Source organism: Streptomyces cirratus (assembly GCF_014650775.1).
GTDB classification, from domain to species: Bacteria; Actinomycetota; Actinomycetes; order Streptomycetales; family Streptomycetaceae; genus Streptomyces; species Streptomyces cirratus.
The window spans coordinates 513607-567757 of record NZ_BMVP01000004.1 but is presented as its reverse complement, the minus strand read 5'-3'; the positions used below and the strand labels follow the sequence as shown (position 1 = coordinate 567757).

58 protein-coding genes and 1 pseudogene (2 of these 59 running past the window's edge) are annotated in these 54151 nt (G+C 72.9%); 40 read left to right on the top strand and 19 right to left on the bottom strand.

Going from position 1 to position 54151, the window contains the following annotated elements; all coding sequences use genetic code 11:
- Positions 1-503, bottom strand: partial view of a DUF1360 domain-containing protein gene (locus IE207_RS15150; RefSeq protein ID WP_190184665.1) — the 5' portion only. 19 nt of this gene lie to the left of the window's left edge; the window shows 503 of its 522 coding nt (coding positions 1-503); its start codon is at positions 501-503; the stop codon falls past the left edge of the window.
- Between the two features lie 386 nt (positions 504-889).
- On the opposite strand from IE207_RS15150, the gene IE207_RS15145 reads away from it, so the two are divergent.
- On the top strand, positions 890-2383 hold the full coding sequence (locus tag IE207_RS15145) for an MFS transporter (RefSeq protein ID WP_190184664.1): 1494 nt from the start codon (positions 890-892) through the stop codon (positions 2381-2383).
- 472 nt (positions 2384-2855) lie between these two features.
- Here IE207_RS15145 and IE207_RS15140 read toward each other — a convergent pair whose 3' ends face one another.
- Both IE207_RS15140 and IE207_RS15135 read right to left on the bottom strand, forming a co-directional pair.
- Positions 2856-3395, bottom strand: a complete 540-nt coding sequence (locus IE207_RS15140; protein ID WP_190184663.1) for a DUF6328 family protein — start codon at positions 3393-3395, stop codon at positions 2856-2858.
- A gap of 81 nt (positions 3396-3476) precedes the next feature.
- The gene (locus IE207_RS15135) at positions 3477-3650 is read right to left on the bottom strand and encodes a CsbD family protein (protein WP_136212348.1); all 174 of its coding nucleotides are present in this window, start codon (positions 3648-3650) and stop codon (positions 3477-3479) included.
- A gap of 114 nt (positions 3651-3764) precedes the next feature.
- On the opposite strand from IE207_RS15135, the gene IE207_RS15130 reads away from it, so the two are divergent.
- Entirely contained in the window at positions 3765-4859 is a 1095-nt protein-coding gene (locus tag IE207_RS15130) for a carboxylate-amine ligase (RefSeq protein WP_190184662.1), read from the top strand.
- Positions 4860-5040: 181 nt separating this feature from the next.
- On the opposite strand, the gene IE207_RS15125 is transcribed toward IE207_RS15130, so the two are convergent.
- Positions 5041-5433, bottom strand: coding sequence for a DUF5997 family protein (locus IE207_RS15125; RefSeq protein WP_190184661.1), 393 nt, complete (start codon positions 5431-5433; stop codon positions 5041-5043).
- Between the two features lie 57 nt (positions 5434-5490).
- Here IE207_RS15125 and IE207_RS15120 point away from each other — a divergent pair, with 57 nt between their 5' ends.
- The 7 genes from IE207_RS15120 to IE207_RS15090 all read left to right on the top strand — a co-directional run bounded on the left by IE207_RS15120 (position 5491) and on the right by IE207_RS15090 (position 11171).
- Positions 5491-6267, top strand: a complete 777-nt coding sequence (locus IE207_RS15120) for a LysR substrate-binding domain-containing protein (protein ID WP_190184660.1) — start codon at positions 5491-5493, stop codon at positions 6265-6267.
- Positions 6268-6304: 37 nt separating this feature from the next.
- Complete coding sequence (locus tag IE207_RS15115) at positions 6305-6931, top strand: alpha-ketoglutarate-dependent dioxygenase AlkB (RefSeq protein WP_190184659.1); 627 nt, start codon at positions 6305-6307, stop codon at positions 6929-6931.
- A gap of 65 nt (positions 6932-6996) precedes the next feature.
- Positions 6997-7962: a tellurite resistance/C4-dicarboxylate transporter family protein gene (locus IE207_RS15110; RefSeq protein WP_190184658.1), complete on the top strand. Its 966-nt coding sequence runs from the start codon at positions 6997-6999 to the stop codon at positions 7960-7962.
- Positions 7963-7994: 32 nt separating this feature from the next.
- Positions 7995-8429, top strand: a complete 435-nt coding sequence (locus IE207_RS15105; RefSeq protein ID WP_190184657.1) for a VOC family protein — start codon at positions 7995-7997, stop codon at positions 8427-8429.
- A gap of 125 nt (positions 8430-8554) precedes the next feature.
- Complete coding sequence (locus IE207_RS15100) at positions 8555-9763, top strand: RNA ligase (protein WP_190184656.1); 1209 nt, start codon at positions 8555-8557, stop codon at positions 9761-9763.
- A 5-nt stretch (positions 9764-9768) separates the two neighbouring features.
- Complete coding sequence (locus IE207_RS15095; RefSeq protein ID WP_229873735.1) at positions 9769-10764, top strand: phosphatase domain-containing protein; 996 nt, start codon at positions 9769-9771, stop codon at positions 10762-10764.
- 23 nt (positions 10765-10787) lie between these two features.
- On the top strand, positions 10788-11171 hold the full coding sequence (locus IE207_RS15090) for a PIN domain-containing protein (protein WP_190184655.1): 384 nt from the start codon (positions 10788-10790) through the stop codon (positions 11169-11171).
- Between the two features lie 77 nt (positions 11172-11248).
- Here the strand turns inward: IE207_RS15090 and IE207_RS15085 are convergent, their stop codons facing one another.
- A complete protein-coding gene (locus IE207_RS15085) occupies positions 11249-11869 on the bottom strand; it encodes a hypothetical protein (RefSeq protein ID WP_190184654.1) in 621 nt (206 codons plus the stop codon).
- 326 nt (positions 11870-12195) lie between these two features.
- Between IE207_RS15085 and IE207_RS15080 the strand changes: the two genes are divergently transcribed.
- Together IE207_RS15080 and IE207_RS15075 are read left to right on the top strand one after the other, a co-directional pair.
- A complete protein-coding gene (locus IE207_RS15080; RefSeq protein ID WP_190184653.1) occupies positions 12196-12429 on the top strand; it encodes a DUF397 domain-containing protein in 234 nt (77 codons plus the stop codon).
- Positions 12430-12519: 90 nt separating this feature from the next.
- Entirely contained in the window at positions 12520-13452 is a 933-nt protein-coding gene (locus IE207_RS15075) for a helix-turn-helix domain-containing protein (protein WP_190184652.1), read from the top strand.
- Between the two features lie 11 nt (positions 13453-13463).
- Here the strand turns inward: IE207_RS15075 and IE207_RS15070 are convergent, their stop codons facing one another.
- Both IE207_RS15070 and IE207_RS15065 read right to left on the bottom strand, forming a co-directional pair.
- Positions 13464-14345, bottom strand: a complete 882-nt coding sequence (locus tag IE207_RS15070) for an NmrA family NAD(P)-binding protein (protein ID WP_190184651.1) — start codon at positions 14343-14345, stop codon at positions 13464-13466.
- 36 nt (positions 14346-14381) lie between these two features.
- A complete protein-coding gene (locus tag IE207_RS15065; protein WP_190184650.1) occupies positions 14382-15209 on the bottom strand; it encodes an SAM-dependent methyltransferase in 828 nt (275 codons plus the stop codon).
- Positions 15210-15363: 154 nt separating this feature from the next.
- Between IE207_RS15065 and IE207_RS15060 the strand changes: the two genes are divergently transcribed.
- The 3 genes from IE207_RS15060 (at position 15364) to IE207_RS15050 (ending at position 20122) form a co-directional block, all read left to right on the top strand.
- Positions 15364-15738: a YbjQ family protein gene (locus IE207_RS15060; protein WP_190184649.1), complete on the top strand. Its 375-nt coding sequence runs from the start codon at positions 15364-15366 to the stop codon at positions 15736-15738.
- Positions 15739-16005: 267 nt separating this feature from the next.
- The gene (locus IE207_RS15055; protein WP_190184648.1) at positions 16006-19461 is read left to right on the top strand and encodes an endo-alpha-N-acetylgalactosaminidase family protein; all 3456 of its coding nucleotides are present in this window, start codon (positions 16006-16008) and stop codon (positions 19459-19461) included.
- A 25-nt stretch (positions 19462-19486) separates the two neighbouring features.
- Entirely contained in the window at positions 19487-20122 is a 636-nt protein-coding gene (locus IE207_RS15050) for a class I SAM-dependent methyltransferase (protein WP_190184647.1), read from the top strand.
- A 26-nt stretch (positions 20123-20148) separates the two neighbouring features.
- Here the strand turns inward: IE207_RS15050 and IE207_RS15045 are convergent, their stop codons facing one another.
- Positions 20149-20970: a helix-turn-helix domain-containing protein gene (locus tag IE207_RS15045; RefSeq protein ID WP_190184751.1), complete on the bottom strand. Its 822-nt coding sequence runs from the start codon at positions 20968-20970 to the stop codon at positions 20149-20151.
- A 137-nt stretch (positions 20971-21107) separates the two neighbouring features.
- A complete protein-coding gene (locus IE207_RS15040) occupies positions 21108-22076 on the bottom strand; it encodes a DMT family transporter (RefSeq protein WP_190184646.1) in 969 nt (322 codons plus the stop codon).
- A 28-nt stretch (positions 22077-22104) separates the two neighbouring features.
- Here IE207_RS15040 and pdxR point away from each other — a divergent pair, with 28 nt between their 5' ends.
- The 5 genes from pdxR (at position 22105) to IE207_RS15015 (ending at position 25999) form a co-directional block, all read left to right on the top strand.
- Positions 22105-23586, top strand: a complete 1482-nt coding sequence (gene pdxR / locus IE207_RS15035; RefSeq protein ID WP_190184645.1) for a MocR-like pyridoxine biosynthesis transcription factor PdxR — start codon at positions 22105-22107, stop codon at positions 23584-23586.
- A 61-nt stretch (positions 23587-23647) separates the two neighbouring features.
- Entirely contained in the window at positions 23648-24265 is a 618-nt protein-coding gene (locus tag IE207_RS15030; protein WP_190184644.1) for a glycosyltransferase family 2 protein, read from the top strand.
- A 110-nt stretch (positions 24266-24375) separates the two neighbouring features.
- Positions 24376-24843 (top strand): LAETG motif-containing sortase-dependent surface protein, encoded by a 468-nt coding sequence (locus IE207_RS15025; RefSeq protein WP_190184643.1) that lies wholly within the window; start codon positions 24376-24378, stop codon positions 24841-24843.
- A 29-nt stretch (positions 24844-24872) separates the two neighbouring features.
- Positions 24873-25496 carry an RNA polymerase sigma factor gene (locus IE207_RS15020; RefSeq protein WP_190184750.1) on the top strand — a complete coding sequence of 208 codons (624 nt, stop codon included), beginning with the start codon at positions 24873-24875 and terminating at the stop codon, positions 25494-25496.
- On the top strand, positions 25493-25999 hold the full coding sequence (locus IE207_RS15015) for a chromosomal replication initiator protein DnaA (RefSeq protein WP_190184642.1): 507 nt from the start codon (positions 25493-25495) through the stop codon (positions 25997-25999). Before IE207_RS15020 ends, IE207_RS15015 begins: the two co-directional genes overlap by 4 nt.
- 9 nt (positions 26000-26008) lie before the next feature.
- Here IE207_RS15015 and IE207_RS15010 read toward each other — a convergent pair whose 3' ends face one another.
- Positions 26009-26473 (bottom strand): MarR family winged helix-turn-helix transcriptional regulator, encoded by a 465-nt coding sequence (locus IE207_RS15010; RefSeq protein ID WP_190184641.1) that lies wholly within the window; start codon positions 26471-26473, stop codon positions 26009-26011.
- Between the two features lie 193 nt (positions 26474-26666).
- On the opposite strand from IE207_RS15010, the gene IE207_RS15005 reads away from it, so the two are divergent.
- From IE207_RS15005 to IE207_RS14995, 3 genes are all read left to right on the top strand, one after another.
- Positions 26667-27884: an MFS transporter gene (locus IE207_RS15005; RefSeq protein WP_190184640.1), complete on the top strand. Its 1218-nt coding sequence runs from the start codon at positions 26667-26669 to the stop codon at positions 27882-27884.
- Positions 27885-27922: 38 nt separating this feature from the next.
- A complete protein-coding gene (locus tag IE207_RS15000) occupies positions 27923-28345 on the top strand; it encodes a GlcG/HbpS family heme-binding protein (protein WP_190184639.1) in 423 nt (140 codons plus the stop codon).
- A gap of 66 nt (positions 28346-28411) precedes the next feature.
- Complete coding sequence (locus IE207_RS14995) at positions 28412-30046, top strand: beta-N-acetylhexosaminidase (protein ID WP_190184749.1); 1635 nt, start codon at positions 28412-28414, stop codon at positions 30044-30046.
- Between the two features lie 8 nt (positions 30047-30054).
- Here IE207_RS14995 and IE207_RS14990 read toward each other — a convergent pair whose 3' ends face one another.
- From IE207_RS14990 to IE207_RS14980, 3 genes are all read right to left on the bottom strand, one after another.
- The gene (locus IE207_RS14990; RefSeq protein WP_190184638.1) at positions 30055-30369 is read right to left on the bottom strand and encodes a DUF3040 domain-containing protein; all 315 of its coding nucleotides are present in this window, start codon (positions 30367-30369) and stop codon (positions 30055-30057) included.
- A 115-nt stretch (positions 30370-30484) separates the two neighbouring features.
- Positions 30485-31297, bottom strand: coding sequence for an endonuclease I family protein (locus tag IE207_RS14985; RefSeq protein ID WP_190184637.1), 813 nt, complete (start codon positions 31295-31297; stop codon positions 30485-30487).
- A 156-nt stretch (positions 31298-31453) separates the two neighbouring features.
- The gene (locus IE207_RS14980) at positions 31454-32266 is read right to left on the bottom strand and encodes a glutamate ABC transporter substrate-binding protein (RefSeq protein ID WP_190184636.1); all 813 of its coding nucleotides are present in this window, start codon (positions 32264-32266) and stop codon (positions 31454-31456) included.
- Between the two features lie 422 nt (positions 32267-32688).
- On the opposite strand from IE207_RS14980, the gene IE207_RS14975 reads away from it, so the two are divergent.
- A complete protein-coding gene (locus tag IE207_RS14975; RefSeq protein WP_190184635.1) occupies positions 32689-33231 on the top strand; it encodes a TerD family protein in 543 nt (180 codons plus the stop codon).
- Between the two features lie 145 nt (positions 33232-33376).
- Here IE207_RS14975 and IE207_RS14970 read toward each other — a convergent pair whose 3' ends face one another.
- Positions 33377-33988, bottom strand: a complete 612-nt coding sequence (locus IE207_RS14970) for a TetR/AcrR family transcriptional regulator (RefSeq protein ID WP_190184634.1) — start codon at positions 33986-33988, stop codon at positions 33377-33379.
- 178 nt (positions 33989-34166) lie between these two features.
- On the opposite strand from IE207_RS14970, the gene IE207_RS14965 reads away from it, so the two are divergent.
- From IE207_RS14965 to IE207_RS14945, 5 genes and pseudogenes are all read left to right on the top strand, one after another.
- Positions 34167-35111, top strand: a complete 945-nt coding sequence (locus tag IE207_RS14965; protein WP_190184633.1) for a phosphatase PAP2 family protein — start codon at positions 34167-34169, stop codon at positions 35109-35111.
- Positions 35108-36046: a hypothetical protein gene (locus IE207_RS14960; RefSeq protein ID WP_190184632.1), complete on the top strand. Its 939-nt coding sequence runs from the start codon at positions 35108-35110 to the stop codon at positions 36044-36046. Before IE207_RS14965 ends, IE207_RS14960 begins: the two co-directional genes overlap by 4 nt.
- A gap of 140 nt (positions 36047-36186) precedes the next feature.
- Positions 36187-36453 (top strand): GlsB/YeaQ/YmgE family stress response membrane protein, encoded by a 267-nt coding sequence (locus IE207_RS14955; protein ID WP_190184631.1) that lies wholly within the window; start codon positions 36187-36189, stop codon positions 36451-36453.
- Between the two features lie 64 nt (positions 36454-36517).
- A pseudogene (gene rraA / locus IE207_RS34380) lies at positions 36518-37011 on the top strand (ribonuclease E activity regulator RraA).
- A gap of 103 nt (positions 37012-37114) precedes the next feature.
- Positions 37115-38770 (top strand): peptide-N4-asparagine amidase, encoded by a 1656-nt coding sequence (locus IE207_RS14945; RefSeq protein WP_308433601.1) that lies wholly within the window; start codon positions 37115-37117, stop codon positions 38768-38770.
- A 54-nt stretch (positions 38771-38824) separates the two neighbouring features.
- Here IE207_RS14945 and IE207_RS14940 read toward each other — a convergent pair whose 3' ends face one another.
- A complete protein-coding gene (locus IE207_RS14940; RefSeq protein WP_190184630.1) occupies positions 38825-39547 on the bottom strand; it encodes a transglycosylase SLT domain-containing protein in 723 nt (240 codons plus the stop codon).
- 803 nt (positions 39548-40350) lie between these two features.
- Here IE207_RS14940 and IE207_RS14935 point away from each other — a divergent pair.
- The 4 genes from IE207_RS14935 (at position 40351) to IE207_RS14920 (ending at position 43082) form a co-directional block, all read left to right on the top strand.
- Positions 40351-40857 (top strand): type 2 periplasmic-binding domain-containing protein, encoded by a 507-nt coding sequence (locus IE207_RS14935; protein WP_190184629.1) that lies wholly within the window; start codon positions 40351-40353, stop codon positions 40855-40857.
- A 73-nt stretch (positions 40858-40930) separates the two neighbouring features.
- Complete coding sequence (locus IE207_RS14930) at positions 40931-41893, top strand: S-(hydroxymethyl)mycothiol dehydrogenase (protein ID WP_229873732.1); 963 nt, start codon at positions 40931-40933, stop codon at positions 41891-41893.
- 79 nt (positions 41894-41972) lie between these two features.
- Entirely contained in the window at positions 41973-42188 is a 216-nt protein-coding gene (locus IE207_RS33150; RefSeq protein WP_229873731.1) for a hypothetical protein, read from the top strand.
- A gap of 45 nt (positions 42189-42233) precedes the next feature.
- Positions 42234-43082 carry an enoyl-CoA hydratase/isomerase family protein gene (locus tag IE207_RS14920; protein WP_229873730.1) on the top strand — a complete coding sequence of 283 codons (849 nt, stop codon included), beginning with the start codon at positions 42234-42236 and terminating at the stop codon, positions 43080-43082.
- A 27-nt stretch (positions 43083-43109) separates the two neighbouring features.
- Here IE207_RS14920 and IE207_RS14915 read toward each other — a convergent pair whose 3' ends face one another.
- Entirely contained in the window at positions 43110-44066 is a 957-nt protein-coding gene (locus IE207_RS14915; protein WP_190184628.1) for an SDR family oxidoreductase, read from the bottom strand.
- 252 nt (positions 44067-44318) lie between these two features.
- On the opposite strand from IE207_RS14915, the gene IE207_RS14910 reads away from it, so the two are divergent.
- From IE207_RS14910 to IE207_RS14890, 5 genes are all read left to right on the top strand, one after another.
- Entirely contained in the window at positions 44319-45293 is a 975-nt protein-coding gene (locus IE207_RS14910) for an NADPH:quinone oxidoreductase family protein (protein ID WP_190184627.1), read from the top strand.
- Entirely contained in the window at positions 45290-46477 is a 1188-nt protein-coding gene (locus IE207_RS14905) for an acyl-CoA dehydrogenase family protein (RefSeq protein WP_190184626.1), read from the top strand. The genes IE207_RS14910 and IE207_RS14905 overlap by 4 nt, the downstream gene beginning before the upstream one ends.
- A complete protein-coding gene (locus tag IE207_RS14900) occupies positions 46474-47586 on the top strand; it encodes an acyl-CoA dehydrogenase family protein (RefSeq protein ID WP_190184625.1) in 1113 nt (370 codons plus the stop codon). Before IE207_RS14905 ends, IE207_RS14900 begins: the two co-directional genes overlap by 4 nt.
- 100 nt (positions 47587-47686) lie before the next feature.
- Positions 47687-48055, top strand: a complete 369-nt coding sequence (locus tag IE207_RS14895) for a tyrosinase family oxidase copper chaperone (protein WP_190184624.1) — start codon at positions 47687-47689, stop codon at positions 48053-48055.
- A gap of 16 nt (positions 48056-48071) precedes the next feature.
- Positions 48072-48935 carry a tyrosinase family protein gene (locus IE207_RS14890; protein ID WP_190184623.1) on the top strand — a complete coding sequence of 288 codons (864 nt, stop codon included), beginning with the start codon at positions 48072-48074 and terminating at the stop codon, positions 48933-48935.
- 109 nt (positions 48936-49044) lie between these two features.
- Here IE207_RS14890 and IE207_RS14885 read toward each other — a convergent pair whose 3' ends face one another.
- Entirely contained in the window at positions 49045-49323 is a 279-nt protein-coding gene (locus IE207_RS14885; RefSeq protein ID WP_136212270.1) for a chaplin, read from the bottom strand.
- A 93-nt stretch (positions 49324-49416) separates the two neighbouring features.
- Complete coding sequence (locus IE207_RS14880) at positions 49417-49755, bottom strand: hypothetical protein (RefSeq protein WP_190184622.1); 339 nt, start codon at positions 49753-49755, stop codon at positions 49417-49419.
- Between the two features lie 136 nt (positions 49756-49891).
- On the opposite strand from IE207_RS14880, the gene IE207_RS14875 reads away from it, so the two are divergent.
- Positions 49892-51337 (top strand): carboxylesterase/lipase family protein, encoded by a 1446-nt coding sequence (locus tag IE207_RS14875; RefSeq protein WP_190184621.1) that lies wholly within the window; start codon positions 49892-49894, stop codon positions 51335-51337.
- A 21-nt stretch (positions 51338-51358) separates the two neighbouring features.
- On the opposite strand, the gene IE207_RS14870 is transcribed toward IE207_RS14875, so the two are convergent.
- Positions 51359-52813, bottom strand: coding sequence for an alpha/beta hydrolase (locus IE207_RS14870; RefSeq protein ID WP_190184620.1), 1455 nt, complete (start codon positions 52811-52813; stop codon positions 51359-51361).
- Between the two features lie 265 nt (positions 52814-53078).
- Here IE207_RS14870 and IE207_RS14865 point away from each other — a divergent pair, with 265 nt between their 5' ends.
- Positions 53079-53963: an alkaline phosphatase family protein gene (locus IE207_RS14865; RefSeq protein WP_190184619.1), complete on the top strand. Its 885-nt coding sequence runs from the start codon at positions 53079-53081 to the stop codon at positions 53961-53963.
- 2 nt (positions 53964-53965) lie between these two features.
- A protein-coding gene (locus IE207_RS14860) for an MFS transporter (protein ID WP_190184618.1) crosses the window boundary here: on the top strand, positions 53966-54151 show its beginning. Its footprint extends 1104 nt past the window's final position; 186 of the gene's 1290 nt are visible here — the first part of the coding sequence; it begins with the start codon at positions 53966-53968; its stop codon lies off the right edge, out of view.

Below are 54151 nucleotides of genomic sequence, written 5' to 3'. Positions count from 1 at the left end.
CGGGCGCGGCACAGCTGGAGCAGGTCGGCCCCCGTCAGCGCCGCCAGCGAACCGGCCACGAAGCGGGTGAAGGCCGGCGCGAACACGTATCCGGCGCCGAACCCCGTGGTCACCCACAGGCTCAGGCAGAACGGGCAGGTCAGCAGCTCGCCGACGGCGTGCCGCGCCCCCGAACCCCGTACGTCCTCCACCAGTTCCGCCGGCCCCGAAGTACCCCGGTAGCGGGTGAAGGGAGCCCGCAGCGGGCTGGTCACGGGGTCCTTCGCGACGGTGTGCGCCACCCAGTGGGTGGCGCCGCCGAGCAGCAGCACGTCGTACGGGGACAGCCGCGGCACCGGCCTGCGCGCGGCCCGGGCGGCCGCCACCAGCCCCGCGACGCCCGCGCCGTACGCCCCCATGAGCGCGAGGTACCCCTTGAGCGGCCGCTCCTCGTCACCCGCGTAGGCCCGCTCCTCGCGGTCCGCGCGGCGTCGGGCAGCGCTCAGGGCTTGGGTGAGATCCATGGACGACTCCTCTGTGGCCTGTGGCCTGCGGCCGGACGTGGTATCGGTCGGCGCCTACCCCGGGCGGCCCCCGCCACGCCCCCGCCCGGCCCGGCGGGAGCGACCGGGTGAAGCAGCCGAAGGCAGCCGGCCCGTCCGCCGCGCGGTGCCGTCCGAGGGCCCGTCGTCCGGGGGCCGGTCGTCCGAGGGGCGCCGCGTCCGGTGCGGGTTCCTCCGACGTACATGTCCTCCAGGAAGCCCCGTGGCCCGCTGCCGTACGTCTGCCCTACAGTCCGACGGGCCGTCAGAACCGTTGGCACGCCCGAGAAGACGCGCCGTGCGGCCCGTGCAGGCCGACGACCTTTACGGCGGGTTTACGGCCGGACGCGCAGGGCAGACGCCCGGGCATGGCTGATCTTGTGGAACAGGGGACCGTCACCACCAAGGTCCCCGCACGGCTGGACCGGCTCCCCTGGTCCCGGTGGCACTGGATGATCGTGATCGGGCTGGGAACCGTATGGATCCTGGACGGTCTCGAAGTCACCATCGTCGGCAACATCGCGAGCCGGCTCTCAGAGCAGGGCAGCGGTCTCGATATCACGGACGCCCAGGTCACCGGTACGGCGGCGGCCCTGTACGTGGCCGGGGCCTGTTCCGGCGCCCTGATCTTCGGGCGGCTGACCGACCTCTTCGGGCGCAAGAGGCTCTTCCTCGTCACGCTCGGCGTCTACCTCGCCGCGACCGCCCTGACCGCGTTCTCGTTCTCCTCCTGGTGGTTCTTCGTCTTCCGGTTCCTCACCGGCTTCGGCATCGGCGGCGAGTACGCGGCGATCAACTCCGCGATCGACGAGCTGATCCCGAGCAAGTACCGGGGCCGCGTCGACCTCATCATCAACGGCAGTTTCTGGCTCGGCGCGGTCGCCGGTTCACTGCTGTCCGTCCTCGCCCTGGACACCGGTCTCTTCCCCGTCTGGCTGGGCTGGCGGCTGACCTTCGCCCTCGGCGTCGTCCTCGGACTGGTGATCCTCGTGGTGCGCCGACACGTACCCGAGAGCCCTCGGTGGATGTTCATCCACGGCAAGGCCGCCGAGGCCGAGGAACTCGTCACCGACGTGGAACGGCAGGTGGAGGAGGAGAAGGGCGAGCCGCTGCCGGAGCCGGGCGAAGCCATCACCGTCACCCAGCGGCGCAGCACCGGCTTCGGCGAGATCGCCAAGACGGTCTTCCGCTCCTACCCGCGCCGCGCCGTCCTCGGACTGTCGCTCTTCATCGGCCAGGCCTTCCTGTACAACGCGATCACCTTCGGCTTCGGCAGCATCCTGGTCCGGTTCTTCGACGTCCCGTCCGGCCACACCGGGTACTACTTCGCCGTCATCGCCTTCGGCAACTTCCTCGGCCCCCTGCTGCTGGGCCGGCTCTTCGACACCGTCGGACGCCGTCCGATGATCGCGGGCACGTACATCCTCTCGGGGCTGCTGCTCTTCGGGACCGCGTGGCTCTTCGACGCGGGACGGCTGGACGCGGTGACCATGACCGCCTGCTGGTGCGTGGTGCTCTTCTTCGCCTCCGCCGGTGCCAGCTCGGCCTACCTGACCGTCAGCGAGATCTTCCCGATGGAGACCCGGGCGATGGCGATCGCCTTCTTCTACGCCGTCGGCACGGCGGCCGGGGGCATCTCCGGCCCGCTGCTCTTCGCCCAGCTGACCTCCAGCGGGGTGGTGGGCGACGCGGTGATCGCCTTCTGCGTGGGCGCCGGCCTGATGGTGGCGGCCGGAGTGGTCGCGGTCTTCTTCGCCGTCGCCGCCGAGGGCCGCTCGCTGGAGCAGATCGCCACCCCGCTCTCGGCGCAGGCCGCCCGGCCCGCCCAGCCCGCCCCGGCCACCGGAGCGGCGGGCGGCTGAGCAGTCCCGCACCCGCCCGGCCCCCGGAACGCCGCTGTGCGTCCGGGGGCCGCTTCGGTGCCGAAACCATGCGGAAACCGCCCCGACCGGGTCTACTCGGAACGTCGGAACCACAGCGGCAGCGCGGTTGCGGACCGTGTCCCCGGGCAAGCGCGGGGAACACGTCAACCACAATGCGTCACGACACCGCGCGCACGAGACGGAAAGCCGAGGTGAACCGCATGGAGCGGGCCAAGGAGCCACTAGGGACCGGCCGGGAGCCACAGGACCGGAAGCCGGGAACGTACAGGGCGGCCGCCACGCCGGGCCACGACCCCAAGACCCCCGAGCCCCAGGGTCCCGGCCCCACGCCGGGCCCCGGCGCGGTACCCCGCGACCCGCGCCCCGCGGGCCCCGGGGACAAACCACCGCCGGCGCCCGGACCGCAAGCGCCGTCGCCCGCCGAGGAACCGCCCGCCCAAGAGCCGCCGGACTAGTCGCGTCGGGTGGTGTGCCGGTGGCGCACCCACATCGGGAGCGCGAACCAGCACAGCAGGTACCAGGCCAGGACACCCGCCACCAGCCACGGGACCTGCGCGTCGTGCGTCGCCACGCGGAGGATGAGGAGCAGGGCCGTGCACAGGGTCATCAGCAGCAGCACGATGCCCGTCATCGTCAGCCGTGACGCCCAGGTGACCGCCTCCGGCTTGATGCGGCGACGGAAGACGATCCGGTGGAAGGCAACGGGACCGATGAGGGCCCCCGTGGCCAGCGAGCCGAGGATGACCGTGATCAGGTAGATCGTCCGGTCCGTCTCTTCGAGAGTGCGGAAGACGGGGGTGAAGGCCACGGTGAGGAGGAAGCCGAACAGGATCTGCACGCCGGTCTGGGCCACGCGGATCTCCTGCACCAGTTCGCCCCACTGGCGGTCCGCCCGCTCTTCGGGACTCTCGTTGCGACCGTCATCGCGGCCGGTCCCGGCGCGCTCCCGCCCGCCACGGTCGGCCTTGCTCTCGGCGTTCTCATCGGGCATGGAACCTCCTTGCGTAACGGAATGTGCCTCCCGGCACCGCGAGGGTGCTCGGGAGGCACGGGTAAAGCCGGAGGAAAGGAGTCAGTCCTTGAGGGTGTCCTTGATCTTCTCCTTGGCCTGCCGGGCATCGCCCTTGGCCTGCTCGGCACGGCCCTCCGCCGTGAGCCGCTCGTTGCCGACGGCCCGCCCTGCGGCTTCCTTGACCTTGCCCTTGGCCTGCTCGCCCTTGGACTTCGCCTTCTCGTCACCGGACATGGCATTCACTCCATCGGAAAGGGAAATGCGGACCTTGAAGCGTCTGACCACGAATGCGCTCCACAAACCCGCCGGGCCCGAATTCATCCCGGCATTCACGGGTAGCCGCCGGACATGATCACCGTCGGGGTCGAGGAAGAGTACGTCCTGCTGGACCCTTCCACCCATCTGCCGATGCCCCTCGCGGAAGAGGTGCGCGCCGCAGCCGGCCTCGGGTCGTTCGTGGACGAGGGGGAGGTGCAGGACGAGCTCCTGCAGGCACAGATCGAGGTCGCCACGCCCATCTGCACGGACCTCGGCGAGGTGGGTGGGCACCTGCTGCGGCTGCGCCACGCGGTGGCGTCCGCGGCGGAGGACAAGGGGTGTCGGGTCGCGATGTCCGCCACCGCGCCCCTCAAGGAAGGCACGCCCCCCGCGGTCACCCAGAAGCCGCGCTACCTGCGCATGCGGGAAGAGGCCCGGCGGTTGGTCGACGAGCAGCTGATCAACGGCATGCACGTGCACGTGGCCGTCCCGGGCCGGGAGATGGGCGTGGCCGTACTCAACCGGATCCGGGTCTGGCTCCCCACGCTGCTGGCCATGTCGGGGAACTCTCCGCTGTGGGACGGGCGCGACACCGGCTTCGCCAGCTGGCGCACCATCGTCTTCGGGCGCTGGCCCGTCAGCGGACCGCCGCCCTCCTTCACCGGCCTCGCGGACTACGAGAAGCGGATCGGGGCGCTCCTGGAGTCGGGGGTCATCGGCGACCGCGGTCAGCTGTACTGGCAGGCGCGGCTCTCGGACCGCTACCCGACGATCGAGGTGCGCTGCCTGGACGTCCAACTGGAGGCGGACGACGCCGTGCTGTTCACCGGCATCATCCGGGCGCTCGTCGCCACTGCGCTCGCCGAGGAGAACGCGGGTGCTCCGCCCCCCGGATGCGCGCACGAACTGTTGCAGGCCGCGAACTGGCACGCGGCCCGGCACGGCCTGAACAGCACCCTCGTGGATCCGCGGGGCCAGCCGCACAGCGCCGGGGACGTGCTGTGCCAGCTGGCCGCCTACATCGCCCCCGCCCTGGAGGAGTCGGGGGACCACCGGGAGGTCAGCGCGCTCATGCACCGGCTGCTGCGCGAGGGCACTCCGGCCGACCGCCAGCGCCGCGCGCTCGCCGAAGGCGGCATGGCCGCCCTGGCCGCCCTGATCACGGCCTCGGGCCCGGCCCGCTGAGGAGCGCCGGGCCTCTCCGGCATCGCGGCCCGCGCACGGGAAACCGCCCGTACGCGGGGAACCGCCCGTACGCGGGGAACCGCCCGCGCGAGGGGAAACCGCCCGTACGCCGGGCACCGCCCGTACGCGCGGAAGGGGCCCCGGGCGACGCCCGGGGCCCCTTCACGCAGACAGGGGGCGGTCAGCTCTCGCGGGCCGCTCGCTCAGCCTGCTTCTCCTTGATCCGCACCGCTTCCTTGCGGACCTCCGCCTGCGTGGCGCGCTCCTTCTGGAGCCACTCCGGGGCCTCGTTCTTGAGCGCCTCGATCTGCTCGGTGGTCAGCGCCTCGGTGACCCCGCCACGGGCGAGACCGGCGATCGAGATGCCCAGCTTCGCCGCGACCACGGGCCGGGGGTGCGGGCCGTTGCGTCGCAGCTCCTGGAGCCAGGCCGGCGGATCGGCCTGGAGCGCGTTCAGCTCGGTGCGCGAGACGACACCCTCCTGGAACTCGGCGGGTGTGGCCTCTAGGTACACACCCAGCTTCTTCGCCGCGGTCGCGGGCTTCATGGTCTGGGTGGTCTTGTGCGACGTCATGTCCCCAGGGTATCGAGCATGTGCGCTACCTCTGACCACGGCCGGTAATCTGGCCGGGTGACAGGCTCGGAAGTACCTCCCCAGTTCCGGCTCGCCTACGTTCCAGGGGTGACCCCCACCAAATGGGTGCGGATCTGGAACGAGCGGCTGCCCGACGTCCCGCTGACCCTCGTCCCCGTGTCCCCGGCCGAGGCCCCCGGCGTCCTGCGGGCCGGCGGCGCCGACGCGGGATTCGTCCGGCTGCCGATCGACCGTACGGAACTCAGCGCGATCCCCCTGTACACCGAGACCACGGTGGTCGTGATCCCGAAGGACCACGTCGTGGCGGCGGTCGAGGAGGTCTCCACCGGGGACCTCGCCGACGAGATCGTGCTCCACCCCCTGGACGACACCCTGGAGTGGGAGAGCCTGCCGGGCCGCCCCGCGATCGAACGCCCCGAGACGACCGCCGACGCCATCGAGCTCGTCGCGGCCGGAGTGGGCGTGCTCGTCGTCCCGCAGTCGCTCGCCCGCCTCCACCACCGGAGGGACCTCACCTACCGGCCGGTGACGGGCGCGCCCGAATCGCGCGTCGCCTTGTCGTGGCCCGAGGAGGAGACCACCGACCTGGTGGAGGAGTTCATCGGGATCGTGCGCGGCCGTACGGTCAACAGCACGCGCGGCCGCAAGCAGGGCCAGGCCCAGACTCCCGCGCAGCCGAAGGGCAAGCGTCCCGACAAGACGGCCGGATCGGCGCGCAAGCCCGCCCAGGGCAAGAACCCGCGCGGCGGCTCCGGCGGCGCGCGGGGTGCCAAGAACACGGGTCGCGGCAAGCCCGGCCGGGGCCGTAAGTAAATCGAGCAGCTGTTCGGGTCCGGAGTAGGCTGGAGCCATGCACGCGCTCCAGGGGTCCCTCTTCGACCAGACCGACGAGATCCGGCTCGGCCCGCTCCGCGGGATGCGCCGGACCGACCTGGGGGCCGGCGCCTGGGTCGACCACCTGCCCGGCTGGCTGACCGGCGCCGACGCCCTCTTCGAGAGCCTGGCCGCCGACGTCCCCTGGCACGCCGAGCGGCGCCAGATGTACGACCGCGAAGTGGCCGTCCCCCGGCTGCTGTCCTACTACCGGGCCGGCGAGATGCTTCCGCACCCCGTCCTCACCGAAGCGCGCACGGCGCTCAGCCGGCACTACGCCGACGAGCTGGGCGAGCCCTTCGTCACCGCCGGGCTGTGCCTCTACCGTGACGGCCGCGACAGCGTCGCCTGGCACGGGGACCGCACCGGCCGCTCCGCCACCGAGGACACGATGGTCGCCATCCTCTCCGTGGGCGACCCGCGCGACCTGGCGATCCGCCCCCGCGACGGCGGTCCCACGCTGCTGCGCCTGCCCCTCGGCCACGGCGACCTGGTGGTCATGGGCGGCTCCTGCCAACGCACCATGGAGCACGCCGTACCGAAGTCGACGCGGGCCGTCGGCCCCCGCATCAGCATCCAGTTCCGCACCCGGGGCGTCGCCTGATCCCCCGCTCCCCAGCCGGGCCGGCCCGGCTGGCGGCGCGTCCGCGGCTGGTGTCCGCTGGAGGCGTGAGCGCCCTGCCCGTGCGCCGGTGGTGGACCGGCCTGCCGCCCGACGCCGGCGCCGCCGTGATGGCCACCGGGATCATCTCCGTCGGCCTGCGCCTGATCGGCCACGACCTGCTCTCCCTCGCCGCGCTCGCCGTCACCGCGGTCCTGTGGCTGGTCCTCGCCGCCGGCTTCGTGGCCCGGCTGACCGGTGACCGGGACCGCTTCCGGGCCGAAGCGGACACTCCGTCCGCCCTCACCGCCGTGGCCGCCACCACCGTGCTCGGCGCCCGCCTCTGCCAGCTCGGCTGGCAGGGCGCCGCCGCCGTCCTGCTGGCCCTGGCGGCGGTGCTCTGGCCCGGGCTGCTGTACGCGGTCCTGCGGCACCGGCCCGGGCACCGGCTGCCGGGCGCCGCCTTCCTCGCCTGCGTGGCCACCGAGGGCCTGGCCGTCCTCGCCGCGGAACTGTCCGACGCCCGCCACCAGGAGTGGCTCGGCCTCGCGGCCCTGGCCTGCTTCGGTCTCGGGCTGCTGCTGTACGGGGCGGTCCTCACCCGCTTCGACCTCCGCGAGGTGACCCGGGGCACGGGCGACCACTGGGTGGCCGGCGGGGCGCTGTCCATCAGCGCCCTCGCCGGCGCGAAGCTCACCGCGTCACCCGTCTGGACGGGCGCCGGGCACACCGTCCTGCGGTCGCTCACGCTGGTGCTGCTCTGCGCCTCCCTCGCCTGGTACGCCGTGCTCGTGGCGGCGGAACTGCGCAGCCCCCGCCTCCGCTACGACAACCGCCGCTGGTCCACCGTGTTCCCCCTCGGCATGACGGCCACCGCCGCTCTCTCCGCGGCCGCACCGACCGGCGCCGGCTGGCTGCGTCCCGTGGGCGAGGTCCTCCTGTGGTTCGCGGTGGCCGCCTGGATCGTGACCTTCGCGGCGTTCCTCACCACCCGCCTCCGCACGAAGGCCCCCGATGACCCCCGATCCCCGTAGCGCGGGGAGCGACGTGCGCATACCGTCCCGCCATGGCGTACACATTCCAGGTCACCATCGACTCCCACAGCCCCCACTCCCTCGCCGACTGGTGGGCGGACGCCCTCGGCTGGGAAGTCGAGCCCAGCGACGAGGCGTTCATCCGCCGCATGATCGAGGAGGGCCACGCCCGGGAGGACGACACCACCCTCCACAACGGCACGCTCGTCTGGAAGGCCGGAGCCGGCATCCGCCACCCGGAAGGCCTGGAACGGGCGCCCCGAGTCCTCTTCCAGTTCGTGCCCGAGGCCAAGGCGGTCAAGAACCGGGTCCACCTCGACGTCCGCACCGGCGACGACGACCCGCGGACAGTGGTGGAGCGCCTCATCGCCAAGGGCGCCACGCGCCTCCACGAAGGCAACCAGGGCCCCTTCGCCTGGACCACCCTCGCCGACCCGCAGGGCAACGAACTCTGCGTCTCCCACTGACGGTCCCCACTGACCTTCTCCCGCCGGCGCCGGGGACCGCAGGCATGCCCTCCGGCCAGTCATAATTGACTACCGGGCCACCCTCCCGCACGTGAGAATGAGCCATCTCAAACCGGGAGGACCCCATGGGCCAGGCGTTCCTGACTCTGCATGACCTGCTGCCCGCCCAGGAACTGAAGGCGGCGATCGACGCCGGCCACGTGACCCGCAAGGCGCACCCCGAGCTGCCGCTGTCGATCTACACCTACACCCGCACCGCCCAGTACGAGCGGGTCTGGAACCAGGTCACCACGCGCTGCCGGGGCCTCGTCGCCGACGACGCCACCGGCCGGATCGTGGCCCTGCCGTTGCCGAAGTTCTTCAACGTGGGCGAGCACGAGTCGGGTCAGCCGTACGCGCCCTCCCTGCCCGACGAACCCTTCGAGGTGTACGACAAGGTCGACGGCAGCCTCGCGGTCGTCTTCCACTACGCGGGAACGTGGCGGGCCGCATCCAAGGGCTCCTTCATCAGCGAGCAGGCGACCTGGGCGCAGCGCCGTCTCGACGGCCGCGACACCGCGCACCTCGTCCCCGGGGTCACCTACCTCGCGGAGGTCCTCTACCCGCAGAACCGGATCGTCGTGGACTACGGGGACCGCCGCGACCTGGTCCTCCTCGCCGCCTTCGGCCAGGACGGCGGCGAGGTGCCGATCGCCGAAGCCGCCGGGCACTGGCGGGAGATCGGCTCGGTCGTCACCGTATGGCCGGCGATGCCGCTCACGGAACTCCTCGCGCTCACCGAGTCCAGCACCCTGCCCGGCGGCGCCCCGGCCACCGGCACCGACGCCGAGGGCTTCGTACTGCGCTTCGCCTCGGGCGTCCGCGCCAAGGCCAAGATCGCCGAGTACGTACGCCTGCACAAGGTGCTCACCGGCGTCACCGAGCGCGACATCTGGCGCGGCCACGGCATCCAGCGCTTCGCCGGCCTGCCCGCCAAGCAGCTCGCGCAGGGACTGAACTGCACCGTCGCGGACATCGAGGCGTCGGGTGGCAAGCCGCTCGACGCGCTGCTGCAGCAGGTGCCCGACGAGTTCGACGCGTGGGTGCGGGAGGTCATCGCCCGCCTGGAGGAGGCCGCGGCGCGGCGCGAACGCGCCATCGACGAAGCCTTCCGGGCGCTGGCCCACCTGGCCGCCGACCGGGGCGCCTTCGCCCGGGCCGTGCAGGCGCTGCCCGACAGCCGGATCCGTTCCGCGCTGTTCCTGCGTCTGGACGACAAGCAGACCGAGCTCGTCACCTGGCGTGCCGTACGGCCGGAATCGGCCGACCCCTTCACCACCGATGAGGAGAACTGAGCCCCGTGTCCGCAGAACCGGCGGCCCCCGCCACCCCGGCGGCCCACGACACCGCCCCGGCCCCGGAGGCCCCCGCACCGCCCGCCCGCCCCGTCGTGCACGTCATGACGGGCCTGCCCGCCTCCGGCAAGACCACGGCCGCCCGGGCGCTCCAGGCGGAGTCCGGCGGCCGGATGCGCCGGGTGAACCTGGACGACCTGCGGGTCATGCTGGACGGCGCCGACCACGGACGCGGCCTTTCGTACGCGCACGAACAGACCGCGCTCGACGTCCAGGACGCGGCGCTGCGGGCCGCCGTCGCGGGCGGGTTCGACGTGGTCGTGGACAACACCCACCTCACCCCGCACATCCCCAAGCGCCTCAAGGCCGCCGTCGCCGGCCTCGCCACGTTCGTCGTCCACGACTTCACGGACGTGCCCGTCGAGGAGTGCGTGCGCCGCGACGCCGCCCGCGAGCGGCCGGTGGGCGAGGAGATCATTCGGATCCTGGCCGACAAGCACGCGAAGTCACGCAAGGGGGGCTGGAAGCTGACCGCGCAGTGGCTGAACGACGAGCCGCCGGTCGCGCCCTACGTCGCCGACCCCGCGCTGCCCGCCGCGGTGATGTGCGACATCGACGGGACCCTGGCGCTGACCGGCGACCGCGGCCCGTACGACTTCACGCGCTGCGGGCTGGACCTCCTCAACGAGCCCGTGCGGCACGCCCTGGACGCCTTCCGGCGCGCCGACGGGGACACCATCGTCCTGCTGTCGGGGCGCAGCGAGGAACACCGCCCGCAGACCGAGGCCTGGCTGGAGCGGCACCGGGTCCCGTACGACGAGCTGTGGATGCGGGCGGCCGGAGACCAGCGCCGCGACGACGTGGTGAAGGCGGAACTCTTCGACGCACACGTGCGCCACCGCTACGCGGTCCGCGTCTCGCTGGACGACCGGGACAGGGTCGTGGCCGTCTGGCGCCGGATGGGCCTGCCGACCTGGCAGGTCAACTACGGCGACTTCTGAGAAGGTCTGGGACAGTCGTACCCGTGGAAGTACCTGCGGAAGCACCTGTGGAAGTACTGATCGTGGACGCCGCGAACGTCGTCGGATCCGTCCCCGACGGCTGGTGGCGGGACCGGCGCGGCGCGGCCGAACGGCTGCGTGACCGGCTCGCCCGGCGCGAGGCGGGTGAGGAGATCGTCCTCGTGGTCGAAGGCGCCGCCCGGGGCGTCGAATCCGTGCCCGGCGTACGGGTGGACGCGGCGCCCGGGAGCGGCGACGACCGGATCGTGGAGCTGGTGGCGGCGTACGCGGAGCGCGGTGACGGCGCCGGACTGGTCGTGGTCACGGCGGACCGGGAGCTGCGCACGCGGGTGCGGGCGTACGGGGCCCGGTGCGCGGGGCCGCGTACCGTCCACCCGGCCGGATGACCACGGCCGGGAGGCCGGCTCCCCGATGAGGAGCCGGCCTCCCGGCGGACGGTCCGATCAGCGGCCCGGCGCGCCGGTCAGCGGCACCACGGCACCGTGTCCAGGTTCTTGACGTAGCGGGCGGCTACCCAGCCGGAGTCCTCGTCCTTCTTCGAGACCTTCTTCGCCGTCTTCTTCACGGACTTGCCCTCGTCGAGGCCGTCGTTGCGGCCGTCGGTCCGGCCGTCACCCTGGCCGTCGGTCTGGCCGTCGTTGCGGCCGTCGTTGCGGCCGTCGTTGCGGCCGTCGTTCCAGTCACCGTCCATGCCGGCATTTCCGTCACCGAGGTCGTCGCCCCACGGACCCTTGCCGTTGTTGTTCCCGCCGTTCCCTTCCTCCCGGTCCTTGCGGTTGTCCAGCAGGTACCACAGGTCGTTCCCGCCGACCCTCTCCCCGCGCTGCTTGCATTCGAGCGCGATCCTCTGGCCCGACTCGACCTTCCCCAGGGAGTACGAGCGGGTGCTCGGCTTGCTTCGGATCGTCAGCCGGCCGGACGAGACGACCTTGCCCCAGATCTGACTCTTGACGGCGGCGTGCTCCTGGTGTGCCGGGATCTCGGCCATCGGGTCCTCGTCGGCGATGGCGGCGCCCGCGCTGACGAGGCCGAGCACCAGGCTTCCGGCGGTAAGTGCGAGGACGGTCCTGGTGGGCTTCAGCATGAGCCGACTCCTCTACGAAGACAATCGCCCGACCGCGCCACGCGGCTCGGGCCGGCAACCAGGCGGTTGCCAGGCACGACTATGGCGAGGAGGCGACGGGACACCCCGGCGGCGCACCGCCGTTTAGCCCGATTTGCCCAATCTGAGTGCTTTGCTATGAATTGAACCGCCGTGGGGTGATCGTCGGGGGAGTGCCGTCGACGAGACACCCTTTCGGGGGACTACCGCGACCGCCAGTGCTGGCTAGCATTCTCACAACTGCTTGTCGTGCAATCCCATATGCGATTGCGCGATCATGTGCGTCGGTACGAGGAAGAGGTCTCATCATGCAGTTACGCAATGGTGTCGCGGCGAGTGAGATTCCCGGTGCGGTGTGGGTGAAGAGCAGTGCCAGCGTCGGCAACGGCAACTGCGTGGAGGTCGCGGCACTGGCCGACGGCACCGTGGCCATGCGCAATTCGCGGTTCCCCGACGGACCGGCCCTGATCTTCACGGCCGGGGAGATCGAGGCGTTCGTCGACGGTGCCAAGCGTGCCGAATTCGATCAACTGACCGGATGAAGTCGAAGGCTTAGGCCAAAGCTTGGACGGGCGGGCGAACACGCCCCATTCTGACGATTGCGATCCGCCCCGGTCACATTGGAGTTCCGCATGCCCGCGCTGCCCGAACCCCTGCCCGAGTCCCTCCCCGATCCACTCGCACAGGTACTCCCGCTCGGCAGTGAGCAAGGACGGGCGGCCGCCGCGCGGGTGCTGGGGCAGGAACTCAGAGGGTGGCGCGAGGCCCGCGGCCTCACCCTGCGCGACGTGGCACCCGTCATCCGCGGATCGGTCTCGAAGATCAGCAGGCTGGAGCGGGGCGAGAGCCCGCCGAAGGCCCGCGACGTCCTCGACCTGGCCCGTCACTACGGGCTGGACGAGGAGGAGATGCGGACCGTCGAGCGGCTACTGGAGCACGCGCAGGACTGCGAGTGGTACGAGCAGTACAGCGATGTCACCCCCACCTTCCTCAAGCGCCTCATCCAACTGGAAGGCGAAGCGCAGGAGATCTGCGTCTACGAGAACCTCGTCGTACCCGGAATCCTCCAGACCCCGGCCTACGCCCGGCACATGGTCAGAGCCGTGATGCCCAGCGCCTCCGAGGGCGAGATGGAGCGCGTCGTGCAGCTGCGCACCCAGCGCCAACTACGGCTGATGGACGGCGAGGTGCCCCGCCTGACGGTCCTGCTCGACCAGGGGGTCCTGCAACGCCGCTGCGGCAACGCCGAGGTGATGCGCGAACAACTGGGGCACCTGCTCCACGCCGGGACCGTCGCCAAGGTCAACATCCGCATCCTGGAGATGTCCTGGGGGTACTCCGCGGCCCCTCCCTACCCCATCACCCACCTCAAGTTCGCCGACGGGGGACCGGGCGAGCTGGCGTACGTCGAGCACATCAACGGCGCCAACTACGTGACGCGCCCCCGCGCCCTGGACGACTACCGCAACGCCCTCAGCAACCTCCGCAAGGCCGCCGCCTCCCGCGACCGCAGCCGCGAACTCATCGAAGAGGCCCTGCTGCAGTACACGGCGGACACGCCCTAGGCGACACCCGGTCAGGGTCGTGCCTCCAGCAGCGGACGCAGCTCGGCACGGGCCCACTCGCCGAGCCGGGTGGGCGTGGTGGTCAGCAGGTCACGGGGCTGCTCCGGCACCAGGTCGCGCGATCCGGCGCTCATCCCGACGATGCCCTCGACCGCCGCCGCGGACAGCCCGGCCGCCCGCAGCGAGTCCCGCAGAGCGTCCTCGCCGACCGGTTCGAGCCGGACCGTGCGCCCGAGCGCCTCGGTGAGGATCAGCGCGACCTGGTTGAAGGTGAGGTCCTGCGGCCCGTGCACGGCCTGTACCACCCGCCCCCGCCAGGTGTCGTTCAGCAGCCGGACCGCGACCACGTCCGCGACGTCGCGCGGATCGACCCACGGCATCGGCCGGTCGGGACCGAACGCCGTGGTCAGGACGCCTCGGGAGAGTCCCTCGAGGTCGAGCAGCAGGTTGGTGAAGAAGTATGCGCACCGCAGGTGCAGCACGTCCGTTCCGGTGGCATCGAGTGCCGTCTCGATCCCGGCCAGGGCGTCGATGTGTCCGACGCCGTGCCGTTTCTCCGCCCCGATGCTGCTGAGCAGCGCCACCCGCTCCACGTCACCGGCCCGGGCGGCCTCCACCAGCGGCGACGCGGTCTCCAGCGAGGTTCCGACCGGGTCCCGCGCCGTGTGGGGCGTGGGATCCACCCAGAAGACGGTCCGCGCCCCGGCCACCGCGTCGCGGACGAAGGCGGCGTCCGTCAGGTCGCCGCGGCGTACGTCGGCCCTCGCGCGGGTTCCCTCGTCCAGGCGGCCCGGGTCGCGGACCAGGACGCGCGGGCGGACGCCGGCCTGGAGCAGCAGCCGTACCACGCGCGATCCCACGTGCCCGGTCGGGGTGGTGACCACGATCGTCATCGAGCCGTTCCCTCCCGCAGTGTCACCTCGGGGACTTCACCGCACGAGGCGGCCCACGCCGCCCCACTCCACCCAGTCCGTCGGCCGGAGGTCCGGGGGCGGCGGGGAAACCTCGGGGCGCCAGTCGACCACGTCGACGAGGTCCGGTTCGAGGATGTCCAGCCCGTCGAAGTACCGCCGCACCTCGTGGGGTTCGCGCACGCGCCCCCAGTTCCCGTGGGTCGTGACGTCCATCATCCGGGTCACGTCGTCCCGCACCACCGGGTCCTCGCTGACCAGTTGGCAGATCACCATGAAGCTGCCCGGCGGCAGCAGGGCCGCCGTCTTGCGCACGACGGCGGACGGCGAGCGGTCGTCGTCCGAGTCCGGGATGCAGTGCAGGACGGAGACGAACAGGGCCGCGATGGGCCGGTTCCAGTCGAGGAACTCCCGGGTGGCTGAGTGGATGCGCTCGGTGTCGCGCATGTCCATCGGCAGCACCAGGGTGCCGGAGTTGTCGTGCAGCGTGGTCTGGGCGTGCGCGAGGACCATCGGGTCGTTGTCGATGTAGGCGACCTTGCAGTCCTTGTCGATGCGCTGGGCCACCTCGTGCACGTTGTCCTGCGTGGGAAGACCCGAACCGTGGTCGAGGAACTGCCGGATGCCGTAGTCCTCGACGAGGATCCGTACGACGCGGCTGAGGAAGGCCCGGTTGTTGCGGGCCAGGAGTTGGGTACTGGGTGCGATCTCCAGCAGCCGGGCGCATGCCTCGCGGTCGCTGGCGTAGTTCTCCACCCCGCCCAGGAGCCAGTCGTACATCCGGGCGACGCTCGGGGTGTGCATGTCGATGAACGGCGGCTGGGACGGGTTCGGCCCTAACTCCATGTGCCCTCCTTGATGGCCCCTCCGGGGCCCGCGGCGTCGGGGTCGGCCCATCGTAGAGAGTCCCGGGGGGCGCACGCCAGGCGTTCTCGCAGGCTCCCCTCGGTGGCGCCGGCTCGGGATGCGGACGCGGGCGCCCGGCGCCACAGTGGGTGCCATGGGCATAGACGACTACGGCGGAGGCCCCGGGGCCGAGCAGACCGGGGTCATGGTGGTGACGACCAACGACGCTCCCGGCTACCGGGTCGAGCGGGTCGTCGGGGAGGTCTTCGGCCTCACCGTGCGCTCGCGCCACCTGGGCAGCCAGATCGGCGCCGGCCTGAAATCCATGATCGGCGGGGAGCTCCGGGGCCTGACGAAGACCCTCGTGCAGACCCGTAACCAGGCCATGGAGCGGCTCATCGAGCAAGCCAAGGCGCGCGGCGCCAACGCGGTCCTGGCCATGCGCTTCGATGTCACCGAGGCCGCCGACATCGGCACGGAGGTGTGCGCGTACGGCACGGCCGTGGTGCTGGCGCCCCAGACGAGCTGAACCGCGCGCTCCACCGCCGGCGCCCGGGTTCTACGCCCGGCCCGAGCCAAGCGTCTGCGTGAGCCGACCGTCTCCGTGAGCCGACCGTCTCCGTGAACCAACGGTCGCCGTCACGCCCACCGTCCCCGTAAGTCCATGACTGCGCTCCGCTTTGTCCATGGGCCCGGCCCGCACCCGGTCCGCAAGCTGTCAGGTCAGTGAGCGGACCGCAGGGCTCCGGAGCCGTGCGGTCCTCCGTACGAGGAAGCGCCGACTCCCGGAGGCCCGATGCGCACCCCCCTCTGGCCGGCCGCAGCCGCGGTCGCCGGTCTCATCGCCACCCTCACCGTGTCCGTACCCGCCCCCGCCCCGGTGTCGGCGGCCGCTGCCGTGACGGCCGGACCCCTGACCATCACCTCGCCCGAGCTCTCCGTCAGCGTCGACGGCGCCTTCCCCCGCGTCATCGGCTACACCCGTCGCGCCACCGGCGACGTACTGAACGGCAACGAGGACCCCCTCACCGAGATCGTCGTCAACGGCACCGGCTACACACCCGCCGTGACCGCGACGGCCTCCGCCTCCGCCGTCGACTACGCGCTCAGCTTCTCCGGGGTGACCATCAGATCCCGTCTGTCGGTGACCGGTTCGGTGGTCGAGTTCAAGGTCACCGCGATCGAGGACACCGCCGCCCTGCGCGTGCACAGCCTCGCCGTCCCCGACCACGGCCTCGTCAGCGTCCGCAGCGACCAGCCCGGCGCCGCGCTCTCCACCGCCCGTATGTTCACCGCCACCACCGGCACCGGGGACGCCTTCACCCCCGTCACCGCCGCCACGCCCGTGGACGCCACCGCGACCACGGTCATGTACGGGCTGGTCAACACGGGCAGGCTGGCCGCCGCCATCGACTCCAACTCCCTCTACGACCAGCCCTCGGGCGCCACCGCCCGCGACAACGGCCGCATCGTGAAGCAGGTCACCGACAAGGGTTCCTACCGGCGGGCCGCCCTGTGGAGCGGCGACTGGCTGTACCGGCCCGCGGGCGCGGCCGACACCGACACCGAACCCCTTCCGTACGCCCGGATCGCGATCACCGCCGACCGCAACGCCGACTCCGTCGTGGACTGGCAGGACGCGGCGGTCGCCTACCGGGACATCTGGACCCCGCCCACCGGCTGGCAGGACACCGCGAACCGGGTCGTCCAGCGCATCCCCTTCAACTTCGCCTCCCAGGCCACCCACCCCTTCGCGCAGACCCTGGACGAGACCAAACGCGTCAGCCTCGCGACGGACGGGCTCGGCCAGTTCGTCCTGCTCAAGGGCTACGCCTCCGAGGGCCACGACTCCGCGCACATGGACTACAGGAACATCGGCGGCAAGCTCGGCGGCGCGGTCGACCTGAACACCCTCACCACCGCCGGGCACGCCTACAACGCAGACTTCGGCGTGCACATCAACGCGACCGAGGAGTACCCCGTCTCGGCCACCTTCGACCCGGCCCACCAGAGCGGAGGGCCCGGCTGGGACTGGCTCGACCAGTCGTACTACGTCGACACCCGCAAGGACGGGCAGTCCGGGCAGCGGCTCAAGCGCCTCCAGGACCTCAAGGCCGCCGCCCCCGGCCTCGACTTCCTCTACGTGGACGTCTGGTACGGCGACGGATACGTCTCCCGCAAGCTCCAGCGCGAGATCGGCGGCCTCGGTCTCCAGCTCGCCACCGAATTCCCCAACACCCTCACCGAACAGTCGCTGTGGCACCACTGGGCCGCCGACGTCGACTACGGCGGCAGCGACCTCAAGGGCATCAACTCCACCATCGTCCGGTTCATCGCCAACCACACCAAGGACGACTGGATCGCCCGCGACCCGCTGCTCGGCGGCGCGGAGGTCGCCGCGTACGAGGGATGGCAGGGCAAGAAGGACTACCCCGCCTTCCTGAACACCACCTTCGCCGTCAACCTGCCGACGAAGTTCCTCCAGGAGTCCCCGATCGTGAAGTGGACCGCCGACACGGTCACCCTCGCCGGCGGCACCACCGTCAGCACCGCCGGCGGCACCCGCACGATCACCACCGCGGGCCGCACCGTCCTGCGCGGCGGCGCCTACCTCCTGCCGCGCGACGGCAAGCTCTACCACTGGAACGACACGGGCGGCTCCACCACCTGGACCCTGCCGGCGGGCTGGAGCGCACCCAAGCTCTACCGGCTGACCGACACGGGACGCCAACTCGTCGGCGACCTGACCGTCACCCACGGCCAGGTCACCCTCAACGCGACGGCGAAGACCGCCTATCTCGTCACCAACGGCGCCGCGCCCGCGCAAGCGGACCCCAAGTGGGGCGAGGGCACCCCCGTCAAGGACCCCTCCTTCTACTCCGGCAACCTGAACGCCTGGACGGTCACCGGCGCCGGCGCCGCCGTCACCCGCAACGCACAGGGCCAGAACGAGCTGACCATGGCCCCCGGAACCGCCCCGGCCGTGGCACAGCAGCTCACCGGCCTGACCCCCGGCACCTACGCCGCCTCCGTCTGGGTCGCCACCCCCACCGGCCGGGCCGCCACCCTCACCGTCACCCCGGCCGCGGGCGCCGCCGCGTCGGTGTACGCCGACTCATCGCCGCTGGCCAACGACCTCGGCGGGAGCGAGAAGAACGGCACCGACGAGCAGCGCATGAAGGTGCTCTTCGACGTCCCGGCCGGCCAGTCCACCGCCACCCTCAGCCTGTCCGCCGCCGCCGGACCGGGCACCGTTTCCCTCGATGACGTCCGCGTCGTCCGCTCGGCCCGGACACCTCTCGGCGCCCACTACTTCGTCGAGGACTTCGAACACGTCGACGCGGGCTGGGGCCCGTTCGCCTTCGGCGGCGCCGGCGGCTCCGCCACCGACCCGCGCACCCACATCGCCCAACGGCACGCCCCGTACACCCAAGCCGGGTGGAACGGGAAGCTGGTGGACGACGTGATCAGCGGAGGCAACTCCCTCAAGTCGCACGAGGAGCGCCAGGGCCTCGTCTACCGCACCCTGCCGCAGACGCTGCGCCTGACGGAGGGGCACACGTACAAGGTGTCCTTCGCCTACGAGAACGGCTTCGCCGCCGACTACCGGTTCGTCACCGGCGCAGGCGCGAAGGAAACGGCCACGGCCCTCGGCCAGGCCCGCACCGCCACCACCTTCACCAAGACGTTCACCGCCGGGGCGGACGCCTGGATCGGCGTGCGCAAGGTCACGGGCGAGGACTCCCACAACGAGGCGGACCTCGTACTCGACGACCTCACCGTGGACGACCTCGGCACGGGCGGCGGCGGTGAACTCCTGGTGCCGCAGGGCCGGATGGGCGTCAAGGCCGTAGACAGCCAGGAGACGGCGGGCGAGAACGGCAGCGCCGCCAACGTCCTGGACGGCGACGGCGCGACCATCTGGCACACCCAGTGGTACGCGGCGACCGCGCCGATGCCGCACGAGATCACCCTGGACCTCGGAGCCTCGTACAACGTCTCGGCCCTGCACTGCCTGCCCCGGCAGACGCAGAGCAACGGGCGCATCGCGGACTACCAGGTGTTCACCTCCACCGACGGGGTGACCTGGGGCCCGGCCGCGGCCTCAGGAAGGTTCACGGACGGCGCCGCGCAACAAGACGCCACCTTCTCGCCCCGGGCGGCCCGGTACGTCAGACTCAAGGCCCTGAGCGAGGTGAACGGCAACCCCTGGACCTCGATGGCCGAGCTCAACGTCGGCTACCTGCCGTAGACACGAGAGGGAACGAGGCATCGCGATGAGTGGACAGGAGTCGGCGGCCGAGGTGTTCGACGCGCTCGCGCAGCGCTACGAGGACGCGTTCGGCCGGATCCCCGCACAGCTGGAGGCCCTCGACTGGCTCACCGGCCGGCTGCCCGCGGGGGCGCGGGTCCTCGACGTGGGCAGCGGCACGGGCCGGCCCACCGCCGAGCGGCTGGCCGCGGCGGGTTGTGCGGTGACCGGCATCGACGTCTCGGCCGAGATGGTCGCCCTCGCGCGCGAGCGCGTCCCGCGGGCCCGTTTCGAGCAGGCGGACGTACGCACGTACGCGCCCGGGGAGGGCGGCTTCGACGCGGTGTGCGCCTTCTTCCCGCTGCTGATCATGGAGCAGCGGGAGGTGGCGGCCTCCCTGGAACGGATGGCCTCCTGGGTGGCGCCGGGCGGGTACCTCGTCCTCGCCACGGTGCCCGGCGACATCAGCGGTCTCGCCATGGAATGGATGGGCCACCAGGTCACCGTCAGCAGCTTGTCCGCGCAGGAGTACGCGACCCGGATCGAGACGGCCGGCCTGGAGCTGCTGCACCACCGCACGAGCCTCTTCCACCCCGAGGCCGGCCTCGCCGACCCGGAGGAGCACCTCTTCTGCTACGCCCGCCGCCCGGACGGTGCCTAGTGCTGTGAACCTTTCCGGTCACAGCACTAGCCTGGCCTCGCCGCGTCGTGGAAGGACTGCTGGGCGCGGAAGCGTCCCGGGGCCATGCCGACGCGGCGGCTGAACAGCCGGCTGAAGTACCCGGGGTCTTCGTACCCGACCCGCCGGGCCACCCCGGCGACCGGCAGGTCGGTCCGGGCCAGCAGCTCCTTGGCCCGGCTCAGTCGGATGCCGAGGAGGTATTCCTTGACGCCCTCGCCGGTGCTGCGCCGCACCGCCCCGCGCAGCTCCGGCAGCGGTATCCCGAGCCGCGCCGCGTGCTCGGCGACGGAGATCGGCAGCAGTGCGTCCCGTGCCAGGGCGTCCATGACGGCGTCGCCGTGCCGGGACACCTCGGCGCGGGCGTAGCGCAGGGCCACCAGCAGCGCGTGTACGGCCGCGGCCGCCTCCACCTCCAGCAGCGGGCCGCCGGTTCGGGCCGCACGGACGATGCCGTCCACCACGTGCCGCACCCCGGCCGTCGCGCTCAACGGGACGAGCGGCCGGTCGGGGGTGACGTAGCCGAGATCGGTGTAGGCCTCCACGCTGTGGCCCGCGAAGTCCACGAAGCACTCCTGCCAGCCGGTCCGCGGATCCGGTCCGTAGTGGTGTTCGACGCCGGGCACCAGCCACAGCAGCGCGGGCGCCGTCACGGGCTGCGGCGGGCGCCCGCCGTGGCTGAACCAGCCCCGCCCCCGGGTGACCACCACCGCCACGTGGTGGTCGAGCGCCCGCGGGCCCACCACCGGCAAGGGCCCCTCCTGCACCCCCACCCCCAGGCACACCAGTCCGAGCCGCCGGTGGTTGGCGGTGGGGGAGAAGTACTGCATCCAACTGCTGTACGGCGCCGGGCGGTACGGGCCGGGTCCGCACGGCTCGGTGCCGCACGGCCCGATGCTGTACGGCTCGGTGCTGTGCGGCGGGGGCGTCGGCATCTGCGGATTGTGATCCACGGCGCCGGTCCCCCTCAAGGGGACACGGGCAACCGCTCGACGGCTGTCGGCTCCGGTTCCGGCAGCGGCGCACCGCCCGGCCGCACCCCGAGCGCCAGCCCGGCGACCACCACGGCGAGCCCCAGCCACACCGCCGGCCCCGGAACCCCGCCGCCCGACGCCGCACCCGCCCCGGCCGCGGCGAGCGGGGCCAGCCCGGCGAGCAGCCCGGCCCGGCCGGCGCCCACGGCGGCCACCGTCCGGTACCAGAGCAGGAACGCCACCGCCGTCACCATGACGGCCAGGTACCCGACCGCCGCCCACTGTCCCGGCCCGAGCGCCGTGAGGCTGTCGGGCCGCTCCACGAGCACCGTGAGTCCCGTCAGCATCACCGCCCCCAACCACACCGCGTGCACGGACACCCCCCACGCGCCGTGGCGGCCCAGCACCGGCACCGCGAGCAACGTGAACCCGGCCTCGCAGACCAACGCGAGCGCCGCCCAGCCCACCCCGGTCGCGTCGGTGCGCCCGGTCCCCTCCACGAGGACGGCCCCGGCCACGACGACGGGTGCGGCCAGCAGCACCCGTCGGCTGGGCCGCTGCCGCTCCAGCAGCGGGCCGACGAGGGCGAGCAGGACCGGGACGGAGGCCACCGCGACGGCGATGACGGCCGGTTCGGCGTGCGCGACGCCCCGCACCACGGCCACGTTGAACAGCACCAGCCCGCTCCCCGCGATCCCGGCCAGCCACAGCCACTCACGGCCCCGGGGACGCAGCAACGGCACCCGGGCGGCGCGCGCGAGGACGAAGAGGATCACGGCGGCGGCCGCGTAACGAACGGCCTGGGGGGCGAAGAGAGGGGCGCCGGAGAGGGAACGGGAGACGGTGACACTGCTGCCGACCAGCACCATGCCGATGACGCCCGGAAGCAGCTCACGGAAGGCGGAGGCCGAGGCGGGCGCGGAAGCGGGCGCGGCTACGGGATCGGACGCGGAGGGTTTCATGCGCCCAGCCTCTGCCAGTATTGGACCCATGAGCAGTGCCGAAGAGGGCCAGTCCAAGGGGTCCAAAACCGCCGGGTCGGATTTCCTGCTGCTCGACATCGGCCAGGCACCGCCCCGCGGCCGGACCGAGTGGCTGACCTCGCGCATCCGCTCCGCGATCGCGGACGGCGTCCTCCCCGTCGGCAGCCGCCTCCCGGCGGGCCGCGTCCTCGCCGCCGAACTGCGGGTCTCGCGGGGCCTGGTCACCGAGGTCTACCAGCGCCTGGCGGACGCCGGCCAGGTGACGGGCCGCGGTCGCGCGGGGACGGTCGTCGTCGCCGCCCCGGCACCCGCCCCGGCGCCGTCCCACCCGTCCGCCGAATGCCCCGCCGACCCCTTCGTCCCCCGGCCCGGCGCCGCCCTGGTCGACGCGCTGCGCTCGGTGCCCTGCCGCATCGACCTCTCGCCGGGGGTACCGGACCTGGCCGCGTTCCCCCGTTCGGCCTGGCTCCAGGCCGAACGCCGGGTGCTCGCCGGGCTCACCCCGGCCGACTTCGGCTACGGCGATCCCCGGGGGACGTCCGCGCTGCGGGAGGCGGTCGTCGGCTGGCTGGCCCGCAACCGAGGGATCCGCGCCGACCCGGGCGAGGTGGTCGTCGTGTCCGGCGTCGCCCAGGCCCTCGCCCTGCTGGCGCCCGTTCTGCGCGGGAGCGGCGTACGGCGGGTGGCGGTGGAGGACCCCGGCTCCCTCGGGGCCAGGGGACAACTGGAGTACGGGCGGCTGGAGACCGTCCCGGTACGGGTGGACGCGGCCGGCATCGACGTCGCCGCCCTCGCCGGCAGCGGGGCGGGCGCGGCCCTGCTCACCCCGGCCCACCAGTTCCCGACCGGGGTGGTGCTCGACGGCGAACGCCGCCGGGAGCTGCTGGCCTGGGCCGCCGGCGGGGGAGTGGTCATCGAGGACGACTACGACGCCGAGCACCGCTACGACCGTGCCCCCGTACCCGCCCTGCGGGCGCTGCTGCCGGAGGCGGTCTGTTACGCCGGGAGCGTCTCCAAGCTGCTGGCCCCCGCCCTGCGGCTGGGCTGGCTGCTGGTCCCGCCGCGGCTGCTGGACGCCGTGGTGGCCGAGAAGCGCTACGCCGACCTCGGGAGCCCGGTCCTGGCGCAACTCGTACTGGCCCGGCTGATGGAGTCCGGCGAGCTCGAACGCCACCTGCGCTTCGTCCGGCGCCGCCACCGGCGCAGCCGGGACGCCATGCTGCGGGCCATCGGGGCGGCGCTGCCCGGCGCCCGGGTGCACGGCGCGGCGGCCGGACTGCACCTGATGGTCACCTTCGACGGCGCCGGCTTCGAGGACACCGCGCTCGCCTCGGCCGCGCTCGCCCTCGGTGTCAAGGCGCACCCGCTGTCCTGGCACCGCGTCGCGCCGGGCCCGCCGGGCATGGTCCTCGGATACGCGGCCGGCCCGGTGGGCGACGTCGAGGAGGGCATCGCGCTGCTCGGGAGGGCATTGCGGCAGGTCACGTGAGCCGTGCCACCCGGCAGGACCTCGGCACGGGGCCCTCGCGGGCGAACCCTATGCTCATCGCATGCACCGCTCGTCCGGCCCCGGCACATCCGTGATCATCGCCGTCTGCACCGCGAGGCCCCACCTCGGCGAACGCCTCGAATCGATCGTGGGGCAGACCTCGGGCGCGGAGCGGATGGAAGTCATCTGGAAGTCATCGCGGCCGACGACGGCTCGACGGACGGCAGCTGCGCCGAGCTCGACCGCTACGCCGCCCGGCACCCCCGGGATCCGGGTGCCGCACCGGGCGAACCCCGGCGCCGGCGGGCCGCGCAACCGGGCCCTCGACCTGGCGCGGGGCCGCTACGTGTTCTTCGCGGACGCCGAGGACCACCTCGGACCCGAGGCCCTGGAGCGGCTGCCGGCCACGGCCGGCACCCACGACAGCGACCTCGTCCTCACGAAGGCCACGTCGGCCGCAGGCGCCCCGATCGCGCCCAGTACGGGACTGCTTCCCGCACGCGCGCCCGTCCGGCCCGGCCGCCGGCGCGCCCCGGAACCGGACCGGACGGCGCGCCGCCCCCGGTCCTCGCCACCGACCCGGGCGGCGCCACCAAGCTCGCGGCATCACCCTTGTCCACCGGCTACGGCGACCTCGGCCTCGAAGCGGTCCTCCGAATCCCCCCGCCGGGCCGCGTGAAACTTTTTCCGGAACACCGGCAACCTCGCGGACACTCGCGCGTCGTGCGGGGTGTAGGGCGTAGTTCCGCGCCCTCGTCCCGACCGCACGACCGTGGGAGAACCACCGTGATGAACCTCAAGCGCGCCACCTCGTCCGCCGGCCGGGCAGCGCTCGTCACCGCTGCCGCAGCCGGGGTGGCCGTCGCACTCGGCGGCCCGGCCCTCGCCGCAGCGGGAACGCCCTCCGCCGCACCGACGCGCGCCGCCGTCACCAGCGCCGCGCCGGCACCCGCGCCCAGCCTCCCGCCGATGGGCTCCGCCACCCCCAGCGCGGCCCCGAGCGCGTCCCCCACCGTGCCGGGCGGCAACGGCAAGCCCACCGCGGCCCCTTCCGGCGCCGCCACCCCGACGGCCGCGCCGGGCAGCGGCACCCCGAGCGCCGCGCCGTCGGCCCGGCCCTCCGAAGCGCCGGCCGGCTCCGAGCTCGCGCACACCGGCTCCTCCTCGACCACCATGGCCCTGGGAGCCGGGGCCGCCGGGCTCATAGCCGTCGGGGCCGGAGCCCTGTACACGGTGCGGCGCCGCGCCGGCAACTGAGGACCCCCGTGCTGCCACTCGCCCCGGCGATGAGCCCTTTCGCGCCCGGCTTCGGCCGGGCGCGGCGGGGCTTGTGGTCGTTCCTGCTGCGCCGCGACGTCCCCGCGCCGGCCGCTCCCGCGCACGCGTTCACGTACGAGCTCCCGGGGGCCGCGGGCACGCCCGCGCCGCCCACCATCACCGACCTCTACCACGCGCACCGGCTGGGCATGGTCCGCCTGGCGGTGCTGCTCGTGGACGACCTGGCCACGGCCGAGGACGTGGTCCAGGACGCCTTCACCGCCCTCTACCGACGGCACGGCGAGCAGATCAAGGGCGTGGACAACGCGCTGGGCTACCTGCGTACCGCGGTGGTCAACACCTCCCGCTCGGTCCTGCGCCGCAGGCGGACGGCCCGTGCCTGGATCCCGCCCGTCACGGCCGACGTACCCTCCGCCGAGGCGTCCGTCGTACTGGACGAGGCGCACCGGGAGGTACTGGCGGCCCTGGGCCGGCTGACGCCGCGCCGCCGCCAGGTGCTGGTGCTGCGGTACTGGGCGGAGCTCAGCGAGGCGGAGATAGCCGACACCCTCGGGATCAGCCGGGGCGCGGTGAAGTCGAACGCGAGCCGCGCCCTGGACGCGCTGGAACGGATTCTGGAGGGACGGGTATGACGCACGACGGCGAACGCCCGGTCGAACACCGGCTGCGCGAGGCCCTGGGCGCGCGGGCGGACACGGTCACCGTCCGGGACCTGCGGCCCGCCGATCCGCCGGGGTCGTCCACGCGCCGGCCGGTGGCCGCGGTATGGCTGCGGCGTCTGACCTGGTCGGCCGCCGGGTTGGCCGGCGCCGCGGCCGCGGTGACCGGGTACCTGGTGCTGGGGCCCGAGCAGGGGCAGGTCAGGCCGGTGCCGCCGGCGGCGCCCGCCGAGATCCCTTCGCCGACGCCGAGCCCGCAGGCACCCGCACCCAGTCACAGTGCGGAGCCCTCGCCCATACCCAGTCCGCCCGCGACCAGGCTGCCGTCCCCGCGCACGACACCGACCGCACCCGGCACGTACCCACCCTCCGCGTCGCCGTCGCGGCCCGGGCCGCCGTCCACCGCCCCGGCGTCGGCCTCGCCGACCCCCATGGGCTCCGGCCACCCCTCGCAGGGCGGCAGCGGTAAGCCGTAGCCCCGGGGCTCAGCCGTCGGCGGCCGTGCGGGTGTTCTCCACGGCCGCCACCAGGGGGGCGAGCTCGGGAACCCCCGCCGCCGCGTCCAGCGCCTCGCGCAGGGCGGCGTCGTTCGTCGGCCGCGCCTCGGCGAGCAGGGCCAGTCCCGCCCCGCTGACGTCGGTGTAGATGCCCCGCCGGTCGGTGTCGCAGATGTAGCGGTTCAGCAGCCCGCGCTCCTCCAGCCTGCTGACCAGCCGGGTCGTGGCGCTCTGGCTGAGCACCACCGAGTCGGCGACCTGGTGCATCCGCAGGTGGCCACCGGGTCCGTCGTGCTGGCGGCTGAGCACGTCCAGCAGCGAGTACTCGCGCACGCTCAGCCCGTGGGCCGCCTGGAGCGCCCGCTCGATGTGGGTCTCGATGCGGCCGTGCAGGAGGGAGAGGGCGCACCAGCCCTGGGAAAGGGCGGTCAGTGCGCTGTCGGTGGCCGTCATGGGCCTCTCCTTGGGTGCGTTCCGCTGGGTACCCCACCAGGATAGGCGACGCGCGCAATAGCCCGCGTTTGTAATTAACCCGCGCATGCAATTAATGTGGACGCACGTAAGCGGCGTCGGCAATCGCATGCGCCTCCCCAGCGGCCCGGCGCCGCCACCGCACCACCCCTCCCCGGAAGGGCAGCACCCCCTCATGCCTCTCGCACTCCTCGCCCTGGCCATCGGAGCCTTCGGGATCGGCACCACCGAATTCGTGATCATGGGCCTCCTCCCCGAGGTCGCCGCCGACTACGGCGTCACCATCCCGACCGCCGGCTTCCTCGTCACCGGCTACGCCCTCGGTGTCGTGCTCGGCGCCCCCCTCATGACCGTCCTCGGCACCCGGGTCCCCCGCAAGCGGATGCTGATGCTGCTCATGGGCCTCTTCGTCGCGGGCAACGTCCTCTCGGCGCTCGCCCCCGCCTTCGGCGTCATGCTCGCCGGACGCGTCGTCGCCTCCCTCGCCCACGGCGCCTTCTTCGGCATCGGCTCGGTCGTCGCGGCCGGACTCGTCGCCCCCCAGAAGAAGGCCGGCGCGATCGCCATGATGTTCACCGGCCTGACCGTGGCCAACGTGGTCGGCGTCCCCCTCGGCACCCTCGTCGGCCAGACCCTCGGCTGGCGCGTCACCTTCATGATCGTGGCCGCGCTCGGCGTGCTCGGCCTGCTCGGCATCGCCAAGCTGGTCCCCGAACTGCCCCGGCCCGAGGGCGTCCGCATCCGCCACGAACTGGCCGCGTTCCGCAACGTCCAGGTCCTGCTCGCCATGGCGATGACCGTCCTCGGGTTCGGCGGGGTGTTCGCCGCCATCACCTACATCACCCCGATGATGACCAACGTCGCCGGCTTCGCCGACACCTCCGTCACCTGGCTGCTGGTCCTCTTCGGACTCGGCATGGTCGCCGGCAACCTCATCGGCGGCCGGTTCGCCGACCGCGCGCTGATGCCGATGCTGTACGTGTCGCTCGGAGCGCTGGCCGTCGTGCTCGCGGTCTTCACCCTCACCGCGCACGACAAGGCCGGCGCCGCCGTCACCGTCGTGCTGATCGGCGCCCTCGGCTTCGCGACCGTGCCGCCGCTCCAGAAGCGGGTCCTCGACCAGGCCGCGGGTGCCCCCACCCTCGCCTCCGCCGTCAACATCGGCGCCTTCAACCTCGGCAACGCGCTCGCCGCCTGGCTCGGCGGACTGGTCATCGCCGCCGGTCTCGGCTGGACCGCCCCGAACTGGGTCGGTGCCGCACTGGCCGCCTCCGCGCTGCTCCTCGCCCTGGTCTCGGGCGCCCTGGAACGGCGTACGGGCGCACGCGCCGCCGCGAGCCGCGTGGTGGCGGGCGGCGCCCCCGAAAGCGCCGCCGTTCCCGCTCACCACTGACCCGCCCCACCTCCCCCCGATCCGTCAGGAGCCCCTTCATGTCCGCCACCACCGCCGTCGCCCCCCTGACCACAGAGGACGCCGAGGTCCTCCTCGGTGCCGCCCGCGAGGCCGCCGAGGCCGCCGGGATCGCGGTCAGCGTCACCGTCCTCGACGCGGGAGGCCACCCGCTGGCCTTCCGCCGCGACGACCGGGCCGTCCTGATCTCCGGCGAGACCAGCACCCGCAAGGCCTTCACCGCCCTCCAGCTGAACGCGCCGACGGCGGCCCTCACCGACGCCGTCCTGCCCGGCGGCCCCTTCCACACCCTGCCCACCGCTCTGGACCGGCCGCTGCTGTTCATCGCCGGCGGACTGCCCGTCCACCGTGAGGGCCGACTCGTAGGGGCCATCGGCGTCGGCGGCGGCGCCCCTGACCAGGACCACGAATTCGCCGCCACGGCACTCGCCGCGCTGATCTGAGCGCGCCCTTCCCGGTCGCGCCGCACCGCTCCCCGTGCCACGTTGGTACGGGGAAAACGGTGCATGATGCGAGATACCAGGCAGTCCAGGAGGGTCCACGCCATCGCGACGGCAACGGTCGCCGCGCTGGTCACCCTCGCCGTTCCCGGATGTGCGGGCGGCGGACACGGCGAAGCGGGCGCCGCCCCTTCGCCCCTCTCGGCCGCCTCCGACTCCGGGGCGGCCACGGCGGCGCCCGCCTCCTCGCCCCCGGCCCCCACCCCGTCGTACCCGCTGTCCACCGCCCCGCGCGTCATCCCCGCCGTACGGGAGCACGTCCCGGCCCGCGGACCCGGCTGGAAGCCCGCCACCGGCGCCCGCGTGGTCATCGCGCCCGCCGACCGCACGGCCCTCACCGACGAGGCCCGGCTCCTCGCCGGTGAACTCGGCCTCGGCTTCACGGAGTCGGCCGCCCCGGGCCCCGGTGACGTACAACTCGCCCTGGACGCGACCCCGTCCGGGAAACCGGAGTCGTACGCCCTCACCGTGCAGGGTGGCCGGGTCAAGATCAGCGGCCCCGACGAGGCGGGCGTGTTCTACGGAACCCGCACCCTCAAGCAGGAGGTACGAACCGCCGGTTCGGCCCCCGAAGGCACCGTCCGCGACGCCCCCGACCGGCCCCAGCGCGGCCTCAACCTCGACATAGCCCGCAAGAACTTCACCCCCGACTGGATCGAGGCCAGGCTCCGCGAGATGGGAGACCTCAAGCTCAACCAGCTCGGGCTCCACTTCTCCGACGACCAGGCTTTCCGGATCCAGTCCGACACCCACCCCGAGATCGTCTCCGACCCCCACCTGACCAAGGCGGAGGTGCGCCGCATCACGGCGCTGGCCGCGAGCCTGCACATCACCGTGGTCCCGGAGATCGACTCGCCCGGCCACCTCGGAGCGGTGCTGCGCGCCCACCCGTCACTCCAGCTGCACGACGTACAGGGCCGGGCCGTCAAGGGCGCCGTCGACATATCGAACCCGGCGTCGGCGAAGCTGGTGGACGAGCTGCTGCGCGAGTACCTTCCGCTGTTCCCCGGCGGGGCCTGGCACCTGGGCGCCGACGAGTACCAGGCACTGGTCGTCCGCGACCCGCAGGCCTCCTTCCCGCAGCTCGCCGCCGCGGCGCGGCAGCGGTACGGCTCCGCCGCCCGCGTGCAGGACCTGGCGACGGGCTGGCTCAACGACCGGGCCGCGGTCGTGCGTCCCTCGGGCAAGGCGCTCAAGGCGTGGAACGACGGCTTCTTCGCGGGGGGAGTGGTCGCGGCCGCCCCCGACCTCCAGGCCGAGTACTGGACTGGCAAGGAGAACGGCGCCCGGCCGCCGCTGGCCTATTTGCAGGCCGGCCGCAAGGTGGTCAACCTCAACGACGAGTACCTGTACTACGTGCTCGGCCAGCCCAACCAGTTCACGTACCCGACCGGCCGCCGCATCTACGAGCAGTGGACCCCGCTCGTGCTGCGCGGCACCACCGCGGTGCCCGCGCGGTACGGGCCGCAGATACTCGGAGCCCGGCTCGCCGTCTGGTGCGACCTGTCGGGCGCCCAGACCCAGGCGCAGGTGGCCGACGGCATCCGGACGCCGCTGGCGGCCCTGTCGCAGAAGGTCTGGGACCCCCGGGCCCCGCAGCTGCCCTGGACCGCGTTCAAGGCCCTCGCGGACAAGCTGTCGTAGCCGCTTCCTCACCGGGCTTCGTGGCTGACCGTACGGTCCCGTCGCTGCCAGCGCCGCCTGATCCACTGGCTCAGCAGAGGCAGGGCCGTGAACACGGTCACGATCCACGTGGCGGCGAAGGCCCAGATCAGCGGCTGCGACACGGTCACCGAGGCGGCGACCAGCAGGGCGACGGTCAGCGCCCCGAGCAGACATGCCGCCACGGCGTGATGCCGGCGGTGCGCGGACCGCAGGCGGCGGTCCAGGGAACGGTCACCCTTGAGTTGGGCTTCGATCGCCGAGAGGGCTCGCCTCTCGCGGTCGGAGAGTCCGGCTCCGTCCATGACGACGTACCTCCACGGGCTGCCGCCGCCGGGCGCGGAACGCAGCCTCTGACCTGCGAATACCCGCTCCGGAGCAGACCAATCCCGTGGAGGGCGTCATGGTGGGAGCCGTAGGTCACCAGATGGAGTTGACCCACTCCGGGTGATCGATGAACGGGTTCCGGTTGTGCTGGTAGGTGTCGAAGATGACCTGGTTGCGGCGCTGCTCGAAGGCGTCCGGCGGATCCATCTGGTTCCACTGCTTGAGCACGCTGATCCGCCCGATCGCGGGCGCCGTGCCGTTGTTGACCTTGTCGTTCGGTTCCAGGTCGGGGAAGCCGTCCCCACCGTCGTAGCGGACCGCCATGTAGAGCAGCATCCGCGCCACGTCGCCCTTGACCGCGTCGCGCGGCTCGAAGGAGTCGGAGTCGGTGTAGCTGCCGGGGGCCTCGGCGACCGGGCTGCCGCCCATGTCGAAGTCCTTGTTGCCGCGGGTGCTGTTGACGGTGACGTCCTCCGGCCTCAGGTGGTGCAGGTCGGTGCCGGGGCCGGTCGCGGTTCCGAAGTCGCCGTGGCTCTTGGCCCAGACGTGCTCGCGGTTCCAGTCGTTGGGGTTGCCGCCGTTGGTGTTCTTGGCCTGGGAGCGGCCCGAGTAGACCAGGATGACGTTGTTCGGGTTGGCCGGGTCCTGGTCGGTGACTTTCAGGGCGTTCCACACGCCGTCGTAGGTGACCGTGGACTGGTTCTTGATGATCCCGTGCAACGCGCTCTTGAGCGCTGCGCCGGTCTTGCCCTGGGCCGCCGCGTAGTAGTCGGCGGTGGTGGCGGCTGCGACGGCGTGGGGAGCCGTTGTGGTCCGCTGCTGTCCGGCCGAGGCCGTGGCCGGTATGAGGGCCAGGGTGGCGGCGGTGACGCCGGCCGCCAAGGGGGCGAGGCGGGAGAATCTCATGACGTGGGGGTACCTCTCCACACGCACCGTCCCCGCCGGTCGGTTGGCGGGGTGTCAGGTGGCAGAGCGAGGCTCACATTGTCATGTATCGAACACATGAAAACCATGTGTCGGGAGGGGGTCCGGCCCTGGTGGAGGCCGGGGCCGGACCGTGCGTCAGCTGCCCGACGTCACCTGCGGCGCGGGCTCGTACTTGTAGTTGGCCGGGCCGAAGTTCTTCTTGACCGCCGCGTCCCAGGAGCCGTCCGACACCATCTTCGTCAGCGCGGTGTTGATCTTGCGCTGGAGGTCGGTGTCGCCCTTCTTGAGGCCGATGCCGTAGTTCTCGTTGCTCAGGTTCAGCCCGAGCAGCCTGAACTTGCCCTCGTTGCCCTTCTGGGCCGCGTAACCGGCCAGGATGGAGTTGTCGGTCGTCATCGCGTCGGCCTGGTTGTCCTGCAGGGCGACCAGGCAGTCCGAGTAGCTGCCGAGCTCCAGGACGCTCGCCTTGGGGGCCAGGGTCTTGCGGACGTTCTCGGCCGAGGTGGAACCGGTCACCGAGCACAGCCGCTTGGTGTTGAGGTCCTCGGCCTTGGTGATCGACGTGTCGGTGGAGCGCACGAGCAGGTCCTGGTGCGCGATGAAGTACGGGCCGGCGAAGTCGACCTTCTCCTTGCGCTTGTCGCTGATCGAGTAGCTGGCGGCGACGAACTTGACCTCGTTGTACTGGATCAGCAGTTCCCGGTCGGAGCTGTAGACCTGCTTGAACTCGATCTCGTTCGGCTTGTAGCCGAGCTCCTTGGCGATGTAGGTGGCCACGTCGACGTCGAACCCGGTGTACGTGCCGTTGGCCTCGCGCATCCCGATCCCGGGCTGGTCGAACTTGATGCCGATCGCGAGCGGCTCCTTGGCGCTGTCACCGGCACACCCCGTGGCGGTGGCGGCGAGGGCGATCACTGCGACGACCGCACCGGCCTTGGGAACCTTCATGCTGCACTCTTTCCTGGGATCGCGGATCACGCGGAAGCGGGGGACGCACCGGGTGCCGGGTACGGCACGGGTACGGGGTCGGTACGCAGTGCGGTGCACGTGCGGAACCACACGGTCCGGGAAGGCGCGTGTATGAGGAAGCTAGGAAGCTGACGGCCGCAGCGTCACTACATCTGAGGGAAATTTGAGGATAACGATCCGGCTCGGCCGCAGATCCTGCGGCCCTGCAACTCCCCGGCGGGCGAAGCGGGATGGGCATTACGGTCATTGGGCAACGCTTCGCATGTGTTCGGCATGAATACCCCGTATCGGGCATGGGGGGAGCCGGCCGCGGTTTCGGCCGTAACGCCGTTCGCTCTGCCTTGATCACCGGCACGTGACAGCATGGCCGGGCCATATCCGTTGAGCGGAGGGGGAGTTCGATGAGCGGAGTACGCAAGGGCCTGGCCAAGGTGGAGATCGCCCTGCGCTGGGACCCCAGCCCGGCCGGGACGCCCGCGCACGACCTGGACATACTGGCCGCCGTGTACGACTCGGCGGCCCTCTACGGGGATCCCGTCTACCTCGTGCACTTCGGCAGCCGCGCACCCGACGGCACGATCACCCTCAACCGGGACAGCGACACCGGTCAGGGGCTCGGCTTCGACGAGGTGATGACCCTCGAACTGAACCGGCTGGCCCCCGGGCTCGGCCGGGTGGTCGTGGGCGTGGTCATCCAGGACCCCGGGCCCGAAGGCGCCCGTACGAAGACCTTTGCCACCGTGGCCGGTACCGGACTGCGCATCCGCGAGGGCTACACCGACCTGGCCCGGTCCGACTTCGCGGACGTCGGGGGGTTCAGCGCCGTGACCGTCGCGGAATTCCTGCGGGACTCCTCGGGCGGCTGGTCGCTGGACGCGCGCCCGCGCGGCTTCGACGCGGATCCCGAGCAGTACGCGCGGCTGATGGCGGCGCCCCGGCCGTGAGGCGGGTGCCGCTCCGCACAGATCGGGCGGCGGCCACTCGCCGGGCGAGTGACCGCCGCCCGGTCCGGGTGGCGCGCTGCCGCCGTCCCCACGAGGCAGCGCGGGCAGGTCTCCGTCCGGTCATCGGGGACGGTGGCCCACCGGTCTAGGGGGTGGTGCCCGCAGTGATGCCGAGCGAGGGGAGCAGGGCCGCGTCCACGAAGCGCACCAGGTAGTCGGCGTCGGCGTAGCGGCCCTCCAGCACCGGCCTGATCCGCATGACGCCCATCAGCTGCGCGGGCAGGAACTCCACCGCGGGGTGGTCCGCGGTGATCTCGCCGCGTGCCACCGCCCGCGCCACCATCGCGTCGAACGCGGCCAGCTCCGGTTCGACCAGCGCCTCGCGCAGCGCCGCCTGGAGCTCCTCGTCGCTCAGCACCGCGTGCCCGAGGGCCTGGGTGAGCCGGGTGTCACGCCCCGAGGTGCCCGCCGCGATCCGGGCCGCCTCGCGCAGGTCCCCCGCGAGGGTGCCGGTGTCGACGGCGGCCAGGGTGCCCTGCCGGTTCGCCCGCAGGGCGGCGGCCACCAGCTGCGGCTTGGTCTTCCACTGCCGGTAGAGCGTGGACTTGCCGCAACAGGCCCGGGCGGCGACGCCCTCCATGGTCAGGGCCTCGTAGCCGTTCTCGCGCAGCTGCTCCAGGACGGCTTCGTAGAACTCCTGCACCCGCTCCGGACTGATCTTGGAGCGGCGCGCGGAGGCCGGCGCTGTCTGCGTCATGGGTGCGGCCCTCCTCGGCGGCGTGGTCCGTAGGTCGAGTGTACGGCTACGCAAGCGTATCGGTACACCGGCGTATCGATACGCCAATGTATCGATACACTGGCGTGTCGATGTGTGACGGCCCGACCGGACGACCTCCGCCCGGCCGCCCGCCGAGTAGAGGAAGCGAGACCGTGGGATGACCACCGAGACCACCCCCGCGGAGCCCCCCACCGGTCCATCCGGACGCGGGCGGGAGCGGCGCCGGCTCCTGCGCGAGCTGCTGCTCGTCGCGGGACTCTTCACCGTCTACAAGGCGGGCCGGATGCTCTCGACCGGGCGCACCGAGGAGGCCTTCCGCAACGCCGCGCGCATCTGGGACGCCGAACGCACGCTGCACCTGCCCGGCGAGGGCGCGGTGCAGCGGCTGCTGCTGCACGGGGACACCCTCATACAGACGGCGAACACCTACTACGCGGGCGTGCACTTCCCCGCGACCGCCCTCTTCCTCGTCTGGCTCTACGTCCGCCGCCCCGGCCACTACCTGTGGACCCGCCGGGTGCTCGCCGTCCTCACCGGAGCCGCCCTCGCCCTCCACCTGGCGTTCCCGCTGGCACCGCCGCGGATGCTCCGCGCGGCCGGGCTGGTGGACACCGGACAGGTCTACGGACCCACCGTCTACCGAGCCGCCCCCGCCACCGACACCCTGGCCAACCAGTTCGCCGCGATGCCCTCCCTGCACTTCGGGTGGGCGTTGATGCTGGCTCTCGGCATGATCGCGGCCACCCGCTCCCGATGGCGGTCCCTGTGGCTGCTGCACCCGCTGGTGACGCTGCTCGTGGTGGTCGGGACGGCCAACCACTACTGGCTCGACGCGCTCGTCGCCGCCGTCCTGCTCGGTGCCGCGCTGCTGCTGGTCCCGCGGCCGGTCGCGGGCGGCTCCCGCGTCGTCGCCGCGTCCTCGCCCGGGGTGACTCCGGTCACGGTGCTCCAGGGCGCGGCGGCCTCGCAGTCCGCGCCGCCCGGGGCGGGGTCCGGCGAGGCCGCTTTTCCCGACGCCGTGACCACCTCCGGGGCCGGCCTGCCCGGACCGCGCCGGGACCGGGCCGAGTCCGCCGTCGCGGGCGCCGGGAGCCGGCGATGAACGCCACCGCCCTCGCAGTCGCGCTCTGCCTCGCCTCCGCCGTGGCCTACGCGGCGGCCGCCGTCGCCCAGGAACGCCTCGCCCGCCGCGCCGTCGCCCGCAGTGCCGCCGCACTGCTCGGCAACAGCGCCTGGTGGTGGTCGGCCGGACTGAACGCCGCCGCGGCGCTGCTGCACGCGGCCGCCCTGCGGTACGGGCCGCTCACCCTGGTCCAGCCCCTGGGCGCCCTCACCCTCGTCGCGGCCGTCCCCCTCGGCGCGCGCGGGGCCGGCCGCCGGGTGGCGGCCACCGAGTGGCGGGGCACCCTGGCCACCGTCGCCGGGCTCGGGCTGCTGCTCCTGCCGGCGTCCGGACCCGCCCCCGACGACACCCTCACCCTGGCCGAGGCCCTCGCCGTGGCCGGCGCGACGGCCGCCGTGATCACCGTCCTGACCCGGGGCGACGTCCGCTCCGGGCTGCGGCACGCCACGGCGTCCGGGCTGGCCTCCGCCGCCGCCTCCGCACTGACGCAGACCGTGGCGGTGGCGGGCGGCCGGGGAGGGGCCCTGCTGAGCGCGCGGGTGGTCACGGTGGCGCTGCTCGTCGTCGTCTTCGCCGTCGGTGGCATGCTGCTGTCGCAGCGGGCCTACCGGGGCGGGCTCGGTGCCCCGCTCGCCGTGGTGAACCTCTCCAACCCCCTCGCGGCCGCCGCCATCGGCATGGTCCTGCTCGGTGAACGGCTCCAGGGCGGCGCGCTCGGCATCCTGCTCGCCACCGCGGGGGCCCTCGCCGCCGCGCGCGGGGTGCTGCTGCTGACCCGGACGAGCTCCGGCGACCGGGTCGCGGACCCGGCTCCCGCTGCCGCGTCCGCTCCCACCGTCGCACCGGCCGACCGGGTCGCGGACCCGGCTCCCGCTGCCGCCGCCATCGCACCGGCCGGCCGGGTCGCGGCCTGACCCGCACGGCCGGCCGGGCGCTCACCGGCCGGCCATGTCGACACCGCCGGCCTCCCCCGGAGAACCGATGCCGCCCGGCCCGCGTCCTCCTCCCTGAACGCGCGCGTGAGCGTGCACGAAACGAAGCGGAGTGAGCGGGCATGGGCATCATCGGCTGGATCATCCTGGGGCTGCTGGCCGGCGGCATAGCCAAGCTGCTGCTGCCCGGCCGGGACCCGGGCGGGTTCATCGGGACCACCCTCATCGGCATCGCCGGAGCCTTCATCGGCGGATGGCTCTCCGCGAAGTTCCTCGACCGGCCGATCACGAACCAGTTCTTCGACGCCGCCACCTGGGGCTCCGCCATCGCCGGCTCGCTCGTCCTGCTGATCGGCTACCGCCTCCTGTTCGGCAACTCCCGCCGCTGACCGCGCCCCGCCCCGGCCTACGCCGGCCCCTGCGCGGCGTGGAGAGCGAAGGAGCCGGAGCGAGATGACGGTCAAGCCGATACCCACCGCCGACCTGTACGACCAGTACGGGGAGGCCCTCGGACTCTGCACCACCCCCTTCCGCCGGACCGGCGGCCGCGCGGTGTTCGCGGGGCAGGTGCGCACCCTGTCCTGCCACGAGGACAACGCCCTGTTGAAGGAACTCGTCAACACGCCGGGTGAAGGGGCCGTGCTGGTGGTCGACGGCGGCTGCTCCCCGCGTACCGCGCTCGTGGGCGACCTCATCGCCGACGCCGCGCAGCGCAACGGCTGGGCCGACTGATCATCAACGGCTCGGTCCGGGACGGTGACGCCCTCGGCCGCCTCGATCCGGGCATCAAGGCGCTGGGTACGATCCCGCGCAAGAGCGGCAAGACCGGCGCGGGGACCGTTGACGAACCCGTCACCATCGGCGAGGTCACATTCCGCCGCGGGGACACCGTCTACGCCGACGACGACGGGGTGGCGGTCCTCCCGGCCGGTTCGCCCGCCGCCTGACACCGGCGGGCACCCAGGGGCCGTCGACCGGGGACGACATCCGGCCAGTGCCGCACCGCACGCCCTGGCGTCCCCGGGCCCGGCCGGGTTTCACTGCGGGCCCATGAGACGACACAGGATCATGGGCCTGCTGGGCGCGCTCGTGCTCGCCGCGGGCACCCTGGCCGCCGCGGGACCCGCGAGCGCGTCCACGGCCGGCACCGCCACCACCGCGACGGCCCCCGGCGACGGCCGGCCGGGGGCGGACCCGCCCGCCGAGTTCGGCACCGACTGGCACGACCCGCTCACCGCCGCCCCACCCGTGGCCCGGCCCGCTACCCGCTCCTGCCAAGTGACCCTGGCCGAAGCCCAGTTCCGTGACTTCACCCCGTACCGGGGCAGCTACGCGCCTCCCGCCGACTGCGGCCGGGGAGGCTGGGCCAAGGTGGTGCTCCGCCTCGACGGCAAGGTCAAGGGCCGCCAGTACGACCGCCTCGGCCACCTCGCCGTCGGTGGCGTCGAGATCCTGCGCACCTCCACGCCCGAACCCTCGCCCGAGGGCATCACCTGGTCGGTGGAGAAGGACGTCACCCACTACCGGGACACCCTCAGCCGCCCGCAGCCCGTGGAGATGCTGATCGGCAACGTGGTCGACGACACCTACACCGGCGTCATCGACGTCAAGGTCACCCTCACCTTCTACGCCGCCGAAGGCCGTACCCCGCCCGCCGCGACCCCCGATCGCGTCATCCCGCTCACCACACCGTCCGTGACCACCCCGCGCAACACCGAACGCGTCCTGGCCGAGGTGTACGCCACCGGCTCGGGCGGCGGCTGCGAGGAGTTCTGGTACCTGACCACGCCCGACGCCGCCCCGTATTCCTGCAAGGCGGCGGACGGCCCCTACCGCGAGGTCCGCGTGCTCGTCGACGACCGACTCGCCGGCCTGGCGGCGCCGTTCCCCACCGTCTGGACCGGCGGCTGGTCCAACCCGTTCCTCTGGTACGTCACCCCCGGCCCCCGCGCCTTCGACGTCCAGCCCCTGCGCTACGACCTCACGCCGTACGCCGCGCTCCTCAACGACGGCCGCCCGCACCGCATCGAGGTGTCCGTGTCCGGGGTACCGGCCGGGCAGAGCGGCTGGAGCACCCCGGCGAACCTGCTGCTGTGGCAGGACCGGGGCCGTGAGGTGGTCACCGGCGCCCTCACCCGGCACGAAGAGAGCGATCCGGCCAACTCCGTCCACTGGACGCCCGGGACCGAGCACCGGCTCGACACCGACGCCGGCCACTCCCTGACCGTCGCCGGACACCTCGACACCTCCCACGGCCGGGTCACGACCACGGTCACCCGGGCGGTGCACAACACGTCCGTGCACCGCTGGACCGAGGGCGAGAACCTCGACGCGCTGTCCGCGCGGTGGACCGACGAGGAGACCGTGTCCCACGCCGGGTCCGCCACGACGACCCGGCGCAGCTACACGATGGACGGCGAGACCACCCTGGGCACGGGGGACCGGCTGCGCACCGTCCTGTCCCTCGGCGACCGGGCGGACACCTCCACCCTGCGCGGCGGCCGCCAGGCCGGGTGGTCGCGGATGGAGGACACGTACGCGGGAGACGCGAGTTACACCGCCGGCGTCCCGCGCGACCAGCGGCACGCCGTGGGCACCACGACCGTGCGCTACAGGCTGTCCGGGTCCGGGCCCGGGGCCGTCTGCTACGACCGTACGGTCGCCACCGCGCAGGGTGCCCTCGTCCAGGACCGTCGCCGCTGCTGACGCAAAACCGCCCGGGTACCCGTACATCGGGCACCCGGGCGGTGAAAGGCCTCTTTAGTAAGGGCCGTTGACGTTGTCGATCGACCCGTAGCGGGCGGCCGCGTAATTGCAGGCTGCGGTGATGTTCGCGACGGGGTCGTAGGAGTCCAGCGAAGTTCCCGGCACGTGATAGGTGCGGAAGGTCGGGTCGATGACCTGGAGCAGCCCCTTGGAGGGGATACCGGCCGCGGCGTTGGAGTCCCAGTTGTTGATCGCAAGGGGATTGCCCGAGGACTCGCGCATCACATTGCGCAGAATTCCGTTGTAGCTGCCGGGAATGCCGTGCTGCGCCATGACGTCGAGCGACTGGCGTATCCAGCCGTCGAGATTGTTGGCGTAGGAGGTGGCGGGCCGGGCCACGGCCTGGACCGCCGTCGCCGTGCCGGTCTTCGCGGTGGCCGTCTTCGCCGTCGCCGTCTTCGCCGTCGCCGTCTTCGCCGTCCCGAGCGTCAGCTTGATGCCGGGCTGGATGATCGAGGGGTTGGCGCCGATGACGCTCTTGTTCGCCTGGTAGAGCTGCTGCCAGCCGCCGCTCACCGAGTGGGCGGCCGCGATCTGCGAAAGGGTGTCACCGGCGACCACGGCGTACGTAGTGGGAGCGGCGGTGGTCTCCGTCGCGCCGGCCGTGGTCGCGCCGACCAGCGGGAGGGCGAGGGCCGCTCCGCCCGTGCCGGCCACGGCCAGCTTGCGGGCTATCCGGTGCTGCTTCGGCCGGCGGTGCTTACCCTTTGGGCGCATGGCGCAATTCCTCACGTGGGGGTACGGGAGAGCCCTGGCGGCGACCGGTTTCACGGGGCGGCCGCTGGGAACGAGGTGACCGTAGGCGAATCCGGGCGACCGGAACAAGGCGTGAATTCCGTCGGGTGATCGACTTGCCGCACGGGACCCGGTAAATGACCTTGGGAATGCGTTCCACGAAATGCCAACTTTCTTTCCGGGGAAAGGGAATCGGACCTTTCTCGGAATTGATGTTGACGCGCCCCGAGTGACTCACATCACGAGTGGACGGGTCCTTCGCCAAACCGGGGCAACTCCCCCCGCGATGTTCCTGATTCGGGCGACCCGGCTGTTATGCGCGAATCGCCCATCCAGGACTTATTCCGGCATGTCGAGCGCCGTGAGGGCCGCGGGGGCGTCGGTCGGCGCGCCCTTGGACGCCGACGGCAGTGGGAGGCGTACGTCCGGGGAGGGAATCCGGCCCCGGGCGTGCAACACCGCCTTGATCACCGCCGGGTTGGGATCGGCGAGCAGTGCCGTCGAGAGCCGGGCCGGAGCGCGCCCCGGGGCCGGGTGCGCGGGACGTCCCCCGACGCCCGGGCCGAGGTGAGCTCGGCGTACCGGTCCGTCGCCGGGTGCGCCGGGACGGGGATCCCGCCTGCCGCACCGCGGGCGCGAGCAGCGGCGAGGGGTACCCGTCGCGGAAGCCCGCCGCGGCCCGGCGGGCCCCTGCGCACCGGGTCCTTCCACACCGTCCCGCGGGCCGTCGTCCCGGCCGCCCCGTCCCGGCCGCCCTCTCCCGCCGCCACCCCGGGCCGGAGCCGATGGTCCGCGAAGCCGGGCCGGTGGCGATCGCGCACGCGCTGCGCGCCGGCCGGCCGGACGGGGCCCTGGTCCACGAGTACGACTTCGTCCCCGCCGCGCGCGAACCGGGCCCGGACATCGAGCCGCTCTTCGAGGAGGCCGTGTACCTCGCCGCCCCGGCCTCCGCCGGGCTCGGCGCTCCCGGCGGGCACCCGGACCAGCCAGGAGCAGGTACTGCGCCGCCACGCCGGAGCAACCCGGTTCACCGCCGTACCCGGAACGCCACGCCACGCCATGACCGTACGGGCCTGACGGGCGCCGGGCGACGGGCGCCGGGCGCCCGGTCCGCGCCCCGGATCCGGCACCGGGGCGGCGAGTTCGCCACCGTCCTCGCCTCGTCGCCGCCGGGCAGGGGTGTCCGTCGCCCCGCAGCGGAGCAGCCGGTCACCCCGGTGCCGCCGCGCTCCGGGGGCCGCGCTGCCGGAGGCACTGCCGCCGGTCTGGCCGGATCCCGCGCCACCGGGTGACACAACTCCCGCGCCGGGCGCCGTCCGTGTACGTTCGATGATCCGGACAGAGCCGACCAGAGCGGGGTACGAAGTGACGCATCGCGTACGAGGGGTCATCGCGCGGAGCAAGGGCGCGCCGGTGGAGACGACCACGATCCTCGTGCCGGACCCGGGCCCCGGCGAGGCGCTGGTCAAGGTGCAGGCCTGCGGGGTCTGCCACACCGACCTGCACTACCGCGAGGGCGGGATCAACGACGAGTTCCCCTTCCTCCTCGGCCACGAGGCCGCCGGGATCGTGGAGTCGGTCGGTCCGGACGTGACCTCCGTCGCACCCGGTGACTTCGTCATCCTCAACTGGCGGGCCGTGTGCGGTGACTGCCGTGCCTGCCGGCGCGGGCGTCCGTGGTACTGCTTCGCCACGCACAACGCGGCACAGCCCATGACCCTGGAGGACGGCACCCCGCTCTCCCCGGCCCTCGGCATCGGCGCCTTCGCCGAGAAGACCCTGGTGGCGGCCGGGCAGTGCACCAAGGTCGACCCGGCCGCCTCACCGGCCGCCGCGGGGCTGCTGGGCTGCGGGGTGATGGCGGGCCTGGGCGCCGCCCTGAACACCGGCAACGTGGGCCGGGGGGACTCGGTCGCCGTCATCGGCTGCGGGGGAGTGGGCAGCGCGGCGGTGGCGGGCGCCCGGCTGGCCGGCGCCTCGCGGATCATCGCCGTCGACCTGGACGACCGGAAGCTGGAGTGGGCGCGGGGCCTGGGCGCCACCCACACCGTCAACGGCCGCACCGAGGACGTCGTCAAGGCCGTGCAGGAGCTGACCGGCGGCAACGGCGCGGACGTGGTCATCGAGGCCGTGGGCCGCCCCGAGACGTACCGGCAGGCCTTCTACGCGCGCGACCTCGCCGGAACCGTGGTGCTCGTCGGCGTCCCGACACCGCCTCGTCATCACCCTCAACCACCGCGACACCTGGGGCGGGGCGGACGGCGGAGGCGCCTGGAACACCCCCGACCACAAGGCCGTCGGCCGGGCCACGCTGGACGCGGCGGGTGACGCCGGGAACCGCTGGATCTTCCCCGAACTCCTCACGGAGCAGGGCCTGGAGCCCTGGGACGGAGTGCGCTGGGTCGCGGTGTCGGGAACCACCACGCCGACCCACGCGGCCGACGCGGGCCCCGGCCTCGAACGCTCCGTGGAGTCCCTGCTCAAGCACAAGGCGTACATCGAGGCGCTGACCGACCAGGACCCCGAGGAGTACGTCCGCACCTTCCTGACGGGCAACGCCCAGCAGGTGGCGGCCCGGTTCGGCGGCCGGCCGGCGGTCGCGTTCGAGCTCTTCCCGCGCTGACCGGCACCCCGGTAGGCTGACGCCTCGTCAGATCATGGGGTCGCGGTGATCGGGGTTGCGGTGATCGACACCACCAGTACGGACGTCGCGCGGGGCGAGCAGCGGATCCGGTTGGAGGTGACCGACGCGGTCGCCGTCCTCACCCTCTGCCGCCCGGACCGGCTCAACGGGTGGAGCTGGGAGTCCACCCGCCAGCTCGGTCTGCTGGCCGACCGGATCCGCTTCGACCCGGACGTACGGGTGGTCCTGCTGCGGGCCGAAGGCCGGGCGTTCTGCGCCGGGATCGACGTCACGGCCCCGGGCGGCGACATCACGGGGGAGAGCGGCGCCGAGCGGACCCGGAACTACTACGAGGGCATCCGCTGGGCCCACGAGCGCTTCGCGGTCCTCGCCGGGCTGCCCCAGCCGGTGGTCGCCGCGGTGCAGGGCTACTGCCTCGGCTTCGGCTTCGAGCTGGCCCTGATGGCCGACATCCGGGTGGCCGCCGAGGACGCCGTCTTCGCGCTGCCGGAGGCGGGCGTCGGCGTCGCGGTGGACGCGGGCGGCGACCTGCGCATCGCCCGGGACGCGGGTGCGGGCTGGGCGAAGTTCCTCGCCCTGACGGGCCGCCGCATCGACGCCGCGACCGCGGAACGCCGGGGCCTGGTCCAGGTCGTCGTGCCCGGGGCCGAGCTCGACGCCACCGCACGCGCGGTGGCAGCGGAGATCGCCGCCAACGCGCCCCTGGCCGTCCAGGGCATCAAGCGTGCCGTCGACGCCTACGCGGACGCCGCCCTCCCGGCGGCCCTGGACCGGGTGGCGATGACGGCGGCCCTGACCCTCACCTCGCGCGACGCGAGCGAGGGCTACGGGGCGAAGGCCGCCCGCCGTCCCCCGCACTTCACCGGCACCTGAACCCGGCGACGCGGCCCTCTCACCCTCTCACCCGGTGAACGGGCCGCGCCCCAGCTGCTCCCGCACCGGCACGACGTCCGGGTTGACCAGGGACCGGCGTTGCCAGTTCGCGCCGTCGACCACCAGGGTGTGCCCGGTGATGAAGCGGGCGTAGGGGGAGGCCAGGAAGGTGGCGGCCCAGCCCAGTTCCCGGGGCTCCCCGACCCGCAGGGCGGGCTGCCGGGCGGCATGCCCGGCCCCTGCCCCGGGGCTTGCCGCAGCCCCAGCCTTTGTCCCGGGGCTTGCCGCAGCCCCGGGCCCGGCCCGGTCCAGGCCGTCGCGGATGTCCCCGCTCATGTCCTCGTGCGGGAACAGCCCCGGCACCAGGCCGTTGATCCGGATGCCGTAGGGACCCCACTCGACGGCCAGCGTCTCCACCAGGTTCTTCACCCCCGCCTTCGCGGCGGCGCTGTGCGCGAAGCCGGGTCCGCCGGTCCAGGCGTAGGAGGCCCCGATGCTGACGATCGACCCGGGCGTGCCGGCCGCGAGGTGGCGGCGGCCGAACTCGCGGGTCATGAACCAGGTGCCGGTCAGGGTGATGTCCACCACCGCCCGCCAGGCGTTCGGCGACAGGTCCTCCGCCGGGCAGGGGAAGTTGGCGGCAGCGTTGTTGACCAGGACGTCCGGTGTCCGCCCGGACGCCGCCGCGGCCGCGTCGAAGACCTCCGCGACCCGCTCGGGATCACGGATGTCGCACACGGCGGCCGTCACCCGGCCCGCTCCGGGGACGGCATCCAACTCCGCGCACGCCGCCTCCAGCGGCGCCGGGCGCCGCCCGGCGATCACCACGTCCGCGCCGAGCCGCGCGAACTCCGCGGCGATCGCCTTGCCCAGCCCGGTCCCGCCGCCGGTGACCAGGACCGTATGGCCGGCGTACGTACCGGCGGGCAGCGCGGCGGCGCCGGACGGAGGCGGCGCGGGAAGCCCGCGCGGAAGGTTCTTCACCCACCCATCGATAGCGTGCGGGCCCCCAGATCACCATGCCCGCGCAGCGACGAGCCCGTCCCCGCTCCGGTTCTTCGCCGCCGCTCCGCCCACCCGGCCGGTGCCCGGGACGGCGCCGGTGAACGGCGGACCGCGCCGCGCGGCGCCTGCGGATCATGTCGATACGGATGGCGCCACCCGTTCCCAAAGGGGCAAGCGACCGCTTAGTATGCGCTCGGAGTGTGGTTCCTCGACGGCGGCTGGAGGCCCCGGATGCAGGCATGGCGCGTACATACCCCCGGCGAGCCCCGAGAGGCCATGCGCCTCGAAGAGGTTCCCGACCCGGTACCGGGCGACGGCGAGGTACGGCTCAAGGTACTCGCGGCGAACGTGAACTTCCCCGACGCGCTGCTCGCGCGCGGCCAGTACCAGATCCGGCCGCCGCTGCCCTTCACCCCCGGCGTCGAGATCTGCGGCGAGACCGAGGACGGCCGCCGCGTCATCGCCAACCCGACCCTGCCGCACGGCGGTTTCGCCGAGTACGTCACCGCGCCCGCGCACGCCCTGCTGCCGGCCCCCGACACCCTCGACGACGCCGAGGCGGCCGCTCTCCACATCGGGTACCAGACCGGCTGGTTCGGCCTCCACCGCCGGGCCCGCCTGCAGCCCGGCGAGACGCTGCTCGTGCACGCCGCCGCCGGCGGGGTCGGCAGCGCCGCCGTCCAGCTCGGCAAGGCCGCCGGGGCCACCGTCGTCGGCGTCGTCGGCGGCAAGGCCAAGGCCCGGACCGCCGAGGAACTGGGCTGCGACCTCGTCATCGACCGCACCGGCGAGGACATCGTCGCCCGCGTCAAGGAGTTCACCGGCGGCCGCGGAGCCGACGTGGTCTACGACCCGGTCGGCGGCGACGCCTACACCGCCTCCGCCAAATGCGTGGCCTTCGAGGGCCGGATCGTGGTCGTCGGCTTCGCCGGCGGCACCGTCCCCGCCCCCGCCCTCAACCACGCCCTCGTCAAGAACTACGCCATCCTCGGCCTGCACTGGGGCCTGTACGCCACCAAGGACCCGGCCGCGATCCTCGCCTGCCACGGCGAACTCACCCGCCTCGCCGCCGAGGGCGCCGTCAGACCGCTCGTCAGCGAACGCGTCCCGCTCACCGCGGCCGCCGACGCCGTACAGCGCGTCGCCGACGGCACCACCACCGGACGGCTGGTCGTCGTACCCTCCCTCGACGGAGGCAGCCGGTGATCACCACCGAGGAGCTGCTCACCCGCGTCCGCGACCTGCTCGCCGCCCACCCGCCCGCCACCACCGCCCCGGCCGACTTCCTGCGCGCCCGCTTCGACGCCGGACTCGCCTGGGTGCACTACCCCGAGGGCCTCGGCGGCCTCGGCGCACCCCGCACCCTGCAAGCCGTCGTGGACGCCGAACTGGAGGCCGCCGGAGCCCCCGACAACGACCCCCGGCGCATCGGCATCGGACTCGGCATGGCCGCGCCCACCATCCTCGCCTACGGCACCGAGGAGCAAAAGCGCCGCTTCCTGCGGCCCCTGTGGCTCGGCGAAGAAGTCTGGTGCCAGCTCTTCAGCGAGCCCGGCGCCGGCTCGGACCTGGCTGCCCTCGGCACCCGCGCCGTCCACGACGAGGCGAGTGACGAGTGGACCGTCGACGGGCAGAAGGTGTGGACCTCCAGCGCCCACACCGCCCGCTGGGCCATCCTCATCGCCCGCACCGACCCCTCCTTGCCCAAGCACCAGGGCATCACGTACTTCCTCTGCGACATGCACGCCCCCGGCGTGGAGGTCCGCCCCCTGCGCCAGATCACCGGCGAGGCCGAGTTCAACGAGGTGTTCCTCACCGGCGTCCGCATCCCCGACGCCCACCGGCTCGGCGCCGTCGGCCAGGGCTGGGCGGTCGCCCGTACGACCCTCATGAACGAACGCGTCTCCATCGGCGGCATGCGCATCCCCCGCGAAGGCGGCATGATCGCCCCCGTCGCCGCGGCCTGGCGCGAACGCCCCGAGCTGCGCACCCACGCCCTGCACCAGCGGCTCCTGGAACTGTGGGTCGAGGCGGAAGTGGCCCGGCTCACCGCCGAACGGCTGCGCCAGCAGCTCGCCGCGGGACAGCCCGGCCCCGAAGGCAGCGGCATGAAACTCACCTTCGCCCGCCTCAACCAGGAGATCAGCGGCCTGGAGGTGGAACTCCTCGCGGAAGAGGGGCTCCTGTACGAGGACTGGACGATGCGCCGCCCCGAGATCGTCGACTTCACCGGCAGGGACGCCGGCTACCGCTACCTGCGCGCCAAGGGCAACAGCATCGAGGGCGGCACCAGCGAAATCCTCCTCAACATCGTCGCCGAACGCGTCCTGGGCCTGCCCCCCGAGCCGCGCGACGACAAGGACCTCGCCTGGAAGGACCTGGCCCGATGAGCGCACCCTTCGACCTGCTCTACTCCGAGACGGAGGAGGAACTGCGCTCCGCGGTACGGGCCCTGCTGGCCGACCGGTGCCCGCCCGCGGCGGTCCTCGCCCGGGTCGAGAGCGGCCGGCCCCACGACCCCGAGCTGTGGCAGACCCTCGGCACCGGGATCGGGGCCGCCGGACTGCTCGTTCCGGAGAAGCTCGGCGGCCAGGGCGCGGGCCACCGAGAGGCGGCGGTGGTGCTGGAGGAGCTGGGCCGGGCCGTGGCGCCCGTCCCGTACCTGACCAGCGGGGTCCTCGCGACGGAGATCCTGCTCGGCTGCGACCCTTCCTCCGCCGAAGTGACCGCGCTGCTGCGCGAGGTGGCCTCCGGGCGGCAGGTGTGCGTACCGGCCGTGCCGCTGACCCTCGCCCCCGGCGCACCGCTGCCGTCGCCCGTACGGGACGCGGGCGGCGGGGTGCTGAGCGGCTCCGTGGGGTTCGTGGCCGACGCGGTGGCCGCCGACGTGCTGCTCGTACCGGCCGACACCGGCCTGTACGCCGTGCCGGCGGCGGAGGTCTCCCTCACGCCGCTGGTCCCGCTGGACCTGACCCGCCCGCTCGCCACCGTCCGCCTCGACGGCGCCCGCGGGACCCGCCTCGCCGATCCCGCCACCGCGCGGGCCGCCGTCGCCGGGGCACTGCTCTCGGGGGCCGGGCTGCTCGCCTCCGAGCAGGTGGGCATCGCCGAGTGGTGCCTGACCGAGACGGTGGCCCACGTCCGCACCCGCCACCAGTTCAACCGGCCCATCGGCTCCTTCCAGGCGCTCAAGCACCGCCTCGCCCGGCTCTGGCTCGACGTCGCCTCCGCGAGGGCAGCGGCGCGCGCGGCCGCCGACGCCCTCGCGACCGGCACCGCCGACGCACCGCTGACGATCGCCGTCGCCCAGGCCTACTGCTCCGGGGTCGCGGTGCGGGCCGCCGAGGAGTGCGTCCAGTTGCACGGCGGGACCGGGATGACCTGGGAGCACCCGGCGCACCTGTACCTCAAGCGGGCCAAGGCCGACTCGGCCGTCCTGGGGACGGCCGGCCACCACCGCAGCCTCGTCGCCGACTTCGCCGAGCTCCCCGCGCCGTAGACCGTTCCCCGCACCCCTGGGGTACTCGTACCCCAGGGGTGACCTCGTCCGCCGGACCGCGTTAGACCGCGTAGCACGGGCCATCGAGCGAGGAGAACGCATGTACGCAGCATCCGCCGCACCACTCACCCGTCGCGCGGTCCTCCGTTCGGCCTTCACCGCGGCGGTGCTCGCCGGAACGGCCGCCGCACTGGGCCCCGTCCTGCGCGCCCGCCGCCCCCGCCAGACGCTCACCCCGGCCCCGCTGGTGGAGGAGTCGTACCGCGGCCGCCACATCAGCATCGACCCGGTCGCTGCCGCGGTACGCATCGACGGGAGGCCCCTGCACGTGATGCGCCGGGCCGACGGCAGCTACCTGAGCGGGATCAACCACTTCCAGTCCTACGCGAGCCCGCTGGAGCTGGCCCGCGCGGCCGTGGACGAGCTGGGCACCACGCAACTGGCCATGGCCGCCCCCCACCACGGCTGACGGCAGGAGTCCCGCCTTGTACACCCGGCAGAACCAGAAGGACCTGACCCGCGCCCAGAAGCAGCGGTTCACGGCGGCGGTACTGGAGCTCAAGCGCAACGGCACCTACGACCAGTTCGTCCGCACCCACGGCAAGTACTTCGTCCCGGACCGGGACCGCAAGCTGCGCGTCGGACACATGTCCCCCTCCTTCTTCCCCTGGCACCGGCGCTTCCTGCTGGAGTTCGAGACGCAGCTGCGCTCCCTCGACGCCGGCGTCTCCATCCCGTACTGGGACTGGACCACCGACAACAGCCCCGCCTCCTCCCTGTGGGCCGAGGACTTCCTCGGCGGCACCGGACGCGAGGGCGACCACCAGGTCATGACCGGCCCCTTCGCCTACGGGAAGGGCAACTGGACCGTGACCGTCGGGGTCTCCGAGGCCCGCTACCTCACCCGCAACCTGGGCCGCCCCCAGACCCCGATCAAGCTCCCCACCAAGGCCGAACTCCAGTGGGCGGTCGACGACCCCACCTACGACGCCGCGCCCTGGGACTCCACCGCGCAGGGTGGCGGCTTCCGCAACAAGCTGGAGGGCTGGGCCGCACCGAAGAGCGAGCGCTGGCGCAACCACAACAAGGTCCACCAGTGGATCGGCGGCCATATGACGGGCGGCACCGCCCCCAACGACCCGGTGTTCTGGCTGCACCACGCCTTCGTGGACCTGGTCTGGGACCGCTGGCAGCAAAGGCACCCGGACTCCGGCTACCTGCCCGCGCAGCCGCCCCCGCCGGGCGACCTCCAGCACGGCCGGGTGATCGCCCTGGACGAGCCGATGCCGCCGTGGAACGTCACGCCGCGCGAGATGCTCCGTCACCAGGGCCAGTACCGCTACGAGTGACGCACCTCGTCCACGTACCGACCCGCACACCCGCCCGTACACATACCGAAGGGGCCCCCGCCGTCCGGCGGGGGCCCCTCTTCACTCGGTCGTGCTCAACGGCGGACGATCACTCGCCGTAGCCCTCGGTGTGGTGCTCGTCGCCACCCGACGCGTTGACGCAGGTGTTGCCGAACGCCGGGTTGAGCAGGGCGATCACGTTCACGGTGTTGCCGCAGACGTTGACCGGGACGTGCACGGGGACCTGGACCAGGTTGCCCGACAGGACACCGGGGGAGCCGATCGCCGCACCGTGCGCTCCGGCATCGGCGACGGCCAGACCCGCACCGGCCGCCACGGCGGTACCGGCGACAGCGGTGATGGCGAATGCCTTCGCGATACGCGACATCAAGATCTCCTCGTGAGATTGGATCGCCGCAGAGCTGCGGCATTTGACATGGCATACAACGCCGTGGCCGCCGAGGGGTCACGGCCGCTGCTCCTACCTGGTGACGGAAAAACGCACGGACGCGAAGTACGGCCGGACCGGGGTGACCGTCCCGGGCCGCAGCACCGCCACCGGAGCGCCCGCACAGTGCGGCTCCCGGTACAGGGTCGCGGTGGCCCGGCCGTGGTTGGTGACCGCCCGGCCACCGCCCCCCTCCGCCGCCACGCAGCCGCGCGGCGCGCTCAGGCCGTGGACCCTGTCGTCCTGGCCGACGTACTGGAAGTCGGGTCCCGCGGCCGCCGCCGCGGTGCCCGAGGCCGCGGTGGCCGCCAACAGCAGGACGGGCACCACGCCCGTCCGGACGACGCTTCGAAGGGTGCGGTCGATCGACATGGCTCGCATGACGGGTCCAACCCGCGGCGCACCGGACCGGGTCACGCCTTGTCACCCTTCGGGCGGGTGTGCGACCGTGCCCGCAGCGCCGGCTCCGGCGCCTCCCGCGACGGGAAGACGCCTCCAGGAGGTCACGATGAGTTCAGCGGGCGGCACCCGGCCCCGGGTCGGCACCCGGTACGGCGTCGTCGAGGGCCGGCTGGAGGAGGGCGGCATCCGCGTCTTCCGCGGCATCCCCTACGCCGCCCCGCCCGTCGGAGCCCTCCGGTTCGCCGCGCCCCGGCCGCCCGCCGCCTGGGACGGCGTACGCGATGCGGGCGACTTCGGGCCCACCGCCCCCAAGGTGCCCTACCCGGGCCGGTACGCGGCGCTGCTCCCCGACCCGGAGATCCCGGGAGACGACTGCCTGAACCTCAACGTGTGGACCCCGGACCCGTCACCCGGGGCCGCGCTGCCGGTCATGGTGTGGATCCACGGAGGCGCCCTCACCCGGGGGTCCTCCGCCGTGCCCGTGTACGACGGATCGGCCTTCGCCCGGGACGGGGTCGTCCTGGTCTCGGTCAACTACCGGCTCGGCGTGCTGGGCTACGGCGTCTTCCCCGACGCCCCCGCCAACCGGGGCCTGCTGGACCAGATCACCGCCCTCGCCTGGGTCCGGGACAACATCGAGGCCTTCGGCGGCGATCCCGGCCGCGTCACCGTCTTCGGGGAGTCCGCCGGCGCCATCAGCGTCGGCGCCCTGCTGGCCGCCCCCCGCGCCGCCGGGCTGTTCGCGCGCGCCGTCATGCAGAGCGGCCCGCCCGAGGTGCTCCCCCACGAGCGGGCCCGCCCGGTGGTCCGCAGGATGGCCTCGCTGCTCAAGGTGCCCGCCACCGCGAAGGCCTTCACCGCCGCCGCCCTGCCGGACCTGCTGGCCGCACAGGCAGCCGTGCTGCGCCGCTCGGGTCCGGTCGGCGGCCCCGCCTTCGGCCTGGTAGCCGACCCCGACTCGCTGCCCGGGGATCCGGCGGCGGCCGCGGCTGCCCGCGCCGTGCCGCTGCTGCTCGGCTGGACCGCCGAGGAACACCGGCTCTGGCTCGCGCCCACCGGGGCGATGCGGCTGCTGGACCGGATGGGCCCGCTCGCGGTGGAACTGGCCCGCGTCCGCAGCGGCAAGGACCGCGCCGCCGTACGGGCGCTGCGCGCCGCCCTGCCCGGGGCGGGTCCCGCCGACCTCGCCGGGCACCTGCTCACCGACCGGCTGCTGCGCGATCCGCTGCGCCGGCTCGCCGCAGCCCGCAGGGCCGCCCCGACGCACCTGTACGAGTTCCGCTGGCCCAGCGGTGTGCCGGGCCTCGGCGCCTGCCACGCGCTGGAGCTGGGCTTCGTCTTCGACACCCTTCACAAGCCGGAGTCGGCGTGGCTCGCGGGGCCGGACGCACCGCAGGCACTGGCCGACGAGATGCACGCGGCCTGGGTCCGGTTCGCCGTCGCCGGAGACCCGGGATGGGCTCCGTGGGACGGCAACGGCCCGCCGAAGGTGTTCGGCGGGCCGCAGCGGGAGGAGCGGGACGCTCGGCGGGCCGTGGGGTTCACCCCGTAGGCCGCCGGGCACCCGGCCCCGTCATTCGACGGGGCCCTCCATGACCTTGCTGATGAACTCGATGGGGCCTTCGCCCATGTTCGGCACGTATGTCTTGGCGTTGTGCTCGCCGCCCGCGATGACCCTCAGGCTGGTGTGGATCGGTCCCTTGCCGTAGGTGGCGATGAACTTCTGCACGTCGGGGAGGGTTCTCTTGTTGTTCTCGTTGTCGCCGACCTGGAAGGCGAGGTAGACGTCCGGGCTGCCCTTCTTGTCGATGAGCTGCTTCGCCAGCAGCTCCGGGTTGTTCTCCGCCTTCTCCTTCTCGTGGCCCTTCCACATCAAGGAGTCGGGCACGATGTCCGGTCCCGAGCAGATGGCGGCCTTGAACTTCTCCGGGTACTTGAGCACGGCCTTGAGGCTCGCGAAGCCGCCCGTGGAGGAGCCCATGAAAGCCCAGCCGTCGCGCGACTTGATCGTGCGGAAGTTCTCCCGCATCAGGTCCGGGACGTCGTCGGTCAGCCAGGTGCCCATCTTGGGCTGGCCGGGGATGTCCGAGGCGTCCCAGTACTTGTTCGACTGCTCGCCCTCAGGGTTGAGCACCGGCATGGCCAGGATGAAGGGCTTGCTCTTGCCCTCGCTGTACCACTTGCTGATGCTGGCCTGGAGCTTGAGGTCGGCGCCCATCCAGTAGTTCACCGGGAAGCCGGAGCCACCGGGCAGCGCGATCATGACCGGGAAGCCGCTCTTGGCGAACTTGGGGTCGTTGTACTCCTTCGGAGCCCAGACCCAGACCTTCCCCTTGAAGCCCGACTTCTTGCCGTCGAGCGTGGTGACGGCCACGTGGGTGCCGTCGGAGAGGGTCGACTCGTTCTTGAAGACGGCCGTCGGGTTCGTCGGCATCGACATCTTCGAGTTCGCCGCCGGCTTGGGGGCCTCGCCGGCGGCGCCGGGCTTGGCCCCGCCGAAGCTGACCGCCTGCCCCTTGTCGCTGAAAGGAGGTATGTCGAAGTGGCTCATCACCAGGGCCGCGACACCCGCGAGGGCGAGGACGGTGGTACCGGCGATCAGCCAGCGCTTGACCTTGGACTTGCGGCGCGGGGGCTCCTCCTCGTACGGAGGCTCGCCGTACGTCTCGTACGCCCGGGTCTGGTCGTACTGCTCGTCGTACTGCTGCCCCTGCTGGTCGGGCCGGTGGTACTGGGGCTGCTGCTCGTACGGGGACGGCCCGCGCTGCGGGGGCGGCTGCTGGCCGTAACCCTGCTGCCCGTATCCGCGCTGGTCGTACCCCTGCTGGTCATAGCCCTGGCCGGCCGGCCGGCCGTACCCCTGCGGGTTGCCGTACTGCTGCTGCGGACGCTGCTGACGGCCCTGGCCCTGCTGACCGCCCTGGCCCCGGCCCTGCTGCTGCCCGTACGGCGGCTGTGGTGGCTGCGGTTGCTGTCCTTCCGGCCGGTACGGCGGCTGGTACGGCTGCCCGTCGGGTGAGTACGACATGTGCGGTGGCTTCTCCGGCTGGTACTGCCCCGTCGGGGCGGGGTGGGACTGCTTCCGTTCGAATGATGAACGAAACTACCTGTTGGTTCCTCATTTTGCCTTCTCTTGGCATTCCCGGGGCCATGCCATTGCCCGGGGCTAAGATGGAGGCCGGAGTTACCGTTCTGTTCGCCAAGTATCCCTGGCCCATGCACATGCCCCTGGGTATGTTGCCTCCGCGCCGCCCCAAGTCCCCCCGCGCCCGGAGGTAGAAACCGTGTTTGGCATGCCCCTTTCACGTCCCCGTCGCAAGACCGCCCTCGCCACCGCCTTCGGTGTAACCGCCGCCGGCGCCGCCCTGTGGGCCGGCATCGGAGCGGCCGCCCAGCCCGCCCACGCGGCGGGGCTGCCGGCCCCCGACCACATCGTCGTCGCGGTCTTCGAGAACCACGCCTACAACCAGGTCATCGGCAGCTCCAGCGCCCCCTACATCAACTCCCTCAAGACCGGGGGCGCCAACCTCACCAACTCCTTCGGCGTCACCCACCCCAGCCAGCCCAACTACCTCCAGCTGTTCTCCGGCTCCAACCAGGGCGTCACGGACGACAGCTGTTACACCCCCGCGTTCAGCTCCGCGCCCAACCTGGCCTCCGAGCTGATAGCCGCCGGCAAGAGCTGGACCAGCTACAACGAGACCCTCCCAAGCCAGGGCTCCACCACGTGCAGCAGCGGCAACTACGCCCGCAAGCACAACCCCTGGTTCGCCTTCTCCAACGTGCCCACCAGCACCGCGAAGACCATGACCCAGTTCCCGACGGACTTCACCACCCTCCCCAAAATGTCCTTCGTCGTCCCGAACCTCTGCAACGACATGCACGACTGCTCCGTCGGCACCGGCGACACCTGGCTCAAGAACAACCTCAAGGCCTACGCGGACTGGGCCAAGACCCACAACAGCCTGCTGGTCGTCACCTTCGACGAGGACAACCGGCTCGCCGGCAACAAGATCCCGACCGTGCTCTACGGCCAGCCCGTCACCCCGGGCAGCACCTCCTCCACCACCTACAACCACTACGACGTGCTGCGCACCCTCGAAGGCCTGGCCGGCCTGAGCACCCACGCCGGGAACGCCGCCACCGCCAAGGACATCACGGGGATCTGGACCTCCTGACCATGTACGTTGCGGACAGTCGCGGTACTCCCGCGCCCGCCGTGACCCCCGAGCCGCAGGCCGTCGTCCCGGGCACCGGCCCGGGGCGGCGCGCCGCGCTCGCGCCCACGGTCCTCGCCCTCGGTACGGTCAGCCTGATCACCGACGTCTCCTCCGAGATGGTCACGGCCGTGCTCCCGCTCTACCTC

What these genes read in the sequence shown, in the direction of transcription:
- IE207_RS15005 (WP_190184640.1), top strand. Translation starts at nt 26,667, where the DNA reads ATGCCTCTCGCACTCCTCGCCCTGGCCATCGGAGCCTTCGGGATCGGC.
- IE207_RS14870 (WP_190184620.1), bottom strand. Translation starts at nt 52,813, where the DNA reads ATGTCGTACTCACCCGACGGGCAGCCGTACCAGCCGCCGTACCGGCCG.
- IE207_RS15015 (WP_190184642.1), top strand. Translation starts at nt 25,493, where the DNA reads ATGACGCACGACGGCGAACGCCCGGTCGAACACCGGCTGCGCGAGGCC.
- IE207_RS15125 (WP_190184661.1), bottom strand. Translation starts at nt 5,433, where the DNA reads ATGACGTCGCACAAGACCACCCAGACCATGAAGCCCGCGACCGCGGCG.
- IE207_RS15030 (WP_190184644.1), top strand. Translation starts at nt 23,648, where the DNA reads ATGCACCGCTCGTCCGGCCCCGGCACATCCGTGATCATCGCCGTCTGC.
- IE207_RS15070 (WP_190184651.1), bottom strand. Translation starts at nt 14,345, where the DNA reads ATGACGATCGTGGTCACCACCCCGACCGGGCACGTGGGATCGCGCGTG.
- IE207_RS15080 (WP_190184653.1), top strand. Translation starts at nt 12,196, where the DNA reads ATGCAGTTACGCAATGGTGTCGCGGCGAGTGAGATTCCCGGTGCGGTG.
- IE207_RS15040 (WP_190184646.1), bottom strand. Translation starts at nt 22,076, where the DNA reads ATGAAACCCTCCGCGTCCGATCCCGTAGCCGCGCCCGCTTCCGCGCCC.
- IE207_RS14895 (WP_190184624.1), top strand. Translation starts at nt 47,687, where the DNA reads ATGTACGCAGCATCCGCCGCACCACTCACCCGTCGCGCGGTCCTCCGT.
- IE207_RS15060 (WP_190184649.1), top strand. Translation starts at nt 15,364, where the DNA reads ATGGGCATAGACGACTACGGCGGAGGCCCCGGGGCCGAGCAGACCGGG.
- IE207_RS15105 (WP_190184657.1), top strand. Translation starts at nt 7,995, where the DNA reads ATGGCGTACACATTCCAGGTCACCATCGACTCCCACAGCCCCCACTCC.
- IE207_RS15025 (WP_190184643.1), top strand. Translation starts at nt 24,376, where the DNA reads ATGAACCTCAAGCGCGCCACCTCGTCCGCCGGCCGGGCAGCGCTCGTC.
- IE207_RS15045 (WP_190184751.1), bottom strand. Translation starts at nt 20,970, where the DNA reads ATGCAGTACTTCTCCCCCACCGCCAACCACCGGCGGCTCGGACTGGTG.
- IE207_RS15145 (WP_190184664.1), top strand. Translation starts at nt 890, where the DNA reads ATGGCTGATCTTGTGGAACAGGGGACCGTCACCACCAAGGTCCCCGCA.
- IE207_RS14970 (WP_190184634.1), bottom strand. Translation starts at nt 33,988, where the DNA reads ATGACGCAGACAGCGCCGGCCTCCGCGCGCCGCTCCAAGATCAGTCCG.
- IE207_RS15020 (WP_190184750.1), top strand. Translation starts at nt 24,873, where the DNA reads ATGAGCCCTTTCGCGCCCGGCTTCGGCCGGGCGCGGCGGGGCTTGTGG.
- IE207_RS14985 (WP_190184637.1), bottom strand. Translation starts at nt 31,297, where the DNA reads ATGAGATTCTCCCGCCTCGCCCCCTTGGCGGCCGGCGTCACCGCCGCC.
- IE207_RS14910 (WP_190184627.1), top strand. Translation starts at nt 44,319, where the DNA reads ATGCAGGCATGGCGCGTACATACCCCCGGCGAGCCCCGAGAGGCCATG.
- pdxR (WP_190184645.1), top strand. Translation starts at nt 22,105, where the DNA reads ATGAGCAGTGCCGAAGAGGGCCAGTCCAAGGGGTCCAAAACCGCCGGG.
- IE207_RS14995 (WP_190184749.1), top strand. Translation starts at nt 28,412, where the DNA reads ATGCGAGATACCAGGCAGTCCAGGAGGGTCCACGCCATCGCGACGGCA.
- IE207_RS14960 (WP_190184632.1), top strand. Translation starts at nt 35,108, where the DNA reads ATGAACGCCACCGCCCTCGCAGTCGCGCTCTGCCTCGCCTCCGCCGTG.
- IE207_RS15140 (WP_190184663.1), bottom strand. Translation starts at nt 3,395, where the DNA reads ATGCCCGATGAGAACGCCGAGAGCAAGGCCGACCGTGGCGGGCGGGAG.
- IE207_RS15135 (WP_136212348.1), bottom strand. Translation starts at nt 3,650, where the DNA reads ATGTCCGGTGACGAGAAGGCGAAGTCCAAGGGCGAGCAGGCCAAGGGC.
- IE207_RS14880 (WP_190184622.1), bottom strand. Translation starts at nt 49,755, where the DNA reads ATGTCGATCGACCGCACCCTTCGAAGCGTCGTCCGGACGGGCGTGGTG.
- IE207_RS15055 (WP_190184648.1), top strand. Translation starts at nt 16,006, where the DNA reads ATGCGCACCCCCCTCTGGCCGGCCGCAGCCGCGGTCGCCGGTCTCATC.
- IE207_RS15075 (WP_190184652.1), top strand. Translation starts at nt 12,520, where the DNA reads ATGCCCGCGCTGCCCGAACCCCTGCCCGAGTCCCTCCCCGATCCACTC.
- IE207_RS14900 (WP_190184625.1), top strand. Translation starts at nt 46,474, where the DNA reads ATGAGCGCACCCTTCGACCTGCTCTACTCCGAGACGGAGGAGGAACTG.
- IE207_RS15010 (WP_190184641.1), bottom strand. Translation starts at nt 26,473, where the DNA reads ATGACGGCCACCGACAGCGCACTGACCGCCCTTTCCCAGGGCTGGTGC.
- IE207_RS15115 (WP_190184659.1), top strand. Translation starts at nt 6,305, where the DNA reads ATGCACGCGCTCCAGGGGTCCCTCTTCGACCAGACCGACGAGATCCGG.
- IE207_RS14940 (WP_190184630.1), bottom strand. Translation starts at nt 39,547, where the DNA reads ATGCGCCCAAAGGGTAAGCACCGCCGGCCGAAGCAGCACCGGATAGCC.
- IE207_RS15085 (WP_190184654.1), bottom strand. Translation starts at nt 11,869, where the DNA reads ATGCTGAAGCCCACCAGGACCGTCCTCGCACTTACCGCCGGAAGCCTG.
- IE207_RS14875 (WP_190184621.1), top strand. Translation starts at nt 49,892, where the DNA reads ATGAGTTCAGCGGGCGGCACCCGGCCCCGGGTCGGCACCCGGTACGGC.
- IE207_RS14975 (WP_190184635.1), top strand. Translation starts at nt 32,689, where the DNA reads ATGAGCGGAGTACGCAAGGGCCTGGCCAAGGTGGAGATCGCCCTGCGC.
- IE207_RS15130 (WP_190184662.1), top strand. Translation starts at nt 3,765, where the DNA reads ATGATCACCGTCGGGGTCGAGGAAGAGTACGTCCTGCTGGACCCTTCC.
- IE207_RS14955 (WP_190184631.1), top strand. Translation starts at nt 36,187, where the DNA reads ATGGGCATCATCGGCTGGATCATCCTGGGGCTGCTGGCCGGCGGCATA.
- IE207_RS14980 (WP_190184636.1), bottom strand. Translation starts at nt 32,266, where the DNA reads ATGAAGGTTCCCAAGGCCGGTGCGGTCGTCGCAGTGATCGCCCTCGCC.
- IE207_RS14965 (WP_190184633.1), top strand. Translation starts at nt 34,167, where the DNA reads ATGACCACCGAGACCACCCCCGCGGAGCCCCCCACCGGTCCATCCGGA.
- IE207_RS14935 (WP_190184629.1), top strand. Translation starts at nt 40,351, where the DNA reads ATGGTCCGCGAAGCCGGGCCGGTGGCGATCGCGCACGCGCTGCGCGCC.
- IE207_RS15065 (WP_190184650.1), bottom strand. Translation starts at nt 15,209, where the DNA reads ATGGAGTTAGGGCCGAACCCGTCCCAGCCGCCGTTCATCGACATGCAC.
- IE207_RS14865 (WP_190184619.1), top strand. Translation starts at nt 53,079, where the DNA reads ATGCCCCTTTCACGTCCCCGTCGCAAGACCGCCCTCGCCACCGCCTTC.
- IE207_RS14885 (WP_136212270.1), bottom strand. Translation starts at nt 49,323, where the DNA reads ATGTCGCGTATCGCGAAGGCATTCGCCATCACCGCTGTCGCCGGTACC.
- IE207_RS14945 (WP_308433601.1), top strand. Translation starts at nt 37,115, where the DNA reads ATGAGACGACACAGGATCATGGGCCTGCTGGGCGCGCTCGTGCTCGCC.
- IE207_RS15100 (WP_190184656.1), top strand. Translation starts at nt 8,555, where the DNA reads ATGGGCCAGGCGTTCCTGACTCTGCATGACCTGCTGCCCGCCCAGGAA.
- IE207_RS14990 (WP_190184638.1), bottom strand. Translation starts at nt 30,369, where the DNA reads ATGGACGGAGCCGGACTCTCCGACCGCGAGAGGCGAGCCCTCTCGGCG.
- IE207_RS15050 (WP_190184647.1), top strand. Translation starts at nt 19,487, where the DNA reads ATGAGTGGACAGGAGTCGGCGGCCGAGGTGTTCGACGCGCTCGCGCAG.
- IE207_RS15000 (WP_190184639.1), top strand. Translation starts at nt 27,923, where the DNA reads ATGTCCGCCACCACCGCCGTCGCCCCCCTGACCACAGAGGACGCCGAG.